Here is a 57,316-nt window from a genome sequence, read left to right as displayed (position 1 = left end):
CCACGCAAGTTCCTTCACCTTGCTTACTCGTAATCTGCATCGTTCCTTTATGATTGGCGATAATTCGTTGGCTGACCATTAAGCCGAGTCCGTTACCCGTTGCTTTTCGCGTGAAGAAAGGCTCGCCGAGCCGCGCCATATCTTCTTCGGAAATTCCGCGCCCCTCGTCGATAAACCGGATAACGACAGCCTCTCTGGACGGGGCGTAATCCAATTCGATCGTAATCGTCCCGCCTATGCCTTCCATCGCTTCGATGCTATTCTTGATCACGTTGAGGAATACCTGCTTCAGTTGATTTTCTTCGCAGACGAGCATCGGAACGTCATTCCCGTACAGTCTCTCGAACTTGACGTTGATCAAGTTCGCTTGCGAATCGAGCAGAGCGATCATGTCGTCAAGTAACCTTCTGATATCGATCGGTTGATAACGGTTCACCTGCGGCTTGGCCAGTACGAGGAATTCGCTCACGATAAAATTAATACGCTCGAGCTCGGACAACATAATATCCAAGTAAGCCGGGGACAGAGAGCCCTGTTGCTTGTTCAATTGAACGAATCCGCGCAACGTCGTAAGCGGATTGCGAATCTCATGGGCAACCCCTGCCGCCAGTTGTCCGATGACGGATAACTTCTCCGTGCGACGGATGACCTCATCGCTTTGTTTACGGGCGGTAATGTTCCGGCAGATCTCCGCGATCGCCACGATTTCATCCTGATTCCCTCTGATCGGCGAAACCGTAATGCTGACGTCGATGAATTGCCCGTCCTTCCGTTGCCTCATGGTCTCGAAGTCCGTAATCGACTCTCCTTGCTTGATCCGTCCACGGATAGCAGCGTATTCCGACATCTGATTGTCCGGAACGTGTTTCAGTTCGTGGTGAAGAACCTCCGAGCTGCTCCAACCGAACATCGTCTCGAACGCGTCGTTCACCTGTATCACTTTTCCGTCCAGATCCGTTACATGAATGGCGTCCGACGTATGCTTGAAAAACGATTCCAAATATTCCTTCGTACTCCGAAGCTCCTCCGCCGAGTCCTTTAATCTCCCCATGTAGGATTGAAGATTGTTCGCCATCGTATTCACGCTAAAGGTAAGGTGACCTAGCTCGTCCCACCTGCGAATCGCGATCGGACTGCCGAATTTCCCTTTTGCCAGCTCGTTAACGTTATCCAAAATATAACGAAGCGGTCGAATGAGAAATCCGGCAATTACGTAGCTCACGATCCAAGCAGCCACGACCAAGCACAAGGAAATCATACAATTGACGAACAGTTGGTGGTTTAGCGAAGCTCGTATCGAGCTATAGTCGAAGCTTACGCCGACTACCAACGGTTTACCCAAGTTGTTCAACGGAATAAAGCTTTTCAGAAGGCTCTTGCCCGACGCCTTAGATCTCGACGTTACGGACTGTCCCGTCTCGACTGCCTCGCGAACGTTCTCCGCGTCGCTTTCCTCGTCTTTCAGCTTGTACTCTCCGAACGGTACCGGCCGCACGTCCAAGTTGCGAACGATTTTTCCCTTCTTGATCTTCAGGATTTCGGGTTTGCCGAAAAACTCGGGATCGAACCCGGACACTTCCAGGATATCCGGATTGTCCGCAAGCAGTCTGCGAATAATCGAATTGGTACCCGTATTGTTCTCGTAATCGAGAAAAACTTGCGCGTTGACGTACGGGTTGATCATATAGTCGGTCGTGCCGTCGTAGTAATTCCCCCACTTGTTCACGTGGGACGGATCGGTCGTCGAATATTGGTAGGGGCCTGACCAATAATGAGCCAGCGTCTGCCCCTTCGGAACGGTAACGCTTTTCAGGTCGAACAGCTGATTAAAAGCCGTGTACCAATAGTCCCACGTCTTCGAACTTTGATTGATTTCCTCGGGCGCCGAAGATTTCAGCACGACGATATCGTTAACCGTTCGTTTCCAGAGTGAAATATTATCAACGTCTAACTTCTTGCTAAGAGCGATTAATTGTTCGTTCGTGACATTATCGATATGGGGATCGAGCTCGCTCTGGACGGCCAAAGCGACCGCGCGAAGCTTCTCCCCGAGCGTTTGCTCCATTTCGTTCTTCGATTTCTCGGCGGCTTCCAAGTTGGCGCCGATCTGTTTGGCGAACGTCATCATCCGTTGTTCCGCGTTCGACTGGAGATCGGATTTCGACGAGTAATAGAAAATCGAAATGTTAAGTCCTAGGATGATCGTAACTATGATGGTAATGAGTAAGGATAGCTTTGCTTTGATCGTCAAAATACTTGCCTCCGCGATTGGTCAGAAATGTCTACTACCTTATTTGATATTTTACGACAAACTCCTCTATTATACCGCAACAACTTCGTTCCATATGACATTTGTCATATTCGAATCCTTACACTTATGACTAACGTCATGAACGGCATGCCTTTACAATAGAAATACGATAGCGCTCCTGCTACCAACATCAAGCGAACGCTCACAACTCGAGGGGGATCTTATGAATAATAAGAATAATAATCCTAACCAAGCGCAATTGAAAAAAGGCGTCGCGCCTTACGAAAAAGCAAACGCGAAATCAAGCCTAAGACAGCTACTGAATACCCTGCTCCCCTTGTTCATACTATGGGCTGCTGCTTATATGAGCTTGTCCGTCTCCTATTGGTTGACGTTACCGTTCGTCATTCTCGCTTCGGGATTCGTCATTCGCAGCTTCATCATCTTCCATGATTGTTGCCATCAATCGTTTTTCAAGAACCGCAAGGCGAACGAGATTCTCGGAACGATCACAGGCATCATCACCATGTTCCCTTACCGTCAATGGAAACGGAGTCACTCCATCCACCACTCGACGAGCAGCAATCTCGACAAGCGAGGCATAGGCGATATGTGGTTAATGACCGTAGAAGAATACGCCGCCGCTTCAAAATGGAAAAAAGCCTATTACCGCTTCTATCGCAATCCGCTCGTCATGTTCGGAATCGGTCCGATCGCGGTATTCTTGGTCGAATATCGCTTTAACGTCAAAGACGCCAGACGCGGAGAACGCATTAGTACGTGGGTGACGAACGCCGGAATCCTCGCGTTATACGGAATTCTTTGTTGGGCGTTGGGGTGGCAAAACGTACTGCTCGTTCAATTGCCGATCTTCTGGTTGTCCGGCGCTCTTGGAATATGGTTATTCTACGTACAACATCAATTCGAGGATTCTTACTTCGAGAACGAGGAAGACTGGAGCTACGTGAAAGCCGCCGTCGAAGGCAGCTCCTATTATAAATTACCGAAGCCTCTGCAATGGCTTACCGGCAACATCGGATTCCACCATGTCCATCATCTGAGCCCGAGAGTGCCGAATTATCATCTGGAAGAAGCCCATAACGCCGTTCCTCCGTTGCAGCATGCCACGACGATTACTCTTCGTCATAGTCTGAAGTCTTTAAAATTCAAGCTGTGGGACGAACAGAACAAAAGATTCGTAAGCTTTAAACAGTTTAAGCCGCTAATCGCTACAACGAGATCTTCAACTACCTCGACTCCGCCGTTCGGCAACGAAGTCGCCTAATCCTTTTCCCTTACGCGCCCCGGCTTTATCGGGGCGCGTTTGTGATAAACTAGAAGCGTATAGGTTTACCGAAATCGATGAGCATAGGAGAGTTACCAAAGATGTTGAAGTCTTGGAAGAGGTTGGCGGTATTCCAGAAGACCCCCGGAATTAGCCCTTACGTCTGGCTGATGTTTATCATCTTGCCTTTCTATTTTATATTCCGCGCCTCCACCGATCTCGAGATCGTGTCGGGTATTGTGCTGATCATTCTTTTTTTCATCTGCTACCGCTTCACGCTCAATGCCAAGGGCTGGCAGATGTACGTCGGAACAAGCGTCCAAATCTTGATATCCATAGCGATGACCCTTTTGTTCAGTTACGCTTATTTTTCGTTTTTCCTGGCCTTGTTCATCGGCAATATCCGGAACAAAGCCGGATTCATTACGCTCTATACCATACACATCGTAACGAGCTTTATCGCCGTCAATCTTGGATTCATTATGCAGGACAAATTTTTCATTACGCAAACTCCGTTTATTCTCATTAACTTACTTGCGCTCATCCTCCTCCCACTCGGCAACTATAACCGCAACAAGAGAGGCGAGCTCCAAGAATTGTTGAAGGATACCAACCTGCGGATCGCCGAGCTCGTGAAGCTGGAGGAAAGGCAGCGTATCGCGCGCGACCTTCATGATACGCTTGGCCAGAAACTTTCCCTAATCGGCTTGAAGAGCGATCTCGCCCACAAGCTCATCGTCAAAAACCCGGACCGAGCCCGCGCGGAGATGAAGGACGTTCAACAAACGGCCAGAACCGCGCTTAAAGAAGTCCGATTGCTCGTATCGCGTATGCGCGGAGCGAGGCTTGAAGACGAGATTCCCCGCATCCGGCAGATGCTGAATGCCGCGCAGATCGAGTTCCGGTATCAAGGCGGCGAAAGACTTTCCGGCGTGACGCTACTGGCCGAGAACGTGCTCGGCATGTGCCTGATGGAAGCCGTCACCAACGTCGTAAAGCATAGCGAGGCTACATGCTGTACGTTATCGTTCGAACTTACGGCTACCAAAGTCGTCATGCGCGTTCAAGACGACGGCATTGGCAAGCCCGGTTCGTTGAACTTCGAGCAAGGACACGGCTTGCAAGGAATGAAGGAAAGATTGGAGTTCGTCAACGGGACGCTCGATATTTCGACTGGCGCGGGAACGACGATCGAGGCGTCGATTCCGCTTATCGCCAAACATACGGACAAGGAGGAGAATGAATGATCAGAATCGTTATCGCGGAGGATCAACGGATGTTGTTAGGGGCGTTAGGATCATTATTGGATCTGGAAGAGGATATGGAAGTCATCGGCAAAGCGCAGGACGGAGAACAAGCGATCGAACTCGTGCGCCTTCTCCGTCCGGACGTATGCATCATGGACATCGAGATGCCCGGGAAAAGCGGGCTCGAAGCGGCGGAACAATTGAAGGCGGATGATTGCAAGGTCATCATCTTGACGACGTTCGCCCGCAGCGGCTATTTCGAACGCGCAATGCGCGCAGGCGTAAGCGGGTACTTGCTGAAGGATAGCCCTAGCGACGAGCTTGCCCATACGATTAGAAGCGTTCTGGCCGGCCGATGCATCTACGCTGCCGAGCTCGTTGACGAAGCTTACGGCGGAGACAACGAGAACCCTTTAACGGCAAGGGAAAAAGAAGTCATGGAACTCATTGCCGACGGGAAGAACACGAGAGAAATCGCGACGGAGCTCTTTCTCACCACCGGAACGATCCGGAACTACATATCCATTATCCTGGATAAGCTAAACGTCAGCAATCGCGTGGAAGCCATTAAACGATTTAACGAAAAAGGCTGGTTCAAGTGATAGCTTGAAGCCAAGAGTTGAATTAGCAATGAAGAAAATTACGCAATCAGCTTCTCGAAGTCTTTCTTCATGATATTTTTGACAAGCCCCGACCAATTCGAGTTTGCGGGGCAATATTTCGTGGCGATTTTCTCGATCGTCGTATAGCCCTTGCCGACGTAATTTTTGGAAAGCAGCTGTCCGAACTTGCGCACGCTGTCTCCCTTCGTCTCGAAGCTGAACGCTCGATTATGCGCGTCGCCGGTAATCGCGTTAAGCCCGAACAGATTATTTTTGCTGCGCGCCAATTTACTGCTGCCGTTGCCGCTCTCCAGCTTCATGACCGCAATCGTAAACAGCGCATTGATTCCGTACTGCTCTTCTACCTCTAGCACCGTCTCTTCTAGTCCGTTTCCTGCCAGAGCCGTTCCGTCGAAGATGCGGGCGACGTCTTCCTCGGACAAGCCCGAATCGGTTCTTACCGTTGAGGTCGGTTTAACCGGATCCTCGTTGTCGTCCGCCGCATGTTGCAGGGATAACGGTTTGACCGGCGTCGGAACTTTGAGCGCTCCGACCGGAACCGACTTAACGGATTGAGCCGGCGGCATGGCTTGCGGATTCGGCTTCTCCGTATCCCCCGCTTCCGTCGCCGCTAGCGATTCGCTCTTCGCAATCTGCTTTACATTCTGCGATCTGCCTGATATCGCTACTTCCGCTCCCACGATCAATCGTGTATATTCCGCGTGTACGTAACCTCCGCCATTAATTCTAAGCCATCCGTTGTCCGTCCTCTTGACGATTTCCAGCTTCGTGCCTTTCTTTACGACCTTGATTACCTTCGATGTGGAATAGGCATTGGCTCTAACGTTTAAGTAATAAGCCGTTACTTCGTATGTACTCATCGTCGGGACGGGGACGGAAGCGGAGATCCTGACTTCGCTCATCATGTTCTTGGCGATCTCCGGAGGTGCAATAACCGGATCGTCTGGCGGCTCGGCGAGCCTGCTTTCGGGAGAGAAGGAGGTCTCCGGGGAACTTATCGTCAAAGGGGGTTGTTGAAGTTGGAGAACTTCGGACGAGGAGGACGCGTCGGAATTGTTGGAAATAGGGTTCGCGGAGTACGCGCGCACGCCCAAGGTGAGGATCAGGGCCAGGCCCAAAGCATAAATAAACAATTGCCTAATGGATTTCCTACGCATGACTACACCTCTTTCTTCAAATGGTGAAGGCTATTCGCAGTAATGTACGTATGATTGTACCTATATGCGAATGAAAAGCTTGTCATTCTTTCAGCGAATAAAACTTGTGTTTTTGTCGATACCGGACAACTTAGAGAAAGTCATAGGAAATAATAAAACCCGCAGTCCGTATGGGCTCGCGGGTTTTTACGTATTAGGCGATAAAAGATTAATATTTTCTCATGAAACTGCGCATAGTAGACCTATTCGCCATAATTTCCAATTGCAGGGAGAGGTCAAATGACAGCCTCGAAAGAAAGCATTAACTTTTTGCAGGCTTGCATGATTCTATTGTTAATGAATGGCTTAACGAACCACGTCATCGTGAATCCGATGCTGTTGGATGCGTCAGGCAGAGATTCGTGGATCGCGCCTCTCGCGGCGGGGTTACTGTTCATTCCGTGGTGCTTCATGCTTATTTTCATCATGAGGAAATCGGGCCAGAACAAGCTGCAGCCTTGGCTTTCCGAACGAACGAATGCTCCGATTTCTTGGATTCTCGTATTTCCGCTTCTTCTACAGCTATACATGATCGGCGGCTTAACCGTGATTCATACGACCAATTGGACGATCAATAACTACCTACCCGCCACGCCTAAAGTCGTCTTGGCGTTTAGCCTGACCGTTCTGTGTACGTTATGCGCCAGTTGGGGAATTCGCGCCATCGCGATTACTTCCGGTATATTGTTGCCGATCGTCGTCGCGCTCGGTTTCTTCGCGGGGATCTCGAATATACCCGAGAAAAACTTCAGTTTGATTAAGCCGTTTCTGGAGAACGGTTGGTCCCCGGTGTTCGCCGGCACCGTCTACGCGGGAGGAGGCTTCATCGAGCTGATCGTTCTGCTCGCCATGCAGCATCGCTTGAATAAACCAGTACGCCGTCTTCATCTGGTTTTTTTCGCCTTATTTTCTATTTACATCATGACCGGTCCCCTCATCGGAGCCATTACCGAATTCGGACCTGCGGAAGCAGCCAAGCAAATGGTTTCTCCTTATGAACAGTGGCGACTTGTGAAATTGGGAAACTACTTCGAGCATATCGACTTTTTTTCCATCTATCAGTGGTTAGCCGGGGCCTCGATACGCATCGGATTGTCCATGTATTTAATCATCGAGGTCCTTCCGATTCGTACGAACCGAACCCGTAACCTCATCTTGATGGCGATCGCTTTCAGCTACGTTGCCGAAGCCATCTTTCCGATCAACTCGTATGACTTCTATTCGTGGATGTATCATTTTTATTTCCCGGTATCCTTGGCGGTCGCATTCTCGGCGTCATTGTCTTGGACGGTCGTGTCCTTATTCTCGAAATCGCAGAAAAGGAGGCAAAAAATCGCGTGACACCCCCACCTTCCAGCTCGAGCGCAACGGTCGTCTGGAGCGAAGACGCGCTACGTTCCTTGTTCACGAACTGCGCGGACGTCCAGATCCAAGCCTACAAATTCGATGATTCCCAAGCCTCGGAGGTGCTCTTGATCTATTGCGAAGGCTTGTGCGATAACTCGCAAATCGGTAAATACGTACTCCCGGAGCTCGCCGCGTTGTACCGGAGAGGAAGCAGCTTTCAATGGCTGTCGAGAGACGTATCCGGTACGCTTCCCCTTATCTCGATCGACGAGAGCGAAACCGGAGAACAAATTGTCGAATACGTGTACCAAGGCGACCTCGTTTTCCTGTTCCAGGAATCCCGCAGACTGTTCAAAATGAATATTTGTAATCGTCCGCAACGTTCGCCTCAGGATTCAAGCACGGAAATTTCCATTAAGGGTCCCCGAGACGGATTCACGGAAGATCTCGTCGTGAACGTAGCTTTAATACGCAAGCGGATTCGGAGCTCGAGCCTCCACTATGAGACCTATACGATCGGAACGCGCACGAAAACGAGAATCGGGTTGCTGTATTTTCACGACATCCTGAATCCGAAGACGTTATCCGAAGTGCGAAACCGCCTGAAAAAAATCGAGATCGACGGAATTTATAGCATCAACCAATTGGAGGAACTGCTGGCGGACGCCAAAATGAACGTGCTACCGGTGTTCTCGATTACCGGAAGACCGGACTACGTCGTCAACAGCTTATTGGCGGGCAGATTTATCATTATCGTGGACGGAATTCCGATGGTCCTCATCGGTCCGGCTACGATCTCCCTGTTGATGAAATCTCCCGAAGACATTCATTTTAATTACCTGTATATTTCGTTCGCTCGGCTTATTCGCAACGTGAGTTTGTTACTTTCCATATCGTTGCCGGGTTTCTGGGTTGCGTTGGCCGCCTTTCACCAGGACCAACTTCCGTTTCGCATGATGGCCACCATATCCGGCGCCCGGTTGGGTCTCCCCTTGTCCGCCCAGATGGAAATGTTTATCCTGCTTATGCTGCTAGAGATTTTTCGGGAAGCAGGCGTCCGCTTGCCTAGCTCCATCGGACAGACGTTAACCGTTGTCGGAGGGTTAATCATCGGAGATGCCTCGATACGGGCGGGATTCGTTTCCCCTTCCGTCGTCGTGGTCGGCGCAATTACGGCAGTAACGTCAGTCACTCTCGTCAATCAATCGCTCAGCACCGTAGTAAGCGTCCTTCGACTGATTATTTTCGTGGTGTCCTCCATCATCGGCATGTACGGGCTTATTTTGTGCCTGATTATGCTAGTAGGATATTTGTCGAGGTTACGGTCTTTCGGCGTGCCTTACTTAGCACCTTTGTCTCCGTTGCATTGGAGGGATGTGTTCAAGTCTTATCTCCGGTTACCTTGGGTGAAAATGAAGCAGCGTCCGCACGTGTTGCGAACGACGGATCGGGATCATATGGAGGAAGATTCGCCATGAGCTATCGCCTCCTTCGAATCCTCGTGGCCGTAAGCGCGCTGTTCGTCTTGCCCGGTTGCTGGAACTCCAAGGATATTCAGAATATGGCTTACGTGACCGCGGTCGGATTGGATTACGATGACGGCAATTTCATAACGTATATTCAAGTGCTCAATTTTTCCAACGTTGGCCGGTCCGAGAACATCGAAGTCGGCAAAACCGTCCCGGTATGGATCGGGCGCGGCGTCGGGAAGACGATCAGCGAATCGTTCTCGAGCATCTACTCCACTTCGCAAATGCGGGTATTCTGGGGGCATGTCAAAGCCATCGTTTGTTCGGAAAATATGCTTAAAAGAGGCGTAAGAGAAGCATTCGATGCGGTAAATCGGTACCGGGAGCTTCGTTATAACCTTTACATTTACGGTACGAACGAGAAGCTATCGGACATCTTCGTCCAGAAATCGATCTTTAATCTTTCGCCGCTCGATACGCTCATGTTCACTCCTGAGCAAATCTACGCCCAGCGATCGTCCATTTTGTCGGTTACGGGCAACCGCTTTTTCTCCGAAATCAACGAGCCCGGGGAGCCGGGCATGCTTCCTTCCCTGGCGATCAATAAAGAGGTTTGGAAGGAAGACACAAAAGACAAACCGATGCTCCAGATCAACGGAGCGTACTTCTTCCAAGCGACGAAAATGGCGGCCTGGTTATCCGAGGACGAACTCGCCGGCGCGAGATGGACGCAAACAAAGCTGAAGCGATGTCTGATCCATGTTCCTCTCAGCGGCAAGCCGATCGCCGCGATCGTTCTGAATCGCCCTCGTTATTCGGTAAAGGTTAGGTTCGATAAAGACGAAGTCAAGTACGATCTGAAGGTTAGAATAAGCGGATACTTGGACGAACTGCTGCAGGACATTCCGATCACAGATCTAGAAACGATGGCCGAAGATGTCGTACGGAACCAAATCTCCGACAGCTTCGATAACGGACTGGCCAAGAAAGTCGATGTACTCCAACTGGAGGAGCACCTCTATCGAGACCATCCGAAGCGCTGGCATGCGTTGCATCAAACCCAAAACCTCTCGCTAAAACCGGGGTGTATTCGCAACATCGACGTTAAGATCAACATCGTCAACACCGGAAAGTACAAGGAAAAACAAGAGTAATTGGTCGCGGGCAGCGGGAACAACGAAAAAAGGGGCTATCCTTGCGGATAGCTCCTTAGGCGGGCGAGTTGTTCGTTTTTTTGAGTATCTATCTGCTGGACATCATTACGGATACTCCGAGCGACAACGCCAATTACTTCCTGCTCGTATCGAGCGGTTTAAGATTGGCTTCGATCGCTTGCCGGCGAGATTCCAGGAACGGCGGCAACGCAAGCGACTCGCCGAGCGTCTCAAATGGCTCGTCCGTGGCGAAGCCGGGACCGTCAGTTGCCAGCTCGAACAGGATACCGTTTGGCTCGCGGAAGTACAGAGAAAGGAAGTAATAGCGCTCCACGAAGCCGGAGTTCGGTAGCCTGAATTGATTGAGAATGTCTAGCCAAGCCATGATTTCTTCCTCGTCCTCTACCCGGAAGGCCACGTGATGAACGCCTCCCTTCCCCTGCTGCGCGACGGGAATATCGTTACGCGGTTCGATTTGCACTTCCGCTCCCGATCCGCCTTCTCCGACTTGCAAGATTACGATATCCTCTTGTCCCTCTACAAGTGCCGGAACGCGGCTCGTCTCCCGGAATCCGAGCAAGCCCAGTACCGCGATCGTGGATTCCGGCTTGCGCACGGTCAGCCTTACAGGACCAAGCCCGATGATGGCAAAGGCAACCGGAACCGGACTCTGTTCCCAAGCCGTGCCTGCAGCCACCCCGGTATTGTTCTCATCGGATACGAGCGCGAGCTGCTGGCCTTCCGGATCTTCGAAGAAGATGACGTTTCGACCGGCGAATTCAGAGATCGCTTCGTGTTTTACCCCGAGCTTCTCGAATCTCTTCTCCCAGAATCGCAATGCTTCGTCCGACGCCACCCTCAGAGACGTTCCCGATATGCTGCTAACTCCCGCCTTGGCAGGTCCGATTCCCGGAAAATCGAAAAACGTAAGCTCCGTGCCCGGATTGCCCCGTTCGTCCCCGTAGAAAAGATGGTAAGCGGTCGTATCATCCTGGTTGACCGTTTTCTTCACCAGGCGCATTCCTAATGTTTCCGTGTAAAACTCATAATTTACTTTTACGTCACCCGTCATCGCGGACAGATGGTGAATTCCTTTTACGTTCATTAGAAGAGTCCTTTCTATGTTGACTTATGAATTAATAGGCGCGTAGCCCGATGTTTCAATTGTTTGCAGTGCGTATAATGATACGGCAAACATATGTTTGCATACTGGAGATAGGTTTAGCATACCCATCTAACATCACGATCAGTCTTCGGAGGTAATCATGAAAGGTACGACTCATCTCGCCATTGGCGTCGCCATCGGGGCTGCCGCCTGCTTGTACTATCCGTTTAGCTTTGACCATGCCGCTGCATATGTCACCGTTGCCGGATTCTCCGCCTTAAGCGCGGACTTGGACGGACCATCCAATCTTCTTAGCGGCAAGCTTAGAATCGGTAAGCTCTCCAAGTTATTGCGCGAGTTCGCCCTTTGGGGCGGCATTATTCCAATGTCCGTATTGTGCTATTTGTACGTTGCGCAAGATCGGCTGTACCCGGTATTCTCGACCTGCGCCGTCGCATTATTCCTTTTGGGGCTTGTTGCGAAGGAAGGGGTCATCCGGAATACCCTCGTTAGCCTCATCGGTTGCTCTCTTATTTTCTCCGGTTGGAAATCCAATCAGCAATGGTTAATGGGTTTAGGAGCATTCGTCGCCATCGCTCCATGGTTAGCCCATCGCGGAATGACGCATACCGTCTGGGCGTTGCCGATTTGGCACCTGATCGGTTCGGGACTGGAATCACGGCTCGACGTGGAAGGAATCGCTCTTGTCGCGACTGTCGGCTACGCATCCCACCTGCTCGCGGATACGCTCACGCCAAGCGGCGTCAAGTGGCTGTATCCGATCTATAAACGGTCGATCAAGCTTAGGGTTTGAGCTGTAAAAACTTCAATTGAATCGCGCTAAACGAATCGGGGCTGCTCCAAGGTCGAAATCGACTCTATTGGGGCAGCCCCATCCCGTAAGTAACGTTTGCCGATTATGCCTGCACTTCCGTTAACTCTTGAGCACGGTTTTTGATTCTCGCGGCTTCCGCGGATTGGCTGAGCAGATCGGAGATGTCGACGCTATTCCGAATATTTCTTAACGTGTAGTTCGGGGAAGTCGTATCCGTAGATAGAACCGTTATATCGCCGATCTTCAGGATGCGTTCCAGTAAATTCCGCTTCAACGAAATGTCCCGAATGCGGTACAGCTGGATTTCTTCGCGCTTCTTCGTCAAAATGCCCTTTTCCACGATGATCCTGCGCTCCGTGATCTGATAACGGGTAAAACTCGGAAACCCGTAGTTAAAGGGCTTGCCCTCCCACAGGACGTTCTCGTTCACCATTTCAACAGCCCCCTTAAAATGGATGATTGCTACCTGTATTGTACACTACAACCTTATGGTTGGCTTCTAGGAATCGGGCGTTGCGCGTACTTCGCATTACCTACCGCAACCAGAAGACAAGCGAACGAAGATCCTTCTCGCCCCCTAGCCGCAGTAACCGATTGCCGGCTTCCGTTTCCATGATCGGTTCTCCGTTCCAGGAATCCACTTTGACTTTGACGAGATTTCTCCTTCGCAAAATGGTCTGCAACGCCGACTGAACGATTCCGACCAAATCTTCGTGCGACAAAGGATCGGAACTGGGAGGCTCGGGAACCGAGTAAATCCGCTTTCCGTTATTCTCGATCCAGAACAGCCATCGGTCGCCATGCAGCACTAAGAAATTACCGGGTTTACGGGCAAATGCTCCACCGCTTACACCGATTTGCGCGTCAAGTGGCCAATCCACGAGTAAACCGAACGGGTTAGCCGGATCGACGGACGCCAACACGGTAGTCGAAGTAGACTGGCCGATTCTAGCGGGAAGCGGTTGACGGATCGTCTCGTTATGTTCCCGGGTCGTGAATTGTAGCGATGATTCTCCTTCGATGAATTTCCCTCTCGTAACTACGCCCCACTCTTCGAGCCTGCGCAGCACCGGATAGAACGTATCCCACGAAAAAGGCGAACTGTTCGCGACAAGCTGCTTATTGATGATCCCATAAGAACGTAACAAATGATGCGTCCAGCTCAACACGGGCGATTGTTTCGCCGAGTCGGAATCATTAGCCTTGCCAAGGTCGGCCGCGGCTTCCCGAAGCATGCTCGTCGCGTACCATCTTCCCAATCCGGAGCCGGTCTTAGCTAAGTCGGCCTTGGCCTTGGCTTTAAGGTTGGCATGTAATCGGATCGGCGCGAATTGATCGTTCGCGACGCGACCTTCCCAAACCAGATCCAACAAATCGGGTATCAGCTCGGAAGGCGGACGGTCCATTTCGCGGCTTAACCGGGTCAGGAAGGTCGCTCCACCTTCGGCCAGTAAAGCTAGCAGTTCAGCATGACTTGTCGGACGATCCGCGGTTACGATCGTATCGGCTAGCAAAGGCTCGTACAACGATCTGGATTCCGCAAGGAAAAAAGCGATTTTCCCCTCTTGGTCGCCATCCTGCTTGCGTCCGAGCCACAATACTTCCCCTGAAGCGCATAGCAAATCTAGCTGCTCCTTGCGGTATCCGGCTACTCTCGATGGAAAAATAATCGTTTCCCAGTGGGAGAGCGGGATGAACAGTCCTTGCAACCGTTCGATGACGGATTGCAGTCCCTCGCTTCCCTGTTGCTGCGTTCCTTGAAGCGCATGCTGCAGAAACGCGATCTGGCTGCACCATCGCGAAGGTTCGACCGGCTCTGCCTTGCTACGTGCATGACGGATCGAGGTACGGACGATTCGGGAGGCCACCTTCGAACTCGTCCATAAGCGTTCTCGCTCGTCCGCGGCATGCGGCGCCCGTTCGATCAACTCTTGATCGAGCATCAAGTCTACCGCCCTCTGGGCATCCGTCAGCGTTAACGAAGGATAACGATCGCATAGCTCGGCTTCGGTAAACGAAATAACATGGTCCACATATCTTCCGAGCACGAACATGAGCGATGTCTGGTTAGCCGGGAATTCGGCGTACACTTCTCCCTCATCCGACGGGATCCATCTCAATTCCCCGTCTCCGGACAGATCCAACGGAATCGCCTTGCCTTGGTCGTGCAGTTGCTTCAGCCAACTCAGCGCCGCTTCTCCGGCTAGCTTCGCAAGTTCTCCGGCTGTCAGATCTCCGCGACGTTTAAGGAATACCGCCAGCTCGTTCGCGTTTCTCGGCGGCTGCTCCAGTTCCTCCAGTTTGCGCCTTTCATCCTCCAACGCTTCTCGACCGACGGCATCTCCGAATGCAGCGGTATCGAACAGTTGTCCCGCAAGCTCCTTGCTTACGTTCAACAATTGAAGCCGGGTCGTCTCGTCCAACCCGTCGCCCTCGTACACTTGCATGTTCACGTAATCGGCAATGAATTGCGCCGCGAACGGCGAAGGAAAGGGCGTTTCCTTTACGAGAATCGAGATTTCTCCTGCTACGAGTTGCTCCAACGTCTTGCGTAGCTCCTCATAGCCTAAGTAGTCATGCAGGCACTCCGACATCGCCTCGCGCAAATACGGAAACTGCTCCGCGTAGGGCAGAGCGCCCTTGAGAAGCTCTTCGCTACGAAGCCGCTTCTGCCAGAGCGGCGTTCTCGTGAAGCTTCGGGACAAGAGCAAAGAATTTTCCGCGATTCTGCGGAACGCGATTCCGAGCAGAGGCGATCCGGTGATCGCCTCGGTAAGCAACAGCTCGAGATTCGCGGGAGTAACCGATTGCAGCACTTGTAGCCAAGAGGCATCCCATTCCGGCAGAACGAATTCGATGCCATTGTCCTTCGCGTTGCCGTAAAGCCGATATGGCAATAAAAGCTCGAATTGACGTTCGATGGCGAGTAACCATGCGCGGTTCACCGTTCGGCCGCATTGATTATGGATAATAACATGCGTCTGATTCATCACGTCGCGGTAATGCTCGATGACGATCTGCTTATCCGTGGGCAACGCGCAGGCTTGATGCTGCGATCGGACGAACGTGAGAAGCTCATCCGATGCAGCGCGATCCATCCCGTATTGCTCGGCCAACCATTCATGGCAACGCTCTATAGCGGCAATCGTTTCGTTCTCGGATGTATTCTCTTCATCGCCCCAATCCATTCGCTCGGATAGTTCTCTCAGGAACGCGCCGATCTTCAATCCGGCTTCGTATGAACGGCTAGCCGCTTCGTTACGCCAGAACGGAATCTCGCTGAACCTGTTGCCCGCCTCGGTTACGTACACCCTGTCGTTTCGAATGTCCCGGATCATCCAAGAGCTCGTCCCGAGCTGGAACACGTCCCCGACCCGGCTCTCCTGAATGAATTCTTCGTCTAGTTCGCCCAGATGGGCGCGGCTATCCAAATGATGAACGGGATAGTTGCCGCTCTGCGGAATCGTCCCGACGCCCGTAACCGCCGCCATCGCTGTATTGCTTCGTTTCCTCAGCGCGTTCGTCTCACGATCCCAGTCCAATAGAGGTCTGGCGAAAGGATAGAAACCGGAAAGCACCTTTAACATTCCTTCTAGTCGATCGCGAGGGAAATCCCGGTAGCTGTCGCTGCGCCCAAGAAACAGTTGCAGATCCCCAATATCCCAATCGTCCATGGCGACCATGGAGACGATCTGCTGCGAGAGCACGTCCATCGGACCGCGCGGGATCCGGATCGGCTCGATCTCGCGTTGCGAGATCTCTCTTCCGAGTACCGCAAGCTCGGGCAAGATCGCCTTGCCGCGCGCAAGCAACAAGCCCCGGCTTGCCTCACCAACGGCATGACCGGCTCGACCGATCCGTTGGATGCCTCTCGCCGCTTCCTGGGGAGAATCGATCTGAATGACGAGATCGATATGCCCGACATCAATGCCCAGCTCTAGCGAGGACGTCGCGACGATCGCGCGGAGATTGCCTTCCTTCAGGAGCCGTTCAACCTCGAGACGGCGTTCGCGGGACAGGCTTCCGTGATGGGAACGCGCCATCTCGTAACCGACGTGATCGTTCAACCGCAAGCAAAGCCGTTCGCACAGCCTTCTGCTGTTGACGAATAGCAGCACCGAACGGCACCCGTCCATTGCTTGAACGATCCGATCCAGCAATGGCAGCCACACTGCCTCCCGCGTCGCAGCGGGTTTGCTGAGATCGGGCATCGAGATGCGCACGTCCATCCGCTTGATCATCGAGCTCTCGATGATCGTGACCGGACGAGGACGTACATCTGTCGTTCCTGTCCTATCTTTCGTTTCTATTGTATCCGTCGTATCAGTTGTTTCCGTCCGATCCGCTATCGTCCCATCCTGCACCCAACCGCCGAGAAACCGCGCCACCCTCTCAGCGGTTTCTGAGTCGCGGATACGCCAATACGTTGAGGCGGAACGATACACCGCGCGCTTAATCGCTCCAGAGATAAGGATAGATGAGCGCCGCGTTTATCCGCGGCGAGATCGTGAATCTCGTCGACGATAACATGCTCGACGGTTTCGAGAATCGAGCGTCCCTTGTCGGACGTAAGAAGCAAATACAGCGATTCCGGCGTCGTCACGAGCAATTCCGGGGGATTACGCAATATGGCCGCGCGTTTGCTTGGGCTCGTATCCCCCGTTCTTACCTCGCTGCGCACGCCCGGCCACTCCTCGCCGCGTTCGGATGCCCGCACTTCCAGTTGCTCGACGAAACGCAACGCGTGATGATGAATGTCGTTGTTCAAAGCCTTCAACGGAGTAATGTAAATAATCCGAACTCCGCGGCGCGAAGGCTTATTCGGCTGCTGAATAACACGATTCAAGCACGGAAGCAGCGCAGCTAACGTCTTGCCGGACCCTGTCGGCGCCGCGATCAGAGTGTGGCACCCCCGACCGATCGATTCCCACGCCTGCAACTGCACTTGTGTCGGCTCGCCGAACGTCTCGGCGAACCAATCGGATAGGACGGGATGAAACGGCAAGCTCGTCTGGTGCGCCATGACGGGGATCGACTCCTTCGTTATAAGTTCTGTACGTTATATAGCCTTGCGTATACGCCTTCCATGCTCATCAAAGATTCATGAGTGCCCCGTTCGACGATTTCCCCACGTTCGATGACGATGATTTGATTGGCATGGGTAATGGTTGAGAGCCGGTGCGCGACGACGAGCGTCGTCCGATCGTTCGTCAATGCCTGCAGCGACTCCTGGATCAGATGCTCGGATTCCAGATCCAGCGCGGATGTCGCTTCATCCAGCACCAAGATGGCTGGATTCTTCAAGAAGACGCGCGCGATCGCGATCCGCTGTTTCTGCCCGCCGGAAAGCTTGACGCCTCGCTCGCCGATCTCGGTCTCGTACCCGTTAGGCAAACCCATAATAAAATCGTGCGCGTTCGCCCTTCTGGCCGCTTCGAACATGCTCGCTTCGGACTCATCCGGGTTGCCGAGCATAATGTTCTCCCTGACGCTTCCGCTAAACAGGATATTGTCCTGCAGCACCATGCCGATTCGCGAGCGCAGACTATGCTGCGTGACTTGGGAGATATCTTGACCGTCGATCTGGATACAGCCTTCCCGTATGTCGTAGAATCGCGGCAATAGGCTGATCAAACTCGACTTCCCGCCTCCGCTCATTCCGACGAACGCGACCGTCTCGCCCGGTTCGATCACCAGGTCGATCCGCTTCAATACGTCTTCCGTTTCGTCGCGGTAACGGAAGCTTACGTCCTTGAATTCGATCCTACCCGCCGACAATTCAAGCTCCTTCGCCCCTTTGACGTCTTGGACGTGTTGAGGCTCGTTCAATAGCTCCATTACCCGTTCAAGGGAAGCGGAAGCTTGGGTCAACTCCGTCGAAGCGTTAACCAATCTGCGCAGAGGGGTATACATTCGATCGAGATAACTATAGAACGCGACGAATCCTCCGACCGTCAATTCATTGTTGATTACGAGATACCCGCCTCCGAATAAAATGATGAGCGGAGCTACTTCCGTCAATGTGTTGATGATGGCGTTCGTGAGCGCATTCCAACGGGTGAGCGCGAGAGCTCTTTCGAGGAACTTGCCGTTTTTCGCCCCGAACTGCTTTTCTTCGTATTTCTCGAGCGTAAAGCTCTTGACGACGGGAATGCCGACGACGTGCTCGTTCAGATAGCCCTGCATGTCCGCCAGCGCCGCCGAACGGGAACGGGCGTACGTCCGCAACCTCCGATACAGTTTCACCACGGCGAGACCGTAGAACGGTAAGATGATAACGGCCAGAACCGTCAGCCACGCGTTCATATGAAGCATAATCCCTAGCGCGATCGTCAGCGTGAACATGTCCAGCCAGACGTTCATCATCCCTGTCTCGACGATCGATTTCGTTTGTTCTACGTCGTTAATCATCCTCGAGATGATCTCTCCGGATTTGCGTTCCTGGTAGAATCGTAACGACAACCGTTGAAGATGACCGTAAAGCTTGTTGCGTAAGTCGAACAAAATCCGGCTTGTCGTTAGCTGGGCGAAATATTGACGGAAATATTCGATCGGATAACGGATGACGACGAAAAGAACGAAAGAAATTCCGACCAATTGCATAAGCCGCGACAATCTCTCGCCCTGCGATGCGTTCGATAGCAATATATCGTCCACCGCGTATTGAAGAAAAAGCGGAACCGCGAGCGGAATCGCGAACTTGAGCATGCCGATGAGCAACGTGAGCGCGACCATCCAGCGATAAGGCTTAACGAACCGTAAATATAAGCGAAACTGTTTCATTGATAATCCCCTTTAAGCATGAAAGCGTGAAGACGCATCGCATCCTCTATGATCTTTCCATCTTACCGATAAAGATCCGGCAAGGAAAGAGCGCAAGCAAAAAGCCGGGCATTGCCGTTAAAGGCAACGTCCGGCTTCGTCCTAAGACGATATGACTTTCTCGAACTTGTTGAAAGCGCCGTAAGAATTCGAAGCGTTCCCGATCAAGTCGTATCCTAAACCGCTATAAAAGGAGTTCAGGACGGAGTTGTTCGCCAAACAGTCGAGTCTGATGACGTCTCTGCCGAGGGCGGGGACGGCCGTCTCGATCCACTGCATCATTTGACGGCCGGCGCCTCTTCCCGAGTAATTACGATTTATTGCCAGGCGATGCACATAAATCGCGGGCCGCTCATCGGTCCGTTCTCCCCAGAGGTCGCGATCCCAAGCGTTAGGCTCGGGCAGTAGGATGACCATCCCCGCCGCTTTCCCGTCGTCGCGGAAAATGTAGACTTCCCCGCGATTAACGGCTTCCGGCGTATTATGCGAGTCTTCTCCCCGCAATAAAGCGTTCCATTGGGTCGAACCTTTGCTAAGCAGCCATTCCGCCGTATTCACGAGCAGTCGCATAATCTCGTGGGTGTTGTCCGGCTCGGCTCTCTCTACGCTAGTAAACACAGACATGAAGCTCCTCCTAGTTATTGCTCTCTTTATGCCCGTCTGGCGGTTCTCAAGATCGCGCTGATCACCAATACGACGACGATCGCGCCGATAATGGCGGGTACGAGCGCGAAATCCGCGACGACAGGACCGAAGCTGCCAAGCAGCAATCCGCCCAGCCATGCGCCAACGAGTCCCGCGACGATGTTACCGATTACGCCGCCTGGAACGTCTCTTCCCGCGATGAGGCCTCCAAGCCAACCGATAACGCCGCCGATAATGAGAGTCCATAGTATATGCATAAGAATAACCTCCTTCTATGCGCGAGACAATAGAGTCTCTACTTTGCTTAGAATTAGATTACCCGCGTTGCTTCAAGGTTAACCAACTTCGCTCACCCGATATCGAAATCGAAATAACGAGTCGGGTAAGGCTCTTTCGCCAACGTGTAATGCCACCATTCTTTAGAATAGGGATCAAAGCCATGCTTGACCATCGCATTCTTAAGAATGTTGCGATTGGCGGTTTGCTTGGCGGTGATCAGCTTCGTCCCGTGACTGGAAATGTCGCCGAAGAAATCATAAGGACTGCCCATGTCCACCGGATTGCCCGTCTTCTTGACCGCGATCGTCAGATCGACGGTGCTCCCTCTCGAATGGCCCGACTTCGATGCCACGTATCCCAGCTTGAACACTTTCGTCTTATCGATAGCCGGGTAAAATACTTTTTTCATTTTCGTGTCCTTCGCGTCCTTCGACCATCGGATAAACTGGTCGACCGCCTTCTGCGGACGGTACGCATCGTAGATGAGAAGCACGTAGCCTTGTTTCTCCAACTCGTCGTTGACGGCTTTCAAAGCTGTCGCGGCTTGGCTGGTTAAGATGGCGATCGGGGCATTATAGCCATCGATCGGAACGCCTACGAAGTTATAAGCGCTCGCATAACGGATTTCGAGTTGCACTTCGGGAACGACCTCGTCCACGTATACGAAACTTTCAGGTAGCTTAACTCTATTGGCTATCTCGGAAACATGAACCGACTCCGTTGCTTCAGCGGCATCGGGGGCGATCGTGACCGGCATAACCTCTTGGGTTGGGATGGCGGGCTCTTGAACGGTATCGAGCTTGGCGTGGTCGTCGACTTCGACTGCAGGAATTGCCGTAGCGCCTGCAACGCTCGCTTGAACGTTTCCGCAGCCTGCCGATATCGTCATGAACGTCAAAACCGCGATCGCCATTGCGCCCGCCTTTAACCGCGCGAATGCCGACATAGCATAACCCCTCTCCTCGGATTATAATAGTAATCAATAATAAATTCTAACGAGGATTATCCAATGTCGGACAACGAACGCGTCGACTGCATGAAATGCCGTCACTTCTACGTCACCTGGGATCCGAAGTTTCCGAAAGGCTGCAAAGCCTTCGGCTTCAAATCCCCTACGATGCCTAGCATTGCCGTCCGGAATTCATCGGGCAAAGCTTGCTTCAACTTCGAGCCCAAAGCTCCGCGCTAACGAACTTCCCTATTTGAACTTCTTCCAGTCTTGAGAACTATTGTTCAGCAAGTATTCGAAGTCCTTCTCCTTCAGCTTCTGCTCGGCTTGCCGAGCGGCTTCCGCCTCGAGACGCGCGCGTTGCAGGCGAGATGCTTCCTCTTGCTTCATCGTCTCCGCCTGCTCCTTCAGCTTAGCCACGGTGCTTGCGCCGAGCAAGTCCTTAAGAGTTACCGGTTTGTCGGTTTGCGCCTGTTCGTTAGCGGACCGATGAGCTTGTCTCTGTTGTTTCTTCGGTTTATTGGCCATCTTACAATCTCCTTAATCCTCCAAGTATATCATTTTCTTCGTCTTTCCGCGTCTTCGGGACTTTACGCGTTGCTTTCTTCTTCGATCACTTCTTTGAGCCTGTCCGGATAATCGGTATGAATGCCGTCCGCTCCCCATAACAATGCCTTATCCATATTAACTTGGTAATTTACCGTGTAAGGAAACATAAGCAAGCCCGCCGCTTTCACCTTGCGCACGAAGTTCTCGTCGATGCGAAGGAAGTTAGCTCCGACTCCATTCGCATAACTTCGAATGTCGTTTAACTTGGCATCGCTAATCAAAGCATGTCTGTTGTACCAGAGCAACTGGAACAAGACGACGTTGTCATCCCAAGCGCGAATCTTCTGCAAGCTTTCCTTGCTGAACGATTGCACGGCGATATGGTCGGCTAGATCGAACTCTTGGACGAGCGCCCACATTTTTTCTTCCAAGCCCGGATTATCGTCGGGAGATTTCGTCTCCAGCATATAATGCGTGTCCTTGCCGAACGTCTCGAAGATTTCGCGAAGCGTAGGCACCTTCTCGTTCGCGTATTCTTCTCTCGCGTACATGGGGCGTTTATCGTTAAACCAAGAACCCGCGTCGAGCGCTTTAATATCCGCCAGCGTCATATTGCGAATTTTGCCTCTTCCGTCGGTCGTGCGGTTCACCGTCTCGTCGTGCATCGCGATCAATTCGCCGTCTTTCGTCTGCTGAAGATCGATCTCGATGTAATCTGCGCCCATGCGGACTCCTAGACGATAGGACGCAAGCGTGCATTCCGGCGCATAACCGGATGCTCCTCGATGAGCGATCGTGGCAATGCCGTTCTGGTTGGCAGCTTTGCCGCTGAGGGCATTTTCTCCCCCAATGAACCATACGCTTATCCCAAGCAGCGACACAAGAAGCATACCGTGGAGCGCGTACAAATACAGTCTGGGAATTTCCGTCTTCCGTAGCAGCTTCGCGAACATGGTACCCTCCAGTTGCGCGTCTTACGACAAACGCGTTCTTGATGTCTTGGTAAATAATGATACCACTTCGACGAAAACGGGGCCAACCCTTTTGAATCAGGTTGTCCCCGTTGTTATCAAGATTGCATTTACAATTAACCGTTAGTCGCTGTTTTTTTCTCCGGTTGGGCAGAGGCGATCGTCTCGGCGTGAGTCTTCACCTTTCTAATGAAGAACGCAAGCACGAGAGCCGCTACGGTCATCCAAGTGGCGATGACGAACGCATGGTTGATCCCGTAAATCGTGCCTTCTTGGGTTGCGTTCAATATTCCCGCCTTGTCCGTCTCCGCGATCTTGCCGGAGATCAGCAAATCTTTGATTCGACTGGCGGCCGTAGTCGACATGATCGTGACGAGGAATGCCGTACCGAGCGCGCCGGCGACGTTCCGCAACGTCTGCGACATTGCCGAACCATGCGCGTTAAGCCGCTGCGGAAGCTGGTTCATCCCCGCCGTTTGGATTGGCATCATGAGCATGGACATTCCGAACATTCTCAGCGTATACATCAGGATCATGTGCGTATAAGTCGTGTCGATCGTTAATTTACTGAATTCGTAAGTCGTAATAACCGTTATGATCAAACCCGTTACGGACAACCATCTCGCGCCGATTTTATCGAAAATAATTCCCGTGATCGGCGACATGATTCCCATTAGAATCGCGCCCGGCAACAAGAGCAAGCCTGCATCGAGCGGGGAGAATCCGCGGATTTTCTGCAAATAAATCGGGAGCAGGATCATGCCGGAGTACATCGACATCGTAATGATCATATTTATGACGGTCGTCAGCGAGTACATATTGTATTTGAATACGCGGAATTCCAGAATCGGCTTCTCGACGGTCCACTCGCGGATGAAGAACAGAATAAGCGAGATCGCGCCAACGATAAGGCTTGTAACCACTCGCGGGCTGCTCCAACCGTCGTTCCCGGCATCGCTGAAGCCGTAGAGCAAGCCGCCGAAGCCAAGCGTCGAGAAAATAATTCCCAGCGTATCCAGCTTAGGCAACGATGTTTTGGTTACGTTTCTCATCGAGATGATACCGAAGATCAGAGCGAATAGCGATATCGGCAAGATGATGTAGAACAACACTCTCCAGTCGTAGTGCTCGACGACCCATCCGGACAACGTAGGTCCGACCGCCGGCGCAAAGATCATCGCCAGTCCCATCATCCCCATCGCTTTGCCTCGTTCTTGAATCGGGAAAATGGTCAAAAATATGACCGACATCAGAGGCATCAAAATCCCTGCGCCCGCTGCTTGGATCAGACGCCCGGTAAGCACGACCTCGAAAGACTGCGCGAACATACATAAGATCGTCCCTGCCGTAAATAAGCTTATCGCGGTAATAAACAATTGTCTTGTCGTGAATCGATCGATCAAATAAGCGCTGACCGGAATCAACACGCCGTTCACGAGCAAATAACCGGTAGAAAGCCATTGAATCGTATTGGCGCTAATGCCGAGATCGTCCATCATTTTCGGCATGGCGACGTTCAGCAACGTCTGGGCCAAGATCGCGACAAACGCGCCGATCAGCAATGAAGCGACGATCGGACCTCTTCTCAAAGTGGATGCTACGGTACTCATAGTCGGTTCTCTTCCTCTCTCTGTCTCTGAAAAATATTCACGATCTGTTTGTGAACGCGATGCAGATGCTCGGCGTCCTCCGGCGACAATTCCAGGAGAGCGGAGGACAGCTGGTGCAAGTTCATCTCGCTGATCCTACCCCATAATTGTTCCCCTTCGGGAGTTAAAGTCAGACTAATGGCTCGTCGATTGGTATCCGGTCTTTCTCGATAGATCAAGCCTGCCCGCACCAACCTCTCCACAATGCCGCTTGTCGTACTCGTCACGGAAAAAATTTTTTCGGATAATTCGCTAAGACCGATGCAAGGATGCTCTACGATTATTTTCAGTACGTAATATTGAACCGGAGTAATTCCCAAGCGTTGCGTCATACTAATCATGGATTGGTGGAACGCTTGGTTCACTTCCCGGAATGAAGCGAATAATCGTTGAGCCTGCTGCCACTCATTCTGACTCACTGCCCTCATCTCCCCTTTCCTTATTATTCGCAACAGAACATTTCGCATACGAAATAAAATACTCCTTTTTCTAATCTATGTCAATGTTTACATATGTAAATTACAACATAAAAATTTGAACTAACTTTCGCCTATGCACAGAAAAAACCCGCTTATACGCGGGCCATGGAGTGCTCGATCTTCTCATACAAATCGCGATCCTTGTACAGCATTCCGATTCTCGAAGCGAGCGATACGGATAATTCCTGCGGGACGCTCTTAAGGTAGGCAGCGAGCTCCGAGCAGGTCACTTCCTCCGCCCCCTGGCTTCCGATCAACGTCACTAGCGTACCGACAGGGTATTGTCGCGACAACCGAACCATGACTTGATCCATGCCGATCTTACCGACGATCGGCGCTCTTGATCCGCCCACGAGCATTTCGGATCCTTGCAGAACCTGCGACCAGCCGTCTGCGTACCCGATCGGGACGGTACCGATCCACTCGTCTTCTTCCGCTCGATATGCGACATCATAACCGACGGATTGTCCTTTGACGATACGTTTAACATGGATGAGACGGCTATGCAAGCTCAGAGCCGGCTTCAATTCGTAAGCCTTGGCGTAATCGTCGCCGACGAGTCCGTAGAGCGCGGCGCCGATACGCACTCCGTCCATGGCAAGCTCGGGGAATCTCAACGCTGCGACGCTGTTCGCGCAGTGATAGCGCCTTACGGATATTCCGGCTTCCTTAATCCAAGCTTTGATGTCTTCGAATTTGGCCGCCTGCTCGCGCAAGAAGCGTACGTCCGAACGACCTGCGGTCGCAAAGTGCGTATAGACGCCTTCGACGATAATACTTTTTCTTTGCAGGCAAGGAACCAAAGCATCCCACTCCGACTTATCCCGGATGCCGATTCTGCCAAGCCCGGTATCGAACTTCACATGAACCCGCAGTTTGCTCTTGGAGGACTTCGGAACATATGCCATTGCTTCGCAAAGCCATTCCGCGGACGCCACTGTGAGTTCAAGACGATGTTTGATGGCTAATGAAACATCCTGAACCCGTATAGGCGTCATGATTAGGATTGAAGCGGTAACTCCTTGACGCCTGAGCTGCAAAGCCTCGCTTAAATAGGCGACCGCCAAACCGTCAGCGCCGGCATGAATCGCGGAAGCGGCAATCTGCGCGCCGCCGTGACCGTAACCGTCCGCTTTCACTACGGCTATGAAGTCCGTCGACGCGGGCAGACGGGATTTGATGCTTTTTACATTATCGCGAATAATCGATAGGTCCACTTCCGCCCATGTATCCCTGTACGCCGACGTTGCGCTCATCGCTTTACTCCCTCGGACGTCAGAGCGGTCGCGATATCCTCCATTTGCATCGCTCTCGACGCCTTTATCAGAACAACGGCATCGGGTTCTAGAATATCCCGCAAATGCGCTGTCATTTGCTGCTTATCCAGGTAATGAAACACTCGATCCGCAGGCATTCTACGCAATGCTCCATCTGCCGTGTGCAAAGAAAGCGGTCCGAAAACGAACAAGTAGTCCAGACGTTCCGGGTCCGCGCAGGTTCCCACGAGATGGTGCAAGCTAACGTCCTGCTCCCCCAGATCATGCATATCTCCCAGCACGGCGAGCTTCTGACGCCCGGCAGGCCAGAGATAAAGCGTCTCGAGCGCAGCGACCGCACTGGACGGATTGGACTTGTACGTATCGTCGATGACGGTTAACCGTTCCGCTTGAACGATCTCGTTGCGCATGCCCGTAATCCGTACGTTTGCCAAACTTGCGCGAATCGTTGCTTCATCCATTCCGACGTCCAATGCCGTTGCGATGACGGCTAGCGCGTTAAGGACTTGATGCTTCCCCGCGAGAGGAATGGAATAGACGATGCCGGGATGGCGCGCTACGGTAAATGCCGAACCTTTTTCGTCCAAAGCCATATCGGAAGGATAATAATGATGAAAAGGTTGTTCTCCGAAGGTTAATTTACCGAACGGCTCCTTCAGCGCTTCGATCGCCCGCGACAGCAGGATATGATTTCCGTTATAGATCAAAATCCCGTTTGGTTTTAATCCGGCAACGATTTCCGTTTTCGCCTTGGCGATATTAGACAGGCTACCCAGATCTCCCAAGTGCGCCTCTCCGATATTCGTAATGATGGCGATGTCCGGTTTGGCCATTACCGATAGCAGTTCGATTTCCCCAAGCCCGGACATCCCCATCTCGACGACGGCCATTTCCGTATCTTCTTCTAACGACAATAGCGTTAGCGGCACGCCGAGATGATTGTTTAGATTGCCCGTAGTTTTTCTTGTCTTGAAACGGTAGCTCAAGCACTCGGCCAGCATATCTTTCGTAGAAGTTTTACCGTTGCTGCCCGTAATTCCGATCACGGTCGTTCGCAGCTGTTCGCGGTACGAGCGAGCTAGCGCTTGTATCGCCAACAAAGTATCTTCGACCATAAGAACCGGAATTCGACCTAACGGCGGGTTCGGTTCTTCCCGATTCCACAACACCGCGGACGCTCCTTTCTCGATCGCGGCATCGACGAACGCATGCCCGTTAAACCGCTCTCCTACGATCGGGATATAGAGATTACCTTGACGTAAAGTACGACTATCGATCGATACGCCGTTTATAACGACGTTTTTCTGCTCTTTTGTCGGAAAAGAGGTATTGCCCATCTCGGATACCTGTTGCAACGTTCTTAAGATCATCAAGATCACCTCATATATTGAATGGTCTGTTTGGAATCGTGACGCTCGAAGGCGTATCCGATCAGCCTTCTAATAAGGTCCGCGTAAGCCGTTCCGTCCGTGCGTTCCCACATGACGGGATACATGCTGAACTTCGTGAATCCGGGTAACGAATTGATCTCGTTCACGAACAACGCCCCGTCCCGTTCCACGAAAAAGTCGACCCGGGCGAGTCCGGAAGCGTTCACTGCCCGATAAGCTTGCACAGCCAAAGAGCGAATCCGTTCGGTTAACTCGGCGGGAAGCTCCGCCGGAATGGACATCTTTAATCGTCCGTCCACGTATTTCGCGTCGAAGTCGAAAAACGCTTTGTCCTGAATGAATTCTCCCGGCAATGAGGCCGACGGCTCATCGTTGCCCATAACCGCAACTTGAATTTCCCTTCCCACCACTTCGCGTTCAACGACGATCTTGCGGTCGTATCGGAACGCGTTCTCGATCGCCAAAACCAGCTCGCCCTCATCTTCGCATCTGCTAATGCCGATGCTCGAGCCCAAGCTAGCCGGTTTGACATAGGCGGGATACCCGATTTCTGAAGCGATTCTCTGGGAGATCGGCGTAGATTCCCTCGCCCAATCGGATAACGTGAAGACAACGTATTCGGTTACCGGTATGCCATCCTGGGCGAGCAATGCTTTACAGACCGCCTTGTCCAATGCGACGGCCGACGCGAGGACGCCATTGCCGACATAAGGGATATCGAGTAATTCCATTAACCCTTGAACCGTCCCGTCTTCGCCGTTGGAACCGTGCAACAGCGGCAGAACGACCTTGGGGCCATCCAAGGAGAGAAGTTCTTTCAACACCTCTCCTAAAGAAGCTGCAATTCGTTCGCAACGAGGTTGCAGAATAAGTTTTTCCGGCTCGTTCGGCGGAATCTCCAGCTTTCCGGCCGAACTCCAAGTTCCATCTTGGGCGATATGAATCGGATAGGTTGCGTATTCGCTCAGATCGATCGATTGCAGAACGGTTAGCGCCGTTCTAAGGGAAATCTCGTGCTCGGGGGATCGGCCGCCGTACAAAACATACAAAATCGTTTTCATGGAATGAATGAACCTCCTCGACTATCTGCTCGTCTCTTCATAAGATAACGAACAAAGCTAACGGAGCTCGTAATTAATGCTTAAGATAAGCTTAAGAATCCTAAACGAAAGCTAAACAACGAAAAGAAGCCCGCGTATGCGCGGGCTTCCATGATGAAATGGGATGAACCGTAATATAGTAAAAATGGCGTTATGCTGAACGAACGAGCTCGATGAACTTGTCCACGACGCGGTCAATAAACCGCAACGTCGACTCGTCGACAAGACGATGCGTCGATTCGTCGAATTTCAAGGCTGCCGAGCTAATATAGATTTCGTTGCCTGCGGGCGGTAGCAGCTTAGCTTGAATTCCCGGGCTTGCCAGTATTTCGCGCAAATGCAACTGGGCGCGTATCGTTCCCATCATGCCCGGAGATACGCCGGCGGTCATTACCGGTTTGCCGATCAGTACTTTGTCTATCCGAGATAACCAATCGATCGCGTTCTTCAGCACGCCGGGAACGGACCAGTTATACTCCGGCGTAATGATAAATACGCCATCCGCGGACGCTACTTTTCCTAGCAGTTCCTTAACGGCATGCGGCGGATTCAGCTCGATATCCTGATCGAAAAACGGAAGTGATCGAATTTCGGCGATATCCAGATCCAATTTGTTAATGTAGCGCTCCTTCATCGTGTTGGCCAACTGCAAGTTGTAGGAGCCCTGTCTTAGACTACCTATAATTACGGCGATTTTCAACATTCGATCACGACCTCCCCATATCATATTCCAGCTTTTTCTACGACTATTTTAGCACCATATCCGGGAAAGTGACAAATTATCGCTTCCATTCGGATAAGGGGTGATCGCGCAGAACGACCCCTTGAGGTAAAATGCCTTGCACCTGAGCTCTCAATTCAGCGTCGGAATGAAGCTCCGCGCTCAGAATCGTAATCGATCCCGAGTCGTCCCGCGTACGGATGAGCCTTCCGATTCCTTGCTTTAACCGAAGGAGCATATAAGGCATGTCCACCTCTTCGAACGGCGACGCCGCCTCCTGCCGCTTCGCCATGAATACCGGATCGTTCGGTGGGTACGGCAACGACCATACGATCACGTTCGACAGCGACGGGCCCGGAATGTCCAAGCCTTCCCATAACGTAACGGCGCATAGCACGCTTGTCTCGTCGCTCTGGAAATCCGCGATCAGATGACTGATCTCCCGGTCCCCTTCGAAGCCGAAACGCATGCCGAACAGCTCCGGCAATGCGGGAATTGCTTCCTTGAAGCGTTTGAGCTCCTCGCGGGACGGGAATAACAGAAGCGCTCTTCCCTCCGTGCGCAGAAGCGCCTGTACGGCTGCCTGAGCTTTTTCCTCGAACGAATACGATTGTCCGTTGCTTAATCGCGGCGCCGAGATTTCCATCCTGCCCTCGTAATCGTATGGCGAATCCACGCTGAAAGATAAATACTTCGACACGCCTAAGCTATATGCCAAATAATCGAACGAATCGTTAACCGACAGCGTTGCGGAAGAGAATACGACCGGCATGTTCAGCGCGAATACCCGCTCGCGAAGCACTTCCTTGACGGCTTTCGGCATAATGACGAGCGTGAGACCGGTAGGGCTATCCGTAGCCCAACAGATCAAGGAATCCGATGACTGGAACAGGCTAAGCGCCTTCTGCATCATTTCCAGGTGTTCTTCCACGATGCGCAACTGATAGCCGTCGAGATTGTACAGTTCGCTCTCGAAGACGAGCTCTTCCTCGATTCCGTCCAACGATTCGCGCAGCCTGGAGACGGCTTGGATCAACTCTTTGTTCACATGGATATGCCTGCGATCGGAACCGGCGATTGCGTCGCTATGCTTCTCGAGCAACTCGAATAACCGCTCGCTCCGTTCGATCGCGTCGTCGATGAAGACGGCAAGCGTCTCGCGCATCTCGTTCTTGAGCAACCGCGTAACGAGCTCCTCGAAGATCGGATGCTTGATCCGGTAAGTGAGCGCCTTCTGAGCAGCCGATTCGAGCAAATGTCCTTCGTCGAAAACGACGGCGCAATGCTCGGGAAGAAGCGGAAGCTGGCCTTCCCGCTTCCTTCCCTCATAAGTCCATACGTGTTCCATGTAGAAATCGTGAGAGCAAATGATCAAATCCGCCGATTGCCGGTAATGCTCGCGGGACAATGTCTGACCGCAGCGATGGCGCTTGTCGCAGACGAAGCAGTCTTGGAACGGATCCCAATTCATCCGCTCCCATTGCTCATCGTTCAGGTGAGGATACTGCTTCCGATCCCCGTAAGCATGGAAAGCTTGCATCCCCTCGCTCTTATGAACGAAAGCGGGCAGCTGTTCGTAAATATCCTTGTACAATTCCGGCTCTTCGTAATCGGTACGGGCGTTATCCAGCTTCTTCAGGCATAAATAACGGTCCTGGGATTTGCCGAGCCTCGCGTCGATCGTCATTCCGAGATGCCGAGCCAGCTTGGCGATATCGCCTTCCGGCTTCACGAGCTGCTCGATCAGCGATTCGTCGGCGCAGGCGATGATCGCCGGCTTGCGATGATAACGCGCATAACAGATCGAGTACAGCAAATAAACGAGCGTCTTGCCCGTCCCCACTCCCGCTTCCGCGAAAATCGTCTGCTTGTCCGCGAACGCTTTCTCCAATTGAAACGCCATGTAGATTTGTTCGTCGCGTACTTCGAAGCCCGCTTCGGGCAATATGTCGTAAAACACGTCAGCTACCCACTCGCCGATCTGCGGCACGATGGGCTTGGATGGTTCATATTCGAAAGGATACCGATTCAAAGTGATGTTGCCTCCACGTTTCGTTGTCGTGACATTATCACATGATCGTCCCGCAATTGCCAAGCGATTTCAGAGTTTTTGTTCCGAATCGGTAATGTCAATACGAGTATCGTGTGTATTTTCTCATCGTTTTATCAGAATCAAGGTGATATCCATGAGGCGAACGGTTTCCGCTTCTCCTTAGCAAATGGTGGGCGAAAATGATGTGATAAGGTTGTTGCAGGAGTTACGAAGCACATTCAAATCCAACATGACCTTAAGGAGGAATTATCTTATGAACAATATAAACAACTTAAATAATCGCCGACTCGGTAAATTGTTGGTCGGTGCTTCTCTTAGCCTGACGATTGCGATCTCGGCGGGAACGTTGTTCTCGAATTCTCATTCCGCTTATGCGGCTGCCGCATCTACGATATCTTCCAACTCGACCGTGTCGGTCGCCGACAAAGTGATCTCTACGGGCAAGCAGTTTCTTGGAGTCCCTTACCAATTCGGAGCCAAAGCGAACCAAACAAGCACGTTCGATTGCTCTTCGTTCACGCAATACGTATTTAAACAGGCCGGCATAACCTTGCCGCGTTCGTCCAAGCAACAAGCAAGCTCCGGGACTTACGTTCCGCGTAACCAGCTTCAACCGGGCGACCTGGTGTTCTCCGATACGAACAAGGACGGAGTCATTAACCACGTTAGTATCTATATCGGCGACGGAAAGCTTCTGCACACTTACCGCGTCGGGATCGGCGTTACGATCTCGAATTTCGCAGGGAGCGCATGGGATCGAACTTATGTAACCGCGCGCCGTGTCATTCCGTCAAACGGAAACACCGTTGTTGTCACGCCTCCGACCAACGCAACGAATCCGAGCACGGACAATAGCAACATCGTAACGAATCCGAGCACGGACAATGGCAACAACGTAACGAATCCGAGCACGGACAATGGCAACACCGTAACGAATCCAAGCACGGACAATGGCAACATCGTAACGAATCCGAGCACGGACAATAGCACCAATGTATCGAAACCAAGCAAGGATAATGGCACCAACCATAAAAAGAAAACGCACCATCACAAAACGGCGAAGTACCATAACTCTATGGAATGGTATTTACGCTAAGCCCGAATAAACGAAATGGACCGCCCCGGGGATTCCGGGAGCGGTCTTTTTCGTTCGTTCATTTATTCATCATCGCAATAAATATGATGATGACGGCAATGATGACAACTACGTATAAGGAAAGCAACCTGCCAAGCTTGCGTCCCGAATGCGCGAAATAACTGCCGTTCGTTTCCTTCTTCCCAAGCGATACGCCGACTCTGACCGTCCAGATGACGGCGGCCGCCATGACGATCACGGTTATAATCAACAAGAGATTAGTACTCATTCGCAACCACCGTCCTTTGTTCCTTTATTTTAACCGTTTTGTCCTTCCTTGAGTACGTCTTTGCCAGCCAAGGATTGACGTTTCGGCGAACTTTTTCCTCCGCGGGCTTCGCGAAGCAACGGACTTATGATGAGAGCTCCCGCAAGGAAGAGCAAAGCCGAAATTCCATATACGATTCTAAGCGACATTTGATCCTTCAGAATTCCGGAGAGAGACATGCCGACGACCATCATCCCCATGAACATCGGCGAAAGCGTGCCGCCGACTCTGCCGATATACGCTCCCTCCGTGTTCTTCATTAACAGCGTCTGAATTCCGACTTGAATAAACGGATAACACAGCCCGTTCATCACGATCAATGGGATCGACAATGCCAGACTCGTGGAGAAACCCACCCCGACCGTGCCGAACGTGCTGGTGATCAGCCCGATTACAAGCAAGATCTGCGGTTTCGTTTTCTTGGCGATCGCCAGGATGAATGCTCCCGCGAGAAGCGTCGCCCCTCCGTTCGCCATAAGCAACCATTGCAGATCGGACTTCTCCAAGCCTAATGATTCCGTCGCGACGAAAATCATAAGCGGTTGGATTAATCCCGCCGCCAGACCGGAGAACGCAAAAGCGCCGCCAAGCTTACGAAGCACGCGACTCGCCCGGACGTAAGCGAGCCCTGATTTCATTTCTTGTAGAAATCCGGAAGCTTGGACAGTAGCGCTTGCGGATTCGTCACGCGGAAGCATCGCCAGAATACTCCCCGATCCGATGAACAACATTCCCATAGCAGCCAACGAAGTTTCGATTCCGTAGTGGGTATAAATAAACGTACCGATCATCGGACCGATTACCATGAACAAAGCCGTCATGGATTGAAAGGCTGCCATGACGCCCTGTAACTGCTCTTGCGGCACATGACGCTTAAATATTTTCATTGCGGAGGGCTGGGAAAATTGCGACAAAGACGATGACACTAACGTCGCGAACAACAAGGCGTGCCAAGAACCGTAAATAAGCGCGAATAGTACCGCGAACACGGATACGGAGGAAAGCAGGTCGCTTGCGATCATCGTTCGCTTCGGTTTCCATCTATCCGCGAACGTCCCCCCGATCAAGGCGAATAAGAAAATCGGCGCGAACTCCGCCACCGAAATGAGTGATACGTACAGCGGATCATTGTTTGTCATGTCGGTGACATACAGAAGAATCGCGAAATTGCGAACCCAAATACCGAGGTTCAGCAATACGCGGGATAGAATAATCGTGCGGACATAGCGGTTGTTCAACATCTTAGAAACTCCTTTGCTTTGAATGTATATACAAACATTATCGGATTACGTTTTATAATATACAAACAAATTTATTATTTGTCTATAAAAAATTAGAGTTATTCGATCGCAAAACAACAAAAAACCCGGAAACGAAGCTTCCGGGTTTGGACTTGCCATCAATAAAGTTTGGCGGGCTTTAGGCGACGGGAATATTGGCTTTACGGAATTGATCGACCGCCGGCGTTAGCTTATATCCGTTCTGCTCGACGATATCCATGAACTTCCTCAGCGTCGTCAAGTAGGCGCTGGAATCAGGCTTGTTCCACGACAGAATCGCTTCGTATGCCTTACGGGCGTTCGGCTGCATCGCTTTATGCTCGTAATCGAACAGCGGCGTGTTATTCGCTCCGTAGAACGTTAAGGTACGGTAGCTGTTGAACAGATTGGCGATCTGCGCCTTACGATTGGAATACGGATACTTCGCCAAGAAGCTTTCTTGGCTAAGCGCCCGGTTAACGAGCTGCTGATAACCGATTACGATACCCGCATCCTTAACGTTCGCTTGATCGGACTCGACCGCCATAATCTCGATATAGGCTTTAATATCGGCATTTACGCGGCTTTCGAACGCTTTGAACGCGGAATAGTCCACGATCGGGAAATAAAAGCCTTCAGCCGTCTCCAGCTTATATCCGCTGTCCTTCGCTTCCTTCAGCAGAGCTTTCAAGTTCGCGTCCTTCGTTCTAGCGATCACTTGGTCTAAGGTCGCGCCTTTCGTATAGGCTCTATTGATCGCCTGTTGAACGGAGTTTTTCTCGAAGCGCTTCTGAAGGGCAGGCAATTGCGCTTTCACCGCGTTCTCCAAGTGCAGCGCCATGACGGTCGCTTGTGATGGAGTGACATCGCCGATATGAGCGCGTAGATAGGCGAACGCCCGAGGTAATTGGCCCTGTTTCTTCAGCAATGCTTCGAATTCGGCGACGACTTTAGCGGATGATTTACTATCGGCTGCTGCCAACTGGATTGAATTCGGCGTCGGCGAGGATGCGGCGGAAACCGTCATTGCTTGAAGCGAGAAGGTTAACGCTGCGATCGCGGCTATCGTCATGGTTTTCGATTTGCGGGATTTTCTGATCATGATTAGGTGGTCTCCTTTATGAATAGAGTGATAGGGCATAGTCCTAACGATCGGTTGTTCGCCGATGGATCTAATCATAAAATCGGGATGTATCGGGCTCATTTCCGGTTGTTGCGATTCTGTAAACTTTTTGTAGGCTCGTTTCGACCGCAAAGCGGTTGATCTTTCCGTTCCGCGGCATTACAATTGCATAATTGCTTATTGAGTTGCAGAACAGGATGGTATCGACTAATGAACCCGAAAACTCCGCCCATTAAACCCGTTTTCCCTTTGCTGATCGGGATGATCGCGATCTCTTTCGCGCCGATTCTAGTTCGGTATTCGGGAGCTCCCGTATCCGTACAAGGCTTGTATCGAATGTTATTCACGGTCTTGCTCATGCTGCCCTTCGGAACCCGCCAACTGAGGAACCTTCCTTCGATATCGCGTAAAGATTGGATATTGCTCGTGCTCGCCGGATTTTTCTTGGCCTTGCATTTCTTGTTATGGATGGAATCGTTGAACTATACGTCGATCGCCAGTTCAACCATCATTCTCGCGCTGGAGCCCGTCTTCGTAATGATCGGCGCCTATTTCTTATTTAAGGATCGAATAGGCAAGCTGGCTTTAATCGGCTTGATCGTTGCGCTGATCGGTGCGATCTGCGTAGGCTCCGGAGATATGAGCCTGTCTCGGAAAGCCTTCCAAGGCGATCTTCTCTCGCTTCTCGGAACGTTGGCGGTCGTCGTTAACATGCTGATCGCCAAACGCATTCTCGAACGGGTGTCCTCTTACTTATACAGCTTGATCGTCTTCGCGATCGCGGCCGTATGTTTCGCCGGATACAACGCGCTTGCCGGCTATAACATGTTGGACTACCCGTCCAAAGAGTGGGGAATATTCCTATTGCTCGCGATCGTTCCTACCGTATTCGGACATATGATCTTCAACTGGCTCTTGCAATACGTGAAGCCTACTACGATTTCCATTTCCGTATTCGCCGAACCGGTCGGTGCAAGCTTGCTCGGAATGGTTCTATTCCAAGAAATGATCAGCTCGTTCCAGCTTCTCGGAGGAGTGTTCATCATCGTCGGCCTGCTGCTCTATATGAGATCGGAGCGCAGCGTTAAGCCTACGGTCGTCGTCGCTGAAGCCGCGTAACTTCGGCGATTACATCAAGTATCTGAAGTAGATGTAGACGCTGGACATGACGATGGAGAGCAACATGAGCGGGAAGCCGTATTTCAGATAAGTCATGAAGGAGATCGGATGACCTTCCTTGGCCGACATTCCGGCGACGATCAGATTGGCGCTAGCTCCAATCAGCGCTCCGTTGCCCCCAAGGCAGGCTCCGAGCGCCAAGCTCCACCAGAGCGGCTCTAGATTCTGAATACCCATCATTCCCATTTCCTGAATCATCGGAATCATCGTCGCGACGAACGGGATGTTATCCAGGAAAGCCGAAGCAATCGCGCTTAGCCATAGAATCAGCATCGAAGTCGCAACGGGATCGCCTCCGGTCCACTCGATCGCATTTTCCGCAAGTTTGGAAATTACGCCGGTTTCAACTAGCCCCGATACGAGCGCGAACAAACCGATGAAGAAGAAGATCGTCGTCCATTCCACCTTCGTGAACGCGTCCTCCATCTTGTGTTCCCCCGATAGAAGCAATAACAAGAATGCCCCGGCAAGCGCCACTGTCGCCGATTCCAGATGGAATAGCTGATGCGTGAAGAAGCCCAGCATCGTAAGGCCTAAGACGAATAAGCACTTTCGAAGCAACTTACCGTCCGTGATCAGCTGTTTCTCGTCTAACTCCATAATTCCGCGTTTCAACTCTTCGGTCGTGCGTAGTTTTTTCCGGAATAGCAGAATGAAAATCGGTACGTATACAATCATCACGATCGCCGCGATCGGAGCCAAATTAATCATAAAATCAAGGAACGATAACTCCTTCACCGCGCTTCCGATCATAATGTTCGGAGGGTCTCCGATAAGCGTGGCCGTCCCTCCGACATTCGATGCGATAATTTGCGTCAGCAAAAAAGGAACCGGATTTACGCGAAGCTGCCTCGTAATGCTGAAGGTGACGGGAACGATAAGCAATACGGTCGTCACATTATCAAGAAAGGCAGAGCCGACCGCGGTTATAAGCGCAAGCGCGACCAGGATGCGGATAGGCTCTCCCTTCGCTTTCTTCGCCGCGTAAACCGCAATGAATCGGAACAATCCGGTCTCCGATGTCACGCTGACGATGATCATCATCCCGATCAGCAATCCCAAAGTATTGAAATCGATATGGTGCATGGCGGTATTCTGATCCACGATCCCGAATACGATCATGAGAATGCCGCCGAGCATCGCAACGATCGTTCGATGGATTTTCTCCGTAACGATTAGCGCATAGATGATTAAAAATATTGCAATTGCCCAATTTGCTTGTTGGTCCATGATGACCTCCCAGGTTAATATTGCCTTCATGATTTCCCAATCGCACCCAAAACATGTTCGGACACAGGTCTGAAAAAACGCAAAAAGAGCCCGCTGTTGGCAGGCTCCTCCGGGTCAAGCTTATGCGATTGTTCATACGATCGGACTAAGGCTTATAAATCTATCTTATCGGATTCGGCGTGAGAGCACAAGTCTAGAACAACTGAATTGCCGTCAAGACCAGTCCGATCAGAAAGCCGCAGATAGCGCCATTGACTCGGATCCATTGCAAATCTCCGCCGATTTTCTCTTCCAGCATTCGGACTAACTCTTTGTCGTTCATCTTGTCGAGATTGTCCTTCAGGAGCGCGCCGATCCGGTAATGATTGGCCTCGACTGTATTCACGATGAACGAGAGCGCCTTCTGCTCCGCGCTCTCCGCGAGCTGTCGCTCCGCCTGCAAGCGGCGAACGACATAACGGAACGCGCTGACGACCTTACGTCCTCCGCGTCGTTTCTCGTTCTCGAGCGCTTCCAGCAGCAAATCCCGCAAACTCTCCATTCGTTCCAGCAGAAACTTCCCGCTATCCGGATTCGTCGCCTTATCGATTAACCAGTCTTTGCCGCGCTCGAGAAGTTCCTCGTCTCCGGCGACGCGTTGAAGCTGGTATCGAATCTCTCTCAGCAGCAGCTCCCGGTTCGGGTTGTCCGGGAGAACGAGATCTTGAATGCCCGACAAGATAAGCTGTTGGATCATCGTCCCCAGCTTCTCTTCGTTCATGAAACCGGCGAATGCTTGCACGGCAAAGCCCATGAAGCCGCCAACCTTAGCTTCCGCTAGCTTCTGCTGAGCGATCGAGCCGAGGAGATGTCCCGTTTCGGGTTTGCTCACCCAGACTCTGCCTTGATTAAGCGCGTAATCGAGCGCCCGTTCGTCCCAGCCTTCCGTAATCGCCGTATCCAGCGCTTTCGTCGCCAGCGGCTTAACGTCCGTCTGACGCAATAGCGTGACGATTCCGTTCTGCAGCAAAGGAACGAACGAGTCCAGCGGAAGCTGCCTAAGCAGAATTTGACCGGCGTTTAACGCGCCGATTCGATTGCTTCGCTTCCCGACCAGACGCGTCATCGCGGATCCGGCGAGCTTGAGCAGTTGAAGCTGCTTGAGCTTGCGCGCGATGCTCTCTTTGTTCAACAATTCGTTCTCCAGCGCGGAGATAAGGGAATTCGCGATCTTGTTCCGATTTTTGAGCAGCAAAGAAGTATGCGGGATAGGAATGCCTAATGGATGACGGAATAAAGCCGTGACCGCGAACCAATCCGCGAAGCCTCCGACCAGCCCCGCTTCGAAGCCGCCCTTCAGCAGTTCGATTGCGGGGTGGTCTGGAAGGAATAAGGTCGTGATGAAGCCCGCTCCCATCGTGACGAGCGATAAGCCGGCAATGAATCTTGTTCTCATATTTTCAAACCTCGTTAGTCTTGCTGGATATTTGCTGCTATGCCAATGTAAATTCCATTTTCATACTATAGCATTCGACAACCTTTTCATCAATTCGAACGCGGACGACATACGCGAGAAACTCAATCCGGATACGAAAGATACTCGCTCGCCCCCGCGCTTGCGCTAGCCTATTCGCTTTGATGAGCTTTCATCGCGGACATCAGCGCTTGCACCGTCGTTTTCTCCGGGGGAGTGATCCAGTCCGATTGAAGCGATGCATTCGCATCATTCATCGCTTTCGCGATGTCTCCATAACTGCAATGGTATGCGATATAGCCAATAACCGAATTTGCTTTTTCGGGACCCAATATAGTTAGCGCTTGTATCATATGGGGCATATCGCTCAGAAACCAATCCCCGACGATCGCGGAATACGTTTCCGATAACGCCCCGTCCAGCCCTTTCGTCGCTTGCAGCAGCTGGATCTTCTCCCCTTCGCCGATGGATCCTCGATACTCGTACAGAAAAGTAAGCAATTCCGATGTTTTGTTCCCGCTCGCTTCCTCGTAGACGTTCCAGTCGATGAAAGGAAGCCACTCCCAAATCGCTTTTAATTTCTCTTGATCCGTCTGCTTGGCGTACCAATCGGTCAGCGTCTTAAGGTATTCCGCGGGTAAGGCCGGAGAAGTCGATTCGATGTGACTTTTCACCCAGCCGACAACTTTCCCCTTCACGCGGTCCCCCTCGATCGGACCTTCGATGAAGCTGCCGCTGAAGTTTCTAAACCACACGTCGCCGATCATGAAAAACCGTTTGTCGGGTATTACGATATCCCGATCGTATACCGCGTTATTATTAGCCGGCTCAGCCTTCGAGATGTGTCCATAGAACGTATCCAACTTATGCCCGTCGATCGAAATTCGGCCATTCTTAATGACGATCCGTTCTCCCGGCAATCCGACGACTCTCGCGACATCGTATCCGCTGGACGGGTTACCCGCATCCGTACGGAAATAGACGACGTCTCCCCTGGCGATCGGTCGGTCGGAATATTCGGTCAGGTCGACGACGACCGGAACGTCCAAATACTGCTTCGATAAGGCCATGCTTTCGTTGTGAATGAAATGCAATCTCTCGCCCGCCGCCAGCTTATCGACGATGGGCAGATCGTATTTCGTATGTTCGTCCGTAATCGGCGGCTCGCTCCGGCACGCGGATAACGTTACGCCAAGCAAGGCCATCATAAGCAAAGTTGTTCCGCTCTTTTTCATACACAACCCCTTAATGGAAAATGATGTTATCCATTTATACTTTAGACGCACGTAACGGGCGGTTGGTTGCTAAGGTTTGACAAGGCGGGTTAGTACCTTTATACTAACGTCAATTACTTAAAGGAGGCTGATGTCATATGGCAAACTATTTGAATGTATCGATTGTCGCGATGGATTCGCAAGCGCATATCGACCGGTCTCAACGGGGTTTTGTTCGAATTCGATAACGGTAATGTCGTGCGGGGTGAGCCCTCGTCCGCGCCGTTCATCGCAGTCGACCGCCTGAGACCATAAGGTTTCGGGCGGTTTTTTTGTTTGCATGCATCTGCATGAGCAGACGAATAAGCCGCAGGGAATCCCTGCGGCTTTTGTGCTATTCGTTTTTGTATTACATTCTAATTCGGATTACGAAGGAGTTTTCATTTGAAACCAATTATCGAAAATAATCAATTGCAAGCCTACGGCTGGAACCAACATTGGGACGACGTACTGTCCCGTCATTTCGCGAATGCTTCGGAGAATCTTTCCCCCGCGAGAGTCATCGCTCAATTCTCCCATTCCTACAGTCTCATGACGGAATCGGGCGAACATAGCGCCGTCGTCACCGGCAAATTCGAGTTCAACGCCGCCAAACGCGGAGATTATCCCGCCGTCGGCGACTGGGTGCTCGTTGCTCAACTCCCGAACGAACGTCGTTCCGTCATTCACGCCGTACTGCCCCGCCGCTCGGCCATGGTACGCAAAGTCGCCGGGCAAGTGCTCGAGGACCAGATTATCGGCGCGAACTTGGATTATTTGTTCATCGTTAACGCGCTGAATCTGGACTTCAATCTTCGTAAAATCGAAAGGTATCTGATCGCGGCTTGGGAAAGCGGCGCGAAACCGATCGTTTTGCTGACAAAGGCAGATTTGGTCGACGATCCGGCAAACTTCGCTTCCCAGGTGGAACAAATCGCGCCGGGCGTTCCCGTGCATGTCGTGAGCGCGCATCGCGATCAAGGGAAAGAAGCTCTTCAAGCTTATATGCAACCCGGTAATACGATCGGCGTAACGGGCTCATCCGGCGTCGGAAAATCTACTTTGCTGAATTGGCTCGCGGGCGAAGATTTGCAACATGTTCAAGGCATCCGCGAGAGCGATGCCCGAGGTCGACATACGACGACGCACCGGGAGCTTTTCTTGCTCCAAGGCGGAGCGCTGTTCATGGATACGCCGGGCATGAGGGAACTCCAATTATGGGATGCGGACGAAGGCATACAGCACGCATTCTCCGACATCGAAGCTTTGGCGGACCATTGCCGTTATCGGGATTGCCGGCACGAGAACGCCCAAGGCTGCGCCGTTCTCGACGCGATCGAAGCAGGAGAACTCGATGCGAAGCGGCTCGCCAACTACCGCAAAACCTCAAGAGAGCTCGCACGCCTCGCGCGCAAGGACCAAGCCGGCAGCGCCAAATCGGGACAGAAAAGCGCTCGCGCGAAGCCTTCCAAGCCGCGACCGCGAGCGAACCAGTTCGCCGATTGGGATAACGATTAACATTCGCTTCGTTTATTCCGTTTCCATCACGTAGGCAAGCAGCAATGCCGCCGTGTTCGCGACCGCGTCCGCGTGCGTGCGCTCCATACCGTGCGAAGCATGCACGCCGGGGCCGATGAGCGCCGCGCGGATGTTGTTGCCTCCACGAAGAGCAGCGGATGCGTCCGAACCGTAAAACGGATAAATATCGACGGCGTAAGGAAGGCCTTCCCGCTTCGCTAAATCGATAAGCTTAGAAGTCATGCCGTAGTCGTAAGGTCCGGAAGAATCCTTGGCGCAGATCGATACGTCATGCTCCGTCGTCGACAAGTCATCCCCGATCGCACCCATGTCGACCGCGATCATCTCCGTGATATCCGCGGGGATATACGAGGCGCCGTGTCCGACTTCTTCGTAGGTAGACAGAATGATTTTTACCGGCCGGCTCGGTTCTTTACCTTCGCGTTTCATCCATTCCATTAGTCCGAACAAAGCGGCTACGCTCGCCTTGTCGTCCAAATGCCGCGACTTAATCCAACCGTTCGGCATCATCCGGGTTCGTGGATCCCAGGAGATGAAGTCTCCCGGAGCGATGCCGAGCTTCTCGGTGTCTTCCTTCGACTTCACCGTCTCGTCGATGCGAATTTCCATGTTCGCTTCGTCGCGCTTCCAATCCCGCATATCCGAGTGCACATGTACGGACGGTTTATTCGTAAGCACCGTACCTTCGTAGGTTCTGCCGTCGCGCGTATGTACGAGGCAATATTCGTTCTCCACCGATTGCATCGCATAACCGCCGATCGGCGTAAACCGAAGCGTTCCGTCCGGCTTGATCGAACGAACCATTCCGCCTAACGTATCGACGTGCGCGGTTAAGGCGAGCGTTCCGGAATCGTACTTATCCGAACCGGGCAACGTAATGATGGCATTCCCCTTCGGGGTCATCTCGAGCTTGTAGCCGAGCTGATCTACTTCGTCGCGGACAAGCTTCATGATTTCCATGCAGAACCCGCTCGGACTCGGCGTATCCAGCAACCGTCGCAAAATTTCCATCATGTATTCGCGGTTAAGCGTTGGGTTCAGTACAGTTGTCATTGATTGATCTCCTCGATAATGGATTGTCGTTTTACAATAAGACAACGGATCGCATGAAAAGTTCCTGCAACAAGGAATGCTTGACATAAAAACCCTCTCCAACACTTATGGAGAAGGTTTGACTGGAAGTCATACATCAACCTGTATTTACTACAGGCATTTCATCGAAAAAGGGAGGTTCTCCGCATACAACCTGCATTCGCTACAGTAGGATTGCCTCAATTTCTCCCCAGTTGTTCATAACGCCAAATTCCACTGTACATTTTACAGGTTGGAAATCCAATTCATGCGAAATTCGACTTCCTGCTGTAGTTTTTACAGGTTGACGCGCGAGCCGAGCGGTTGGAAGTTAGCTGTCGATTGGAGCTAAAGCGAACTTTGAGCGAACTTTGAGCAAACTAGAGAGTTAGGATCGAGTTGTAGCGAGTTTGCTCAATTGCTTTTTACTCAGATTCGTTTACTTAAGCATTGAACCGTTGGCGGTAACCGCATTTGCGGCACAGCTCTTCCACGACTTCCCTGCGGGAGAATCCGTCATACAGTCGAGTCGCTCGTTCTCCCTCGATAATGTCGCCGAATTCCGCTTGATGGATGTTCCCCAGATTAATGACGCCCTCTCCATCCAAGCAACAAGGAATGACCGTGCCGTCGACAAGTACGCCGGCTTGGTTGCGAAGCGCGTGGCAGAAGCCCTTGCTTAGGTCCTCTTCTTCCTTCAGGTCCGGCCACTTGAATTCTTCCTCGTGGTTCAAATAGATTCGGTCCGCGAGCTTGATTCCCTTACCCCTGACGAAATGCTCTTCGATCTTATAATCAAGCTTGAATTCTTCCTCCAGCTTGCTCAATATTTCGCGATTGCGGTCGTTCTGCACGTTCGTTTCGTTATCCTGGGTCAAATTCCATAGTCGGAACGAGATACGGATATCGGACGTCGCGACCGCTTCCTTAGCGAAAGCGACGACGCTGGATACGTATCCTTCTTTGTCCACGGAGCCTTCGTGACCGTCGAAGCTGTGCAACGAGAAGTTAATCTGCCGGAGTGCGGGCTTGCCGAGAATCTTCGGACCGGCTTTGTGAAGCAACGTTCCGTTCGTCGTCAAGTTAACCTTGAAACCTCTCTCGTGGCTCAGGTCCAGCAACTCGTCGATCTTCGGATGCAGCAGCGGCTCGCCTTTGACGTGAAAATAAATATGGTCGGCATGTCCCTTAATCTGGTCTAGCGTATGCGTAAAGGCGTCGACTTTAATGAAATTCGCCTGGCGTTTCGTCGGCGGGCAGAAGCTGCAAGCCAAGTTGCAGATGCTCGTGATTTCGATATAAAACTTTTTGAATGTTTTCAAGATCGGTTCTCCAATCGGTATTGCCCCTATAATGATGCGTTCATTATACCATAACGGGAGGTTGCGGGAGCTTCGTTATCTTAACCCGCCTCTTATCCGTTTTTATTCGCATAGAACACATGTCGGGCTTTTATCGATCCATCCGAAATTCGGAAAATACCGAACGAATATTGCGCCTGCTTTCGCTTATCGGTCGGAGATCCGGGGTTGAAAATAAGCGGGCTTCCCTCGGCACCTTGCTTCAGAACGGGAATGTGCGAATGGCCGTACACGATCGCTTCTAAGGGTACGCCCTTAAAAGCGGCGATCGCATGCGCTTCCGTTCCGGTTCTCTTGACCGAGCCATGTCCGTGCACGATGCCGATCCGACAGCCTTCGAATGTCAGAAGCTTGTTCAAACCGAACTTGCGCACGATTTCTTCCCCGTCATTGTTTCCCGCGACGCCATAAGTCGGCGCATAAGCGGCTAACTCCTCATAAACGGACAGTCTCGTCCAGTCTCCGGCATGGAGAATGGCGTCCGCCCCCTTCAGTTCGCGAACTAGGCGTTCCGGCAGCTTCTTGTTCATTCTCGGCATATGTGTATCGGATAAGACGACGATTTTCATCCGCATCAACTCCGTTTCTCGGCAACTAATTGTTATACCTTCATCATATTGACCGTAACCGTTTCGATCAAGGCTACAAGGACGAACGTTCAGGCCTAATTTTTTACGAACACACCGTAACCAATATCTTCCTGTCGCGTTTATTTATGTAGATAGGGAGGCGTTGCATTGAGACAACTCACGAAACTCGCTACGGTAGTCAGAAGAATGATTATCGTCTTGGCGGGGATTATGCTCGTCATGTGGGCAGTCGATCGATATTGGCCCGACAAAGGGATAAAAGAATACATTCGCCTGCTTGAAAAAGACGGGCCAGTGACGCATTACGACGTTGACCGCTCGTTTAAGATCGATGGAGATACCATAATCGTGAAAACGATGTACATTACGCCTACGCAAGTCGTTATTCATTATAAAGACATTAAAGGCGATGTCGGCGGATGGTCCTTATCGAATAATGCTCTTAAACTATTCGATTCCAAAGGAAAAGAGTTGATGCAACGTTCCTCGTCCGCTCATTCAAGTCCATGGGGCGACGAAGGTTTTTTGCATTATGAGGGTCTAGGTAACACGATTAATTCCAGTTTAACCATTCGATTTGAATTATTCGACCGGAACTTCGAGCTCGCCCTTCCGTTAGGAAAGGAGGACGATCGGAGATGAAACGCAAAACTTTGATAACGTTATGTGAATGGGTAGCCGCGGTAGCATTATTGTTCTTATTGTTTAAGCTGGAGGTCTATCCGCTCGGTACTTTCCGAAGCGCGGACGCCACACACGCGCTGTCCGAAAGAAGCCTTCATTACGGCCCATCGAAAGTTGCGAAAAAAGTGACCGTTCCCTTCGATTCGCATCAAATCGTTTATTTAGGCACTTATAAAGATTGGTTTTCCGCGGATTTGGTCGTGAAAAGAGGATTCGGTTGGGAGTTGGGCAGCGGGGAAAGCGGAATCAAGATCGATCGGAGCAAGCCCTTGACCATAGTTGGGGAATGAATCAGAGAAACAAAAAAATTCGGCTAGCTAAGTTTTACGGTTACGTGTCGGATCCGCTTATTACGACCGTCGTGCTGCGGTTGAGGGGGACCGAACTTCGCCAAACGATCGCGGATGACCGAATGTTCCTCTTCCTATGGAACGACGCGGAGAAAAACTACGTATGGTTATCGATCCAAGGCTTGGATAACGCGGGCAATGTCTTGTACGAGCAGGAACTGCAATGATAGGGGTACGATGATATACTTAGGAAAAGGAGTGTGCTCATTTATGTCTAATCGTCCTACTCAAGAGGAATACAACCCGCATTTCGACACTTACGTCCGCCTGGTGGAGGATGTAAATATTCAGGAATTCCTCGCTCAAGCTCTGCAATCCACGACGGAGCTGCTCTCCGGCGTTACGGAAGAGCAAGGAAACTATCGTTATGCCCCGGGCAAATGGAGCCTCAAGGAAGTGCTCGGACATATTACCGATAACGAGCGGATCATGGGCTATCGGCTGCTTCGAATCGCTAGAGGCGATCGCACGCCGCTTAGCGGTTACGATCAAGACGAACTTATGAGCGGAGCCAGCTTCGACGCCTGCTCGTTCGCCGACCTGCTCGAAGATTACGCGGCCGTTCGCCGGTCCACGCTTACTTTGCTTAAAGGGTTGTCCGACGAGGCATGGACGCGGAGCGGCATCGTGAACGACAACCCGTCTACCGTGCGCGCGTGGGCTTATATCATTGCCGGACATGAGATCCATCATTTGAATATCGTCCGAGATAAGTACCTGAAATAAACGAATAATAAAAATGAGACCGAAGTTCCATCCTCTCGAGAGAGGCGGGACTTCGGTCTTCTTCATGGTTACGACTTGGTTACGACTTCGCGAACGCTTCGGCAATCAACCGGTACGATTCGACGCGCTTATCGAAGTCATGAATGTGCGACACGATCATGAGCTCGTCCAAATGCATCCTTTCGGCGTAACGTCTTAGCCCTTCCTTCACCTGTCCGGGCGTTCCGATAAACCGACGCGCCCTCATCTGCTCGATCATCTGGATTTCCATCGCCGAATACGGATATTCGCTGGCCGTCTTCACGGACGGGAGGAATCCCATTTCCTGACCGCTAAGCAGCTTCAGGAAAAACAACTCGTTACTCTTCGCGAGCATACGGGCTTCCTCTTCCGATTCGCTGCAGATGACCATCACCGCAGCGAGCGCTCTTGGCCACGGCTCGTATGCGGACGGCTTGAAATACGCGTGATACAGATGCAGAGGCTCGTCGCCCGCCGCGCCGAAAAATTGCGCGAATGCGTAAGCCGTCCCCTGCTGCGCCGCAATTCTTGCCGAGCCGTCGCTCGAGCCAAGCAGCCAGAGCTCGGGGATAGTGTCCGTCTGCGGGAAAGCGCGCAAGCCGGCAAAACGGTGAGACGCCGGATCGTCGTCATGCAAATAGGCGTTCAGGTCGCTTACCTGTTGCGGATATAAGTCGATATCCACCCGCTTATGTTCCTGCAACGCTCTCGTCGCCATCGGGAAACCGCCTGGAGCGCGTCCCAAGCCGACGTCGATCCTACCGGGATGTAACGCTTCGAGCAGCTTAAAGTTCTCTGCGACCTTGTACGAACTGTAATGCGGCAACATGATGCCTCCGGAACCCACACGGATCCGTTCCGTATGCGCCGCGATATGCGCGATCAGCACCTCCGGACTGGAGGAGGCCAGCGCTTGGGAGCCGTGGTGCTCGGATACCCAGAATCGGCGATAGCCAAGCTTCTCCGTCTCTTGGGCTAACGCGACGGTCTCGTTAAGCGCGTCTTTTACGGTTCTGCCTTCGTTAACATGGGAATGGTCGAGAACGCTTAATTTCATCGTGTTCGCCTCCTGTTCATGTTGCCTATGTATGCAAAAAAGCCCGCAAAGTTCGCGGGCCGTCCATATGGATTAGCGTTTGTTGAAAGTGTCGGTAAGAATGGGAACGATCTGCGATTTACGGGAGACGACGCCTTTAAGAACCGCTTTGTTGTTCTCCAGCTTCACGCCGTAAGCCGCTTCGACGGCATCCGAAGCGCGTCCGAGAGCAAGACCGACGGAATCGTTGTTCAAGATGTCGGTAACGACGAACAGGAACAGATCAAGACCTTTGGCATTGATGATGTTCGTAAGCGCGTCTTCAAGTTCCGCTTGCTTGGACAGAACGTCGTTCACGTCCACCGCGTTCACTTGGGCGATCTCGACTTTCGCGCTGCCCATGGAGAATTCCTTGGCATCCAAGGAGATCAATTGAGCGATCGTCTTGTCGCTAAGGTCCGCGCCCGCTTTCAGCATATCCAGACCATAGCTATCGGCGTCGACGCCTGCGATTTCGGCAAGCTCGCGGGCAGCCGCGACGTCTTGCGCCGTGCAAGTCGGCGATTTGAACAAGAGAGAATCGGAGATGATCGCGGACAGCATCAATCCGGCAATGTTCTTCGGAACGGACTTGCCGTTTTCTTTGTACAGCTTGTTAAGAATCGTAGCCGTGCAACCTACGGGCTCGGCGCGATAGTATAGCGGAGCGCTTGTCTCGAAGTTCGCGATACGGTGGTGGTCGATAACTTCCAATACCGTAACTTGATCGATGTCGGCTACGCTTTGTTGACGTTCGTTATGGTCGACAAGAATGACGCCCTTGGCTTCGCCCGCTACCGTCTCGACGAGGCGCGGCGCTTGAAAACCGAATTTATCCAACGCGAATTGGGTTTCTCCGCTAACGGAGCCAAGACGAACGGCTTCAACGTCTTCCCCTAGCTGGCTTTTCAAATCCGCATAGGCAATCGCGGAACAAATCGTATCCGTGTCCGGATTTTTGTGACCGAAGATCAATACTTTGCTCATTTTCTTGCTCCTCATCTATTAATTTTGGCGAGAAAAGTATACCTCAAAAACCTATCCAGAATCAAGAAAATCGACAATCTATTCCGATCGGCTTACGCGAGATGAGTTGGATTTTCCAAACCTAATAGTTGCTTCTTCATCTCCAACCCGCCGCGGTAACCCGTAAGCGTTCCGTTTTTCCCAATTATTCGATGGCAGGGAGCTACGATCAGCACGGGATTCCTGCCGATCGCCGTCCCTACCGCGCGTACGGCTTGAGGCTTCTGAAGGCTAGCGGCAATGTCCGCATAACTAGCGGTCCGACCGTATGGGACTCTGCACATGGCCGCCCACACCTCGCGCTGGAATGCCGTCCCTTGCAGGCTCGTCGGAATCGAGAAATCCGTCCGTTCCCCCGCGAAATATTGCTCCAGTTCTCTTACGTACGGCCTCATTGCTTCTTCGTCCTCAATGAGTCTGACTTCGACGAAGCTTTTGCGCGCCCAGCTTTCGAACGTGTCGAAGGCTTCTTCCCAACCTCCGACGTAACTTAAACCCTCCGATGTCGCCGCAACGACAAGCTTCCGCGTCCCGCCGGTTAGAAACGTCCAATATAGCCTGTTATCCGAACTATCCTTCGTCTTATCTGCCATCATGATTCCTCCTCCGTCGATTGTCCGTTGTCGTCCGCGATTGCGCCTTTGAGCTTCTTGCGATAATGCGTGGGCGTCATTCCTACTTGCGCGAGAAACCGCGTCGAGAAATGGGATAAGTTCGCGATGCCGACCGCGAACGCGACATCCATCACCGGCATGTCGGTCTCGGACAGCATTTCTTTCGCTCTCGCGATTCTCGTCCGGATTAAGTAATCCGTCGGCGAGACGCCGACGATCCGCTTGAAAGTTCTTTGCAGGTGATAGGGGCTGCCGTGAAATTGTTCGGCCAAAGAGGTTAGCGTCACTGGCTCCGCATAACGCTTTTCGATCTCGCTCGCGATTTGCGCGACCCATTCTTCGCTGGGAAGCCTGCCTCCGTCCGGCTTGCAACGCTTGCAGGGACGGAAGCTTTCCTCGATCGCCTGCTCCGCGTTCCGGAACACCTTCACGTTCGCCCGCGTCGGGACTCTCGACTTGCAGGATGGTCGGCAATAGATGCCGGTCGTCATGACCCCGTAGTAGAACTTACCGTCATACGAAGCGTCGCACAGGACGATCGCTTGCCAATATTCGTCGTTCATAGAACCACCTCTACGCTAAGTATAACCCGATCAACGGTTTCATGTTAGCTATTCGAAATGAAAGCGCAAGATTACCAAAGTGCTATCCGTCTTAATATGGTACAACTAAATCATACTCGGATCGAAACGAAGTTAAGGAGATCGATAAAAGAATGAATCAAACGATAACAATTCCCGTGCCGAAGGAATTCCATTTCGGCGTGAACTTGGATTACCTGGCCAGATCGCCGGATGAATGCTTGTATCTGATTCGCGACGATAAGCTTTACAAAGCGATTCCCGTAGCCGAGCAACCGAGGCTGTTCGAAGTCAGCGGCGACGAATCCGGCAACTTGCTCATCCGTTCTCTCGATGAAGAAGAATGGTCCGCGAACGTGGTACAAGAGATCGTGAGCTATGTCCGGGAGTGGTTCGATCTGGACAACGATCTCACGCAGTTCTATGCCATGGCCAAGAATGATCCCATTCTCAGCGGCGTCACGTCGCGCTTGTTCGGGCTGCGCACTATGGGCATTCCCGATTTGTTCGAGGCGCTCTGTTGGGGCATCATCGGCCAACAGATCAACCTGGCGTTCGCGTACACGCTGAAACGGCGATTCGTCGAGACGTTCGGACGTAAGGTCAGACGCGGAGAGATCGAGGTGTGGTTGTTCCCCACGCCGCAAAATATCGCCGAGCTCGAAGTGGAACGGATCGCCGAGCTGAAAATGACGACGAAAAAATCGGAGTATTTGATCGGAGTCGCGAAGCTGTTATTGGACGGCAATCTGAGCAAAGAAAGGCTGCTTGAAGCCGAAAGTTTCAAAGCCGCGGAGAAGCAGCTTGTCTCGATTCGCGGGATCGGCCCATGGACCGCCAATTACGTGCTGATGAGGTGTTTGCGATATCCGGCTTCGTTCCCGATCGACGACGTCGGGCTGCATAACGCGATCAAATCGGTTCTGAACCTACAGCAAAAACCAACCGTAGCTCGGATTAAGGAGCTGGCGGTTGGTTGGGAGAACTGGGAAGCCTATGCGACGTTCTATCTGTGGCGCGTGCTGTACTGAAACGTCCGGCTCAGCATACGCATGCTTATTCGATTTCAGATAAATAGTTTCCGTAGCCTTCTTCTTCGAGCTTATCTTTCGGGATAAAGCGAAGCGATGCGGAATTGATGCAATACCGCAAGCCGCCGGTCGCCTTCGGACCGTCGTCAAATACATGCCCGAGATGCGAGTCGGCTTCCCGGCTTCTCACCTCGATGCGAAACATGCCGTGCGAGAAGTCCTGATGCTCTTGGACGCTTCCGCGGTTCAGCGGCTGCGAGAAGCTCGGCCATCCGCATCCGGCGTCGAATTGATCGCGGGAACTGAACAGGGGCGCCCCGGAGACGATATCGACGTATAGGCCCGGCTCCGTATTATTATAGAACTCGTTGCGGAATGGCGGTTCCGTCCCTTTGTTCTGCGTCACTTCGAATTGCATCGGCGTTAGCCGTTTGCGAAGCTCTTCTTTGTCCTTCGGGGTATTCCAGTTGTTCTCGAGGAACGCGTCCCTGCCCGAGCCTTGGCGATAATACTTATAGCGGAGCGGATTCTTGTTGTGATAGTCCTGGTGATACTCTTCCGCCGGATAGAACACTTCCGCGGGTTCAATCGTTACCGCAATCGGTTTGCCGAACCTTCCGCTGTTCTGAAGGGCTTCCTTGGAAGCTTCCGCCTCGGCGCGTTGCTCTTCGTTATGGTAGAAGATCGCCGGGCGGTAGGAAGAGCCCCTGTCATGGAATTGACCGCCGCCGTCGGTAGGATCGACCGACTTCCAATAAATATCGAGCAGCTTGCCGTATGGGAATAACTCCGGATCGAACGTGATTTGAACGGCTTCCGCATGCCCGGTAGTTTCCGAGCACACCTCTTCGTAGGTGGGATTGACGGTATGTCCTCCCGTATAGCCGGATACGATGCCGTGAATGCCAGGGAGCTCCTCGAACGGCGTCACCATGCACCAGAAGCATCCTCCCGCGAATGTTGCCAATTGAAGCGAATCTTTATGTGTCATTCCTAATCTCCTCCCCGAGTGTATACGATGTAACGCTCTTTCTATTGTAAACCTTTCGTCTCTTCGATTCCAACTCTTCGACTGGGTCGCCCTAAAGACGAAGATCGGATATGATAGAACAAAGGGCTTTCGTTGGCTCAATACGGCTAGGAGGGACGAAATATGGTATTCAGCACATGGGATTGGCGCTGTTCGGACGGTACGAGAATGTACGCATGCGAATGGAGCCCGGAGCAGGATGGAACCATACCCGCCGTAATCGGCTTCGTGCACGGAATGGGCGAGCATATGGGACGTTATGCTCACGTGGCCGATATGCTTGTCGCGGAGGGATACGCGGTGCTCGGTTTCGACCAGCGCGGGCATGGGCGAACGGAGGGGAAGCGCGGGCATGTCCCCGCTTACGAAGATTTGCTCGAAGGCGTCGATCTGTTGATCGGGGAAGCACGGCATCGTTACCCGAATGCTCCTTTCTTCTTGTTCGGGCACAGCATGGGCGGCAACGTGACCTTAAACCATCTCTTAAGACGGCAACCGGATATCGCAGGAGCGATCGTAACGGGGCCATGGTTAAAGCTCGCCTTCAAGCCCCCTTCGCTGCAAGCCGCGATTGGCAAAGTCATCGAGCGCGTCTATCCCAGATTCACGAACAACCGTCCGATCAACGCCCAGAACCTGACTACGGATCCCGATATGGTCGAACGGTACGTGACGGACGAGTTAGGACATGGGCATATTACCGCGAGATTTTTCTTCGGGGTACAACGTGCCGGAACTTGGGCGTTGGAACATGCGGGCAGATTGACCGTTCCCTTGCTGCTCATGCACGGCGGGGATGACAAGGTGACTTCGATTCAAGCGAGCCGCCGATTCGCGGAGCTCGCCCCTCCCGAACTCGTGGAGTGGCAGGAGTGGCCCGAGTACAAACACGAGCTACATAACGAAACCGGACGCGAAGAGGTATTCTCGGTCATCCGCGATTGGTTGAAGAAGCAGTTGGACGCCGAACGCTCGCCGGTCTCTCCTCTTGCTTCCGAATAGAAACGAAACGGCCCGCGATCCGTCTCCGCTATGGAGTCAGATCGCGGGCTTTATTTTGCTACGGCTGTAAGGTTTAAGGTTTAACGACTTTGTAGTAGGTTTGGAGCAACGGAATCAGGCCCAGCGGATTTCTCCGCAGATCTTTGGCGCTGAAGTAGATATCGCCCTTCACCTCGAAATAATTCTTGTTGTACACAAGTTGATTGATGATCTCCTGCGCGGAACTCCAACCGGCTTCCGTCGTCCCGATCTTGTAAGGAGAATGGCCGATATAGAGCTTAACGTTCGTCCCTCTAACCTCGTTCGCCCACCAATCCACCAGCTTGTCGTATCTCGCGACATTTAGGCTCATGCTCCAATAGATTTGCGGCGCGACGTAGTTGATCCACTCTTGTTGAATCCACGTCCGTACGTCGGCATACATGTTATCGTAAGCGGTAACGCCTGCCTTCGTATCCGAGCCCGTCAGATCCATCGTTTGGTTGCGCCAAACTCCGAATGGACTGATGCCGAATTGAACCTGCGGCTTAGCTTGGTGAATGGATTGGCCGAGCTGTCTGACGAACTGATTAATGTTGTCGCGACGCCAATCGCCTTTATTCGAAATCCCGCCGGCGTTATAGGTTGAATAGGTTGCATCATCGTCGAAGACTCCATCCGAAGGATAGAAATAATCGTCAAGGTGCACCCCGTCGATCTCGTAGTTTTTGACCACTTCCATGACGACGTCGATGATATGCTGCCGAGCTTCCGGAATACCGGGATTTATGTACATTTTGGACCCCGATTGCACGATCCAATCCGGATGCAACACCGATACGTGGTTCGACGCTAAATCCGCGGTTTTCTCGCCGGTGTTCGCCCTAAACGGGTTGAACCACGCTTGGAACGACATCCCGCGCCGATGCGTCTCGGCGATCATGAAAGCAAGCGGATCATAGTCGGGAGCTTGTCCTTGTTTGCCTGTTAGGAAGCGCGACCAGGGCACGAGCTGCGACGGATAGAAGCTGTCCGCGGAAGGGCGAACCTGCACAATCGCCGTATTGATCCCCATGCCTTGCAACTCGTCCAGCATTTGAACGAATTCCTGCTGCTGGCGCGCCGAGTTTCCGTACGATCCGCTCGTCGGCCAATCCAGATTATAGACGGTAGATACCCAAGCTCCCTTAAGAGAAGTGTCAGCGAGACCTTCCTTGGTCCGAAGCTTGATCGTCTGCGCGGATTGATACCAGGTGACGTCGAGTTTAAGTTGATTGCTTACGAAACGAAGAGGAACCATGACCCGACCGCCGATCGCTTGGACGGAAGTCTCGAGATCGATGCGCTGCCCGTCCGCAAGGGCGAATTTCTGACCGATTTTCATGCTTAGGACAAGACCGTCTTTCGTAATCGACGCTGTTTTGTTGCTTTGCGACCAGGATACCCCGGCACCGAGGTATTTGCTAATGACGGCCAAGGGCACCATCGTAACGTTAATGTTCTTAATGATGAATGGCGGAACGTCCGACTCTACCGGCTTATCGTCCAAATAGATTCGAATGGTAGACGGAGTAGCCGCAAGCGCGCCGCTCGTGCCCATCGACGAGAGCAGCAAAACGAGAGTCAACAACAGGAAGCCGGCTCGGAATAATGCTTTATTCACAACAAAAAACCTCCAAAACGTATTCTCATTACACCGCGCTTAGCAATGTACTGATTAGACGCCCTGGAGGGTCATTTGTTGCAGTTTTTCGTCGAAATTAGTCCGAAGGTCGCATGTACGAGGTTAAGGAATGTATTGCTGCGTGATCTTAACGATCTTGTCGCCTTCGACTTGAAGATGATAAGGGTAATCTTTCATATTCATCTCCGCGTCGTCCGCGAATAAGGAAACGAATTTCTCGATGCTGATCTGTTCGTTCCATTCCGTGGTCGCTTCCTCGACATTGCCCGTGCGATTGTAGATTTGCATATATACCTTCGCGTTCGGGGAAATCTCGAGTCTACGAATTTGCGCGTCGTCGTTAACGATATAGTAGCCGTCCGGAGCAGCGTCCAATCCCGAATCGGGCTCCCGCTCCAAGAATACTTTATTCGCTTCTTCTCCTTCATACCATTCTATGTAATTGGCGTCGATATAATAGTTGCCATTCTCCTGAACGATACGGTCGATATACGCGACATGCGAGTCCGAAGACTTCGGCACGGGCAAGTAATCGTTCGTATTCGCTTGAATGAATCCAAGTGACATGAACCCGAGCAATACGGCGACAAAGCTGACGATCATTTTGTTAAACATACCGGATTCACTCCTTCAGGGGGACGATTGTTTCGCCCTCGCTTTCCTATACCCTTTAGACGGTATAACGAATCGGAAAGTTTCATGTTTTAGGAGGAAAAATTAAAATTTTCTCACGCGCTTGCTTTTTCTTATTCGAACGCCCGTCGGGACGGCCAAGAGCCTTGAAGCTTGCGCAAAAAAACGATCTGTCCGAGATGGTAAGCATCGTGCATGGCCAGGTTTTGTAACCAAATGGCGATCTTCGTTTGCGGGATTTTCTCCTCGACCTGCTCCTCGGTAAACGCCACGAGCTTCTCTCGAATCCCGAGATGCACGGCCTTAAATCGTTCCTGAGTGCGCGTCCACTCCTCATCCGTCGCGGTGGGCACGACGAAAGTATCGTCGTTCGTCACGCCGGCCGGGTATTCGGCTTCCTCTCCCGTCAGTCGATTCAGGAATCGTTCTTTGTAGAAAAGCAAATGATTAAGCGTTTCCCATATCGTGTTGACGTGCTCTCCTGTTGGTTTCCATAAAGCTTGCTCGACGGTGACCCCGCTTAGAACGTCCGAAAACGGCGGATACCAATCTTCCTTCCCGTAAGCCACATCCCAACCCTGAAGCAACATTTCGATTTTCGTCATTTTTGTTCCTCCTTATTGTGTAACCACTAAAATAATTATTGATAGTTACAACAATAAATTATCATGTCATTCGTGGAAGGTCAAGTAACTAGCATCACCCTATTTAAACTGTTACAATAAAGCAAAAAAGCGGAGGAGAACCTTTACGATGCTGTGGGACGACTTCTTGAATAGCATTCACCGCGATTGGCGGGGCGACGGTACGGCGGAAGACCGTTTGGATGATCCCGCATGGTTCCGGGAGTGGTTGCATAATCAAAGGCTCACGCCCGACAATCCGCTAACCGAGCGCGAACTTGCCTCTTTAAAACGATTAAGGGCGCTCATTCACCGGATGGCCGAAGCTTTCTTCGTAGGCGGTTCGCCGGCGGATGAGGATCTGGAGTCTTTGAATAAGACGATGGCCCAAGGTGCCGTCGTACGTAAAGTAATTAGAGAAGAGGCAAGCTACTCGTTATCTCTCGCTTCCACCGCTAGCCGATGGCCGAACATCGAAGCCGAGATCGCGGCTTCGTTCGGGAAGCTAATGGCCGAAGGCGAGCTAAGCAGGATCCGGATCTGCGATAACCCGAGCTGCTTGTGGGTGTATTACGATGATACGAAAAATCGCTCCAAACGATATTGCGACGACAAAATGTGCGGGAATTTAATGAAGGTACGCCGTTTCCGCGCGCGCCGAAAAGCCGAGTCCGGCCAACCCTCATCTGAGTTTTGACATGACGACACGGCTACTGAAATATGGACGGACATCTAAATTGCGGCCTAACGAGCATTGAATAAGCGATTGCGAACGTGATTCCGTTCTCTTTAATGTATATACAATTGCCACAGCCATAAATTCTAATTTTCCAAAACAATATTTAATCGTTTTATTCAACGACGAGTTTTAACCGAGGCCAAAGAGTAAGCCAATCTTTCTCTCGGACCCTGGTTAGAAAGTACTCATGGTCGCTGAATAAAGGACTTCGGCGGATAACAAGTCCGAACAGATCTTCAAGTCCGTGCGGGCTGATGATTCGAAGTCGGCGACCGGATTCTAATGCGATTCCAACTGCCGTAGCCGTCTCAGGCCATCTTAACATGGCAGCTTCTATGGATTCATACGGAAGGTGTCCGTTTCTTCTGTGCATTCTCGCCTGATTCTTGACGGACCAATGATAACCGCCGATCTGCCGTCGCAATATTTCTTCTAACAGCTTATCCTTGCGTTCGTCGAGCTCCAATGGATCGAAATAAAGAACGTCGACGTCGTTCAGTCGCGTGTTCTCGGCATAACCATGCAACTCATCCCATACCCGATTCCTCACGTATCCTGCCGCGATGCACCAATTAGGCAATCCAAGGCATTGCACCGCCTCAAGATCCCTACGTACTACTGGGGACCTCTCCACTATTTCCTTAAGCCTGTTCGTGAGCA

General features: G+C 51.9%; 55 protein-coding genes (2 of these 55 only partly in view). 18 read left to right on the top strand and 37 right to left on the bottom strand.

The features are described 5' to 3' along the window. Positions 1 to 2,251, bottom strand: partial view of an ATP-binding protein gene (locus D7Z26_RS00650; RefSeq protein ID WP_233566537.1) — the 5' portion only. 29 nt of this gene lie to the left of the window's left edge; only the first 2,251 of its 2,280 coding nucleotides appear in the window; it begins with the start codon at positions 2,249 to 2,251; its stop codon lies off the left edge, out of view. Between the two features lie 223 nt (positions 2,252 to 2,474). Here D7Z26_RS00650 and D7Z26_RS00645 point away from each other — a divergent pair, with 223 nt between their 5' ends. The 3 genes from D7Z26_RS00645 (at position 2,475) to D7Z26_RS00635 (ending at position 5,385) form a co-directional block, all read left to right on the top strand. Beyond that, positions 2,475 to 3,536, top strand: a complete 1,062-nt coding sequence (locus tag D7Z26_RS00645) for a fatty acid desaturase (RefSeq protein WP_120973789.1) — start codon at positions 2,475 to 2,477, stop codon at positions 3,534 to 3,536. 104 nt (positions 3,537 to 3,640) lie between these two features. Next, entirely contained in the window at positions 3,641 to 4,783 is a 1,143-nt protein-coding gene (locus tag D7Z26_RS00640; RefSeq protein WP_120974318.1) for a sensor histidine kinase, read from the top strand. Then, the gene (locus D7Z26_RS00635; RefSeq protein WP_120973787.1) at positions 4,780 to 5,385 is read left to right on the top strand and encodes a response regulator transcription factor; all 606 of its coding nucleotides are present in this window, start codon (positions 4,780 to 4,782) and stop codon (positions 5,383 to 5,385) included. Before D7Z26_RS00640 ends, D7Z26_RS00635 begins: the two co-directional genes overlap by 4 nt. A gap of 38 nt (positions 5,386 to 5,423) precedes the next feature. On the opposite strand, the gene D7Z26_RS00630 is transcribed toward D7Z26_RS00635, so the two are convergent. Further along, positions 5,424 to 6,563, bottom strand: a complete 1,140-nt coding sequence (locus D7Z26_RS00630) for a glucosaminidase domain-containing protein (RefSeq protein WP_120973785.1) — start codon at positions 6,561 to 6,563, stop codon at positions 5,424 to 5,426. A 279-nt stretch (positions 6,564 to 6,842) separates the two neighbouring features. On the opposite strand from D7Z26_RS00630, the gene D7Z26_RS00625 reads away from it, so the two are divergent. From D7Z26_RS00625 to D7Z26_RS00615, 3 genes are read left to right on the top strand one after another with little or no spacing between them, the layout of a single operon-like run. Next, entirely contained in the window at positions 6,843 to 7,943 is a 1,101-nt protein-coding gene (locus tag D7Z26_RS00625; RefSeq protein ID WP_120973783.1) for a GerAB/ArcD/ProY family transporter, read from the top strand. Continuing rightward, positions 7,940 to 9,427, top strand: coding sequence for a spore germination protein (locus D7Z26_RS00620; protein WP_120973781.1), 1,488 nt, complete (start codon positions 7,940 to 7,942; stop codon positions 9,425 to 9,427). The genes D7Z26_RS00625 and D7Z26_RS00620 overlap by 4 nt, the downstream gene beginning before the upstream one ends. Next, the gene (locus D7Z26_RS00615) at positions 9,424 to 10,572 is read left to right on the top strand and encodes a Ger(x)C family spore germination protein (protein ID WP_120973776.1); all 1,149 of its coding nucleotides are present in this window, start codon (positions 9,424 to 9,426) and stop codon (positions 10,570 to 10,572) included. The genes D7Z26_RS00620 and D7Z26_RS00615 overlap by 4 nt, the downstream gene beginning before the upstream one ends. A gap of 133 nt (positions 10,573 to 10,705) precedes the next feature. Here D7Z26_RS00615 and D7Z26_RS00610 read toward each other — a convergent pair whose 3' ends face one another. Further along, on the bottom strand, positions 10,706 to 11,677 hold the full coding sequence (locus D7Z26_RS00610; RefSeq protein ID WP_120973774.1) for a ring-cleaving dioxygenase: 972 nt from the start codon (positions 11,675 to 11,677) through the stop codon (positions 10,706 to 10,708). Between the two features lie 160 nt (positions 11,678 to 11,837). Here D7Z26_RS00610 and D7Z26_RS00605 point away from each other — a divergent pair, with 160 nt between their 5' ends. Beyond that, positions 11,838 to 12,491 carry a metal-dependent hydrolase gene (locus D7Z26_RS00605; protein ID WP_120973772.1) on the top strand — a complete coding sequence of 218 codons (654 nt, stop codon included), beginning with the start codon at positions 11,838 to 11,840 and terminating at the stop codon, positions 12,489 to 12,491. A 103-nt stretch (positions 12,492 to 12,594) separates the two neighbouring features. Here the strand turns inward: D7Z26_RS00605 and D7Z26_RS00600 are convergent, their stop codons facing one another. The 7 genes from D7Z26_RS00600 to D7Z26_RS00575 form a co-directional block, all read right to left on the bottom strand. Continuing rightward, positions 12,595 to 12,945: a PH domain-containing protein gene (locus D7Z26_RS00600; protein WP_120973770.1), complete on the bottom strand. Its 351-nt coding sequence runs from the start codon at positions 12,943 to 12,945 to the stop codon at positions 12,595 to 12,597. Positions 12,946 to 13,045: 100 nt separating this feature from the next. Then, positions 13,046 to 16,900 carry an Lhr family helicase gene (locus D7Z26_RS00595; RefSeq protein WP_233566536.1) on the bottom strand — a complete coding sequence of 1,285 codons (3,855 nt, stop codon included), beginning with the start codon at positions 16,898 to 16,900 and terminating at the stop codon, positions 13,046 to 13,048. Beyond that, positions 16,858 to 17,535 carry a DEAD/DEAH box helicase gene (locus D7Z26_RS27645; RefSeq protein WP_233566535.1) on the bottom strand — a complete coding sequence of 226 codons (678 nt, stop codon included), beginning with the start codon at positions 17,533 to 17,535 and terminating at the stop codon, positions 16,858 to 16,860. Before D7Z26_RS27645 ends, D7Z26_RS00595 begins: the two co-directional genes overlap by 43 nt. Before the next feature lie 20 nt (positions 17,536 to 17,555). Continuing rightward, complete coding sequence (locus tag D7Z26_RS00590; protein WP_120973768.1) at positions 17,556 to 19,295, bottom strand: ABC transporter ATP-binding protein; 1,740 nt, start codon at positions 19,293 to 19,295, stop codon at positions 17,556 to 17,558. A gap of 141 nt (positions 19,296 to 19,436) precedes the next feature. Then, positions 19,437 to 19,958 carry a GNAT family N-acetyltransferase gene (locus D7Z26_RS00585; RefSeq protein ID WP_120973766.1) on the bottom strand — a complete coding sequence of 174 codons (522 nt, stop codon included), beginning with the start codon at positions 19,956 to 19,958 and terminating at the stop codon, positions 19,437 to 19,439. 26 nt (positions 19,959 to 19,984) lie between these two features. Next, positions 19,985 to 20,236, bottom strand: a complete 252-nt coding sequence (locus D7Z26_RS00580) for a GlsB/YeaQ/YmgE family stress response membrane protein (protein ID WP_120973764.1) — start codon at positions 20,234 to 20,236, stop codon at positions 19,985 to 19,987. A 92-nt stretch (positions 20,237 to 20,328) separates the two neighbouring features. Beyond that, entirely contained in the window at positions 20,329 to 21,204 is an 876-nt protein-coding gene (locus tag D7Z26_RS00575; protein ID WP_199731626.1) for a M15 family metallopeptidase, read from the bottom strand. A 63-nt stretch (positions 21,205 to 21,267) separates the two neighbouring features. On the opposite strand from D7Z26_RS00575, the gene D7Z26_RS00570 reads away from it, so the two are divergent. Next, positions 21,268 to 21,447: a uracil-DNA glycosylase gene (locus tag D7Z26_RS00570; RefSeq protein WP_120973762.1), complete on the top strand. Its 180-nt coding sequence runs from the start codon at positions 21,268 to 21,270 to the stop codon at positions 21,445 to 21,447. Positions 21,448 to 21,456: 9 nt separating this feature from the next. Here the strand turns inward: D7Z26_RS00570 and D7Z26_RS00565 are convergent, their stop codons facing one another. The 9 genes from D7Z26_RS00565 to D7Z26_RS00525 form a co-directional block, all read right to left on the bottom strand. Beyond that, entirely contained in the window at positions 21,457 to 21,735 is a 279-nt protein-coding gene (locus tag D7Z26_RS00565) for a YqkE family protein (RefSeq protein WP_120973760.1), read from the bottom strand. Positions 21,736 to 21,797: 62 nt separating this feature from the next. After that, on the bottom strand, positions 21,798 to 22,709 hold the full coding sequence (locus tag D7Z26_RS00560) for a glycerophosphodiester phosphodiesterase (RefSeq protein ID WP_120973758.1): 912 nt from the start codon (positions 22,707 to 22,709) through the stop codon (positions 21,798 to 21,800). Positions 22,710 to 22,843: 134 nt separating this feature from the next. Beyond that, a complete protein-coding gene (locus D7Z26_RS00555) occupies positions 22,844 to 24,337 on the bottom strand; it encodes a DHA2 family efflux MFS transporter permease subunit (RefSeq protein WP_158602140.1) in 1,494 nt (497 codons plus the stop codon). Beyond that, positions 24,334 to 24,795, bottom strand: a complete 462-nt coding sequence (locus tag D7Z26_RS00550) for a MarR family winged helix-turn-helix transcriptional regulator (RefSeq protein ID WP_233566534.1) — start codon at positions 24,793 to 24,795, stop codon at positions 24,334 to 24,336. Before D7Z26_RS00550 ends, D7Z26_RS00555 begins: the two co-directional genes overlap by 4 nt. A 152-nt stretch (positions 24,796 to 24,947) precedes the next feature. Continuing rightward, positions 24,948 to 26,111: an alanine racemase gene (gene alr / locus D7Z26_RS00545; protein ID WP_120973754.1), complete on the bottom strand. Its 1,164-nt coding sequence runs from the start codon at positions 26,109 to 26,111 to the stop codon at positions 24,948 to 24,950. Beyond that, a complete protein-coding gene (locus tag D7Z26_RS00540; RefSeq protein ID WP_120973752.1) occupies positions 26,108 to 27,502 on the bottom strand; it encodes a UDP-N-acetylmuramoyl-tripeptide--D-alanyl-D-alanine ligase in 1,395 nt (464 codons plus the stop codon). The genes alr and D7Z26_RS00540 overlap by 4 nt, the downstream gene beginning before the upstream one ends. Positions 27,503 to 27,507: 5 nt before the next feature. Continuing rightward, positions 27,508 to 28,584: a D-alanine--D-alanine ligase family protein gene (locus D7Z26_RS00535; protein ID WP_120973751.1), complete on the bottom strand. Its 1,077-nt coding sequence runs from the start codon at positions 28,582 to 28,584 to the stop codon at positions 27,508 to 27,510. A gap of 190 nt (positions 28,585 to 28,774) precedes the next feature. Beyond that, positions 28,775 to 29,326, bottom strand: coding sequence for an NADPH-dependent FMN reductase (locus D7Z26_RS00530; RefSeq protein ID WP_407643466.1), 552 nt, complete (start codon positions 29,324 to 29,326; stop codon positions 28,775 to 28,777). Between the two features lie 76 nt (positions 29,327 to 29,402). Beyond that, positions 29,403 to 31,376, bottom strand: coding sequence for an ATP-dependent DNA helicase (locus tag D7Z26_RS00525; RefSeq protein ID WP_120973749.1), 1,974 nt, complete (start codon positions 31,374 to 31,376; stop codon positions 29,403 to 29,405). 274 nt (positions 31,377 to 31,650) lie between these two features. Here D7Z26_RS00525 and D7Z26_RS27975 point away from each other — a divergent pair, with 274 nt between their 5' ends. After that, positions 31,651 to 32,493, top strand: a complete 843-nt coding sequence (locus D7Z26_RS27975) for a C40 family peptidase (protein ID WP_120973747.1) — start codon at positions 31,651 to 31,653, stop codon at positions 32,491 to 32,493. Between the two features lie 58 nt (positions 32,494 to 32,551). On the opposite strand, the gene D7Z26_RS00515 is transcribed toward D7Z26_RS27975, so the two are convergent. From D7Z26_RS00515 to D7Z26_RS00505, 3 genes are all read right to left on the bottom strand, one after another. Further along, the gene (locus tag D7Z26_RS00515) at positions 32,552 to 32,761 is read right to left on the bottom strand and encodes a hypothetical protein (protein ID WP_120973745.1); all 210 of its coding nucleotides are present in this window, start codon (positions 32,759 to 32,761) and stop codon (positions 32,552 to 32,554) included. 29 nt (positions 32,762 to 32,790) lie between these two features. Beyond that, the gene (locus tag D7Z26_RS00510; RefSeq protein WP_120973743.1) at positions 32,791 to 34,041 is read right to left on the bottom strand and encodes an MFS transporter; all 1,251 of its coding nucleotides are present in this window, start codon (positions 34,039 to 34,041) and stop codon (positions 32,791 to 32,793) included. Positions 34,042 to 34,219: 178 nt separating this feature from the next. Then, positions 34,220 to 35,161: a hypothetical protein gene (locus tag D7Z26_RS00505; RefSeq protein ID WP_120973741.1), complete on the bottom strand. Its 942-nt coding sequence runs from the start codon at positions 35,159 to 35,161 to the stop codon at positions 34,220 to 34,222. Positions 35,162 to 35,392: 231 nt separating this feature from the next. Here D7Z26_RS00505 and D7Z26_RS00500 point away from each other — a divergent pair, with 231 nt between their 5' ends. Beyond that, a complete protein-coding gene (locus D7Z26_RS00500; protein ID WP_120973739.1) occupies positions 35,393 to 36,301 on the top strand; it encodes a DMT family transporter in 909 nt (302 codons plus the stop codon). A gap of 9 nt (positions 36,302 to 36,310) precedes the next feature. Here the strand turns inward: D7Z26_RS00500 and D7Z26_RS00495 are convergent, their stop codons facing one another. From D7Z26_RS00495 to lepB, 3 genes are all read right to left on the bottom strand, one after another. Next, complete coding sequence (locus tag D7Z26_RS00495; protein ID WP_120973737.1) at positions 36,311 to 37,591, bottom strand: ArsB/NhaD family transporter; 1,281 nt, start codon at positions 37,589 to 37,591, stop codon at positions 36,311 to 36,313. 193 nt (positions 37,592 to 37,784) lie between these two features. Further along, positions 37,785 to 39,026 (bottom strand): DUF445 domain-containing protein, encoded by a 1,242-nt coding sequence (locus D7Z26_RS00490; protein WP_120973735.1) that lies wholly within the window; start codon positions 39,024 to 39,026, stop codon positions 37,785 to 37,787. A 170-nt stretch (positions 39,027 to 39,196) separates the two neighbouring features. Continuing rightward, positions 39,197 to 40,279, bottom strand: a complete 1,083-nt coding sequence (gene lepB / locus D7Z26_RS00485) for a signal peptidase I (RefSeq protein WP_120973733.1) — start codon at positions 40,277 to 40,279, stop codon at positions 39,197 to 39,199. Positions 40,280 to 40,702: 423 nt separating this feature from the next. On the opposite strand from lepB, the gene rsgA reads away from it, so the two are divergent. Then, positions 40,703 to 41,815, top strand: coding sequence for a ribosome small subunit-dependent GTPase A (rsgA, locus tag D7Z26_RS00480; protein WP_233566533.1), 1,113 nt, complete (start codon positions 40,703 to 40,705; stop codon positions 41,813 to 41,815). 12 nt (positions 41,816 to 41,827) lie between these two features. On the opposite strand, the gene D7Z26_RS00475 is transcribed toward rsgA, so the two are convergent. The 3 genes from D7Z26_RS00475 to D7Z26_RS00465 form a co-directional block, all read right to left on the bottom strand. Then, positions 41,828 to 42,889, bottom strand: coding sequence for a M42 family metallopeptidase (locus D7Z26_RS00475; protein ID WP_120973731.1), 1,062 nt, complete (start codon positions 42,887 to 42,889; stop codon positions 41,828 to 41,830). Between the two features lie 461 nt (positions 42,890 to 43,350). Next, a complete protein-coding gene (locus D7Z26_RS00470; RefSeq protein ID WP_120973729.1) occupies positions 43,351 to 44,229 on the bottom strand; it encodes a radical SAM/SPASM domain-containing protein in 879 nt (292 codons plus the stop codon). A gap of 92 nt (positions 44,230 to 44,321) precedes the next feature. Continuing rightward, a complete protein-coding gene (locus D7Z26_RS00465) occupies positions 44,322 to 44,837 on the bottom strand; it encodes a metallophosphoesterase family protein (protein WP_120973727.1) in 516 nt (171 codons plus the stop codon). A 168-nt stretch (positions 44,838 to 45,005) separates the two neighbouring features. On the opposite strand from D7Z26_RS00465, the gene D7Z26_RS00460 reads away from it, so the two are divergent. Genes D7Z26_RS00460 through D7Z26_RS00445 form a run of 4 tightly spaced genes read left to right on the top strand, consistent with a single transcriptional unit; the run spans position 45,006 to position 46,618 of the window. After that, positions 45,006 to 45,500, top strand: coding sequence for a DUF5643 domain-containing protein (locus D7Z26_RS00460; protein ID WP_120973725.1), 495 nt, complete (start codon positions 45,006 to 45,008; stop codon positions 45,498 to 45,500). After that, on the top strand, positions 45,497 to 45,832 hold the full coding sequence (locus D7Z26_RS00455; protein ID WP_120973723.1) for a hypothetical protein: 336 nt from the start codon (positions 45,497 to 45,499) through the stop codon (positions 45,830 to 45,832). The genes D7Z26_RS00460 and D7Z26_RS00455 overlap by 4 nt, the downstream gene beginning before the upstream one ends. Continuing rightward, positions 45,829 to 46,059, top strand: coding sequence for a hypothetical protein (locus D7Z26_RS00450; RefSeq protein ID WP_120973721.1), 231 nt, complete (start codon positions 45,829 to 45,831; stop codon positions 46,057 to 46,059). Before D7Z26_RS00455 ends, D7Z26_RS00450 begins: the two co-directional genes overlap by 4 nt. Before the next feature lie 43 nt (positions 46,060 to 46,102). Next, the gene (locus D7Z26_RS00445) at positions 46,103 to 46,618 is read left to right on the top strand and encodes a DinB family protein (protein WP_120973719.1); all 516 of its coding nucleotides are present in this window, start codon (positions 46,103 to 46,105) and stop codon (positions 46,616 to 46,618) included. A 79-nt stretch (positions 46,619 to 46,697) separates the two neighbouring features. On the opposite strand, the gene D7Z26_RS00440 is transcribed toward D7Z26_RS00445, so the two are convergent. From D7Z26_RS00440 to D7Z26_RS00425, 4 genes are all read right to left on the bottom strand, one after another. Continuing rightward, entirely contained in the window at positions 46,698 to 47,696 is a 999-nt protein-coding gene (locus D7Z26_RS00440; RefSeq protein WP_120973717.1) for an LLM class flavin-dependent oxidoreductase, read from the bottom strand. 72 nt (positions 47,697 to 47,768) lie between these two features. Then, positions 47,769 to 48,701: a manganese-dependent inorganic pyrophosphatase gene (locus tag D7Z26_RS00435; RefSeq protein WP_120973715.1), complete on the bottom strand. Its 933-nt coding sequence runs from the start codon at positions 48,699 to 48,701 to the stop codon at positions 47,769 to 47,771. Positions 48,702 to 48,793: 92 nt separating this feature from the next. Further along, entirely contained in the window at positions 48,794 to 49,333 is a 540-nt protein-coding gene (locus tag D7Z26_RS00430) for a methylated-DNA--[protein]-cysteine S-methyltransferase (RefSeq protein WP_120973713.1), read from the bottom strand. Beyond that, the gene (locus D7Z26_RS00425) at positions 49,333 to 49,917 is read right to left on the bottom strand and encodes a bifunctional transcriptional activator/DNA repair enzyme AdaA (protein WP_120973711.1); all 585 of its coding nucleotides are present in this window, start codon (positions 49,915 to 49,917) and stop codon (positions 49,333 to 49,335) included. The genes D7Z26_RS00430 and D7Z26_RS00425 overlap by 1 nt, the downstream gene beginning before the upstream one ends. Positions 49,918 to 50,057: 140 nt before the next feature. Here D7Z26_RS00425 and D7Z26_RS00420 point away from each other — a divergent pair, with 140 nt between their 5' ends. Next, positions 50,058 to 50,966 carry a DNA-3-methyladenine glycosylase family protein gene (locus D7Z26_RS00420; RefSeq protein WP_407643473.1) on the top strand — a complete coding sequence of 303 codons (909 nt, stop codon included), beginning with the start codon at positions 50,058 to 50,060 and terminating at the stop codon, positions 50,964 to 50,966. Positions 50,967 to 50,991: 25 nt separating this feature from the next. Here the strand turns inward: D7Z26_RS00420 and msrB are convergent, their stop codons facing one another. Beyond that, positions 50,992 to 51,957, bottom strand: coding sequence for a peptide-methionine (R)-S-oxide reductase MsrB (msrB, locus tag D7Z26_RS00415; RefSeq protein WP_120973707.1), 966 nt, complete (start codon positions 51,955 to 51,957; stop codon positions 50,992 to 50,994). 162 nt (positions 51,958 to 52,119) lie between these two features. Between msrB and D7Z26_RS00410 the strand changes: the two genes are divergently transcribed. Further along, on the top strand, positions 52,120 to 52,998 hold the full coding sequence (locus D7Z26_RS00410) for an alpha/beta hydrolase (RefSeq protein WP_120973705.1): 879 nt from the start codon (positions 52,120 to 52,122) through the stop codon (positions 52,996 to 52,998). Between the two features lie 73 nt (positions 52,999 to 53,071). Here the strand turns inward: D7Z26_RS00410 and D7Z26_RS00405 are convergent, their stop codons facing one another. The 3 genes from D7Z26_RS00405 to D7Z26_RS00395 all read right to left on the bottom strand — a co-directional run bounded on the left by D7Z26_RS00405 (position 53,072) and on the right by D7Z26_RS00395 (position 55,899). Continuing rightward, entirely contained in the window at positions 53,072 to 54,577 is a 1,506-nt protein-coding gene (locus D7Z26_RS00405; protein ID WP_120974310.1) for a family 10 glycosylhydrolase, read from the bottom strand. Between the two features lie 186 nt (positions 54,578 to 54,763). After that, positions 54,764 to 55,276 carry a hypothetical protein gene (locus tag D7Z26_RS00400; RefSeq protein WP_120973703.1) on the bottom strand — a complete coding sequence of 171 codons (513 nt, stop codon included), beginning with the start codon at positions 55,274 to 55,276 and terminating at the stop codon, positions 54,764 to 54,766. 131 nt (positions 55,277 to 55,407) lie between these two features. Continuing rightward, the gene (locus tag D7Z26_RS00395; RefSeq protein WP_120973701.1) at positions 55,408 to 55,899 is read right to left on the bottom strand and encodes a DinB family protein; all 492 of its coding nucleotides are present in this window, start codon (positions 55,897 to 55,899) and stop codon (positions 55,408 to 55,410) included. 148 nt (positions 55,900 to 56,047) lie between these two features. Between D7Z26_RS00395 and D7Z26_RS00390 the strand changes: the two genes are divergently transcribed. Continuing rightward, positions 56,048 to 56,614, top strand: a complete 567-nt coding sequence (locus D7Z26_RS00390) for a CGNR zinc finger domain-containing protein (protein WP_120973699.1) — start codon at positions 56,048 to 56,050, stop codon at positions 56,612 to 56,614. A gap of 154 nt (positions 56,615 to 56,768) precedes the next feature. Here D7Z26_RS00390 and D7Z26_RS00385 read toward each other — a convergent pair whose 3' ends face one another. Further along, on the bottom strand, positions 56,769 to 57,316 hold the 3' portion of the coding sequence (locus D7Z26_RS00385) for a nucleotidyltransferase family protein (protein ID WP_120973697.1). 1 nt of this gene lie beyond the right edge of the window; 548 of the gene's 549 nt are visible here — the last part of the coding sequence; only part of the start codon is in view: it crosses the right edge, with 2 bases visible at positions 57,315 to 57,316; it ends in the stop codon at positions 56,769 to 56,771.

The organism is Cohnella endophytica, from assembly GCF_003628305.1.
GTDB lineage: Bacteria > Bacillota > Bacilli > Paenibacillales > Paenibacillaceae > Cohnella > Cohnella endophytica.
This window is presented reverse-complemented; position numbering and strand designations above follow the sequence as displayed.

Excerpts from the sequence above, each read along its gene's own strand:
- D7Z26_RS00490 (WP_120973735.1), bottom strand. The coding sequence starts at position 39,026 with ATGAGAACAAGATTCATTGCCGGCTTATCGCTCGTCACGATGGGAGCG.
- D7Z26_RS00400 (WP_120973703.1), bottom strand. The coding sequence starts at position 55,276 with ATGTTTAACAAAATGATCGTCAGCTTTGTCGCCGTATTGCTCGGGTTC.
- lepB (WP_120973733.1), bottom strand. The coding sequence starts at position 40,279 with ATGAAAAAGAGCGGAACAACTTTGCTTATGATGGCCTTGCTTGGCGTA.
- D7Z26_RS00565 (WP_120973760.1), bottom strand. The coding sequence starts at position 21,735 with ATGGCCAATAAACCGAAGAAACAACAGAGACAAGCTCATCGGTCCGCT.
- D7Z26_RS00645 (WP_120973789.1), top strand. The coding sequence starts at position 2,475 with ATGAATAATAAGAATAATAATCCTAACCAAGCGCAATTGAAAAAAGGC.
- D7Z26_RS00540 (WP_120973752.1), bottom strand. The coding sequence starts at position 27,502 with ATGATCTTAAGAACGTTGCAACAGGTATCCGAGATGGGCAATACCTCT.
- D7Z26_RS00430 (WP_120973713.1), bottom strand. The coding sequence starts at position 49,333 with ATGGCAGATAAGACGAAGGATAGTTCGGATAACAGGCTATATTGGACG.
- D7Z26_RS00450 (WP_120973721.1), top strand. The coding sequence starts at position 45,829 with ATGAATCAGAGAAACAAAAAAATTCGGCTAGCTAAGTTTTACGGTTAC.
- D7Z26_RS00465 (WP_120973727.1), bottom strand. The coding sequence starts at position 44,837 with ATGAAAATCGTCGTCTTATCCGATACACATATGCCGAGAATGAACAAG.
- D7Z26_RS00575 (WP_199731626.1), bottom strand. The coding sequence starts at position 21,204 with ATGTCGGCATTCGCGCGGTTAAAGGCGGGCGCAATGGCGATCGCGGTT.
- D7Z26_RS00495 (WP_120973737.1), bottom strand. The coding sequence starts at position 37,591 with ATGGACCAACAAGCAAATTGGGCAATTGCAATATTTTTAATCATCTAT.
- D7Z26_RS00410 (WP_120973705.1), top strand. The coding sequence starts at position 52,120 with ATGGTATTCAGCACATGGGATTGGCGCTGTTCGGACGGTACGAGAATG.
- D7Z26_RS00635 (WP_120973787.1), top strand. The coding sequence starts at position 4,780 with ATGATCAGAATCGTTATCGCGGAGGATCAACGGATGTTGTTAGGGGCG.
- D7Z26_RS00630 (WP_120973785.1), bottom strand. The coding sequence starts at position 6,563 with ATGCGTAGGAAATCCATTAGGCAATTGTTTATTTATGCTTTGGGCCTG.
- D7Z26_RS00395 (WP_120973701.1), bottom strand. The coding sequence starts at position 55,899 with ATGACGAAAATCGAAATGTTGCTTCAGGGTTGGGATGTGGCTTACGGG.
- D7Z26_RS00405 (WP_120974310.1), bottom strand. The coding sequence starts at position 54,577 with ATGGGCACGAGCGGCGCGCTTGCGGCTACTCCGTCTACCATTCGAATC.
- D7Z26_RS00555 (WP_158602140.1), bottom strand. The coding sequence starts at position 24,337 with ATGAGTACCGTAGCATCCACTTTGAGAAGAGGTCCGATCGTCGCTTCA.
- D7Z26_RS00510 (WP_120973743.1), bottom strand. The coding sequence starts at position 34,041 with ATGTTGAACAACCGCTATGTCCGCACGATTATTCTATCCCGCGTATTG.
- D7Z26_RS00455 (WP_120973723.1), top strand. The coding sequence starts at position 45,497 with ATGAAACGCAAAACTTTGATAACGTTATGTGAATGGGTAGCCGCGGTA.
- D7Z26_RS00425 (WP_120973711.1), bottom strand. The coding sequence starts at position 49,917 with ATGAACGACGAATATTGGCAAGCGATCGTCCTGTGCGACGCTTCGTAT.
- D7Z26_RS27645 (WP_233566535.1), bottom strand. The coding sequence starts at position 17,535 with ATGGCGCACCAGACGAGCTTGCCGTTTCATCCCGTCCTATCCGATTGG.
- D7Z26_RS00475 (WP_120973731.1), bottom strand. The coding sequence starts at position 42,889 with ATGACAACTGTACTGAACCCAACGCTTAACCGCGAATACATGATGGAA.
- D7Z26_RS00440 (WP_120973717.1), bottom strand. The coding sequence starts at position 47,696 with ATGAAATTAAGCGTTCTCGACCATTCCCATGTTAACGAAGGCAGAACC.
- D7Z26_RS00585 (WP_120973766.1), bottom strand. The coding sequence starts at position 19,958 with ATGTCTGTGTTTACTAGCGTAGAGAGAGCCGAGCCGGACAACACCCAC.
- D7Z26_RS00605 (WP_120973772.1), top strand. The coding sequence starts at position 11,838 with ATGAAAGGTACGACTCATCTCGCCATTGGCGTCGCCATCGGGGCTGCC.
- D7Z26_RS00530 (WP_407643466.1), bottom strand. The coding sequence starts at position 29,326 with ATGTTGAAAATCGCCGTAATTATAGGTAGTCTAAGACAGGGCTCCTAC.
- D7Z26_RS00610 (WP_120973774.1), bottom strand. The coding sequence starts at position 11,677 with ATGAACGTAAAAGGAATTCACCATCTGTCCGCGATGACGGGTGACGTA.
- D7Z26_RS00580 (WP_120973764.1), bottom strand. The coding sequence starts at position 20,236 with ATGCATATACTATGGACTCTCATTATCGGCGGCGTTATCGGTTGGCTT.
- D7Z26_RS00600 (WP_120973770.1), bottom strand. The coding sequence starts at position 12,945 with ATGGTGAACGAGAACGTCCTGTGGGAGGGCAAGCCCTTTAACTACGGG.
- D7Z26_RS27975 (WP_120973747.1), top strand. The coding sequence starts at position 31,651 with ATGAACAATATAAACAACTTAAATAATCGCCGACTCGGTAAATTGTTG.
- D7Z26_RS00560 (WP_120973758.1), bottom strand. The coding sequence starts at position 22,709 with ATGTTCGCGAAGCTGCTACGGAAGACGGAAATTCCCAGACTGTATTTG.
- D7Z26_RS00625 (WP_120973783.1), top strand. The coding sequence starts at position 6,843 with ATGACAGCCTCGAAAGAAAGCATTAACTTTTTGCAGGCTTGCATGATT.
- D7Z26_RS00570 (WP_120973762.1), top strand. The coding sequence starts at position 21,268 with ATGTCGGACAACGAACGCGTCGACTGCATGAAATGCCGTCACTTCTAC.
- D7Z26_RS00615 (WP_120973776.1), top strand. The coding sequence starts at position 9,424 with ATGAGCTATCGCCTCCTTCGAATCCTCGTGGCCGTAAGCGCGCTGTTC.
- D7Z26_RS00590 (WP_120973768.1), bottom strand. The coding sequence starts at position 19,295 with ATGAAACAGTTTCGCTTATATTTACGGTTCGTTAAGCCTTATCGCTGG.
- D7Z26_RS00445 (WP_120973719.1), top strand. The coding sequence starts at position 46,103 with ATGTCTAATCGTCCTACTCAAGAGGAATACAACCCGCATTTCGACACT.
- D7Z26_RS00505 (WP_120973741.1), bottom strand. The coding sequence starts at position 35,161 with ATGATCAGAAAATCCCGCAAATCGAAAACCATGACGATAGCCGCGATC.
- msrB (WP_120973707.1), bottom strand. The coding sequence starts at position 51,957 with ATGACACATAAAGATTCGCTTCAATTGGCAACATTCGCGGGAGGATGC.
- D7Z26_RS00535 (WP_120973751.1), bottom strand. The coding sequence starts at position 28,584 with ATGAAAACGATTTTGTATGTTTTGTACGGCGGCCGATCCCCCGAGCAC.
- D7Z26_RS00390 (WP_120973699.1), top strand. The coding sequence starts at position 56,048 with ATGCTGTGGGACGACTTCTTGAATAGCATTCACCGCGATTGGCGGGGC.
- D7Z26_RS00435 (WP_120973715.1), bottom strand. The coding sequence starts at position 48,701 with ATGAGCAAAGTATTGATCTTCGGTCACAAAAATCCGGACACGGATACG.
- alr (WP_120973754.1), bottom strand. The coding sequence starts at position 26,111 with ATGAGCGCAACGTCGGCGTACAGGGATACATGGGCGGAAGTGGACCTA.
- D7Z26_RS00515 (WP_120973745.1), bottom strand. The coding sequence starts at position 32,761 with ATGAGTACTAATCTCTTGTTGATTATAACCGTGATCGTCATGGCGGCC.
- D7Z26_RS00500 (WP_120973739.1), top strand. The coding sequence starts at position 35,393 with ATGAACCCGAAAACTCCGCCCATTAAACCCGTTTTCCCTTTGCTGATC.